Annotated in this window: 57 protein-coding genes (2 of these 57 only partly in view); 36 read left to right on the forward strand and 21 right to left on the reverse strand. The window is 52.9% G+C overall.

The window, feature by feature from the left end; all coding sequences use genetic code 11:
* Together hutH and DPEP_RS07850 are read right to left on the reverse strand one after the other, a co-directional pair.
* Positions 1 to 1,275 carry the 5' portion of a histidine ammonia-lyase gene (gene hutH, locus DPEP_RS07845; RefSeq protein WP_005661068.1) on the reverse strand. It extends 258 nt beyond the left edge of the window, so 1,275 of the gene's 1,533 nt are visible here — the first part of the coding sequence; its start codon is at positions 1,273 to 1,275; the stop codon falls past the left edge of the window.
* 276 nt (positions 1,276 to 1,551) lie between these two features.
* Positions 1,552 to 3,276 carry a DEAD/DEAH box helicase gene (locus DPEP_RS07850; protein WP_005661070.1) on the reverse strand — a complete coding sequence of 575 codons (1,725 nt, stop codon included), beginning with the start codon at positions 3,274 to 3,276 and terminating at the stop codon, positions 1,552 to 1,554.
* Between the two features lie 211 nt (positions 3,277 to 3,487).
* Between DPEP_RS07850 and DPEP_RS07855 the strand changes: the two genes are divergently transcribed.
* The 7 genes from DPEP_RS07855 (at position 3,488) to DPEP_RS07885 (ending at position 10,339) form a co-directional block, all read left to right on the forward strand.
* Positions 3,488 to 4,105: a metallophosphoesterase gene (locus DPEP_RS07855; protein ID WP_005661071.1), complete on the forward strand. Its 618-nt coding sequence runs from the start codon at positions 3,488 to 3,490 to the stop codon at positions 4,103 to 4,105.
* Between the two features lie 34 nt (positions 4,106 to 4,139).
* Entirely contained in the window at positions 4,140 to 5,144 is a 1,005-nt protein-coding gene (locus DPEP_RS07860; RefSeq protein WP_005661073.1) for a hypothetical protein, read from the forward strand.
* Between the two features lie 75 nt (positions 5,145 to 5,219).
* The gene (buk, locus tag DPEP_RS07865) at positions 5,220 to 6,308 is read left to right on the forward strand and encodes a butyrate kinase (protein WP_005661075.1); all 1,089 of its coding nucleotides are present in this window, start codon (positions 5,220 to 5,222) and stop codon (positions 6,306 to 6,308) included.
* Between the two features lie 6 nt (positions 6,309 to 6,314).
* Positions 6,315 to 7,208: a bifunctional enoyl-CoA hydratase/phosphate acetyltransferase gene (locus DPEP_RS07870; RefSeq protein WP_005661076.1), complete on the forward strand. Its 894-nt coding sequence runs from the start codon at positions 6,315 to 6,317 to the stop codon at positions 7,206 to 7,208.
* Positions 7,209 to 7,318: 110 nt separating this feature from the next.
* Positions 7,319 to 8,248, forward strand: a complete 930-nt coding sequence (locus tag DPEP_RS07875) for a bifunctional enoyl-CoA hydratase/phosphate acetyltransferase (protein ID WP_005661078.1) — start codon at positions 7,319 to 7,321, stop codon at positions 8,246 to 8,248.
* Between the two features lie 70 nt (positions 8,249 to 8,318).
* A complete protein-coding gene (gene buk / locus DPEP_RS07880) occupies positions 8,319 to 9,392 on the forward strand; it encodes a butyrate kinase (protein WP_005661081.1) in 1,074 nt (357 codons plus the stop codon).
* Positions 9,389 to 10,339 (forward strand): 2-hydroxyacid dehydrogenase, encoded by a 951-nt coding sequence (locus DPEP_RS07885; RefSeq protein WP_005661082.1) that lies wholly within the window; start codon positions 9,389 to 9,391, stop codon positions 10,337 to 10,339. Before buk (DPEP_RS07880) ends, DPEP_RS07885 begins: the two co-directional genes overlap by 4 nt.
* Positions 10,340 to 10,380: 41 nt before the next feature.
* Here the strand turns inward: DPEP_RS07885 and DPEP_RS07890 are convergent, their stop codons facing one another.
* The 3 genes from DPEP_RS07890 to DPEP_RS07900 form a co-directional block, all read right to left on the reverse strand.
* Positions 10,381 to 10,833, reverse strand: coding sequence for an Hsp20 family protein (locus DPEP_RS07890; protein ID WP_005661085.1), 453 nt, complete (start codon positions 10,831 to 10,833; stop codon positions 10,381 to 10,383).
* A 210-nt stretch (positions 10,834 to 11,043) separates the two neighbouring features.
* The gene (locus tag DPEP_RS07895; protein ID WP_005661086.1) at positions 11,044 to 12,912 is read right to left on the reverse strand and encodes a TRAP transporter permease; all 1,869 of its coding nucleotides are present in this window, start codon (positions 12,910 to 12,912) and stop codon (positions 11,044 to 11,046) included.
* 96 nt (positions 12,913 to 13,008) lie between these two features.
* Positions 13,009 to 13,986: a TAXI family TRAP transporter solute-binding subunit gene (locus DPEP_RS07900; protein WP_005661090.1), complete on the reverse strand. Its 978-nt coding sequence runs from the start codon at positions 13,984 to 13,986 to the stop codon at positions 13,009 to 13,011.
* A gap of 192 nt (positions 13,987 to 14,178) precedes the next feature.
* On the opposite strand from DPEP_RS07900, the gene DPEP_RS07905 reads away from it, so the two are divergent.
* The gene (locus DPEP_RS07905) at positions 14,179 to 15,576 is read left to right on the forward strand and encodes a PQQ-binding-like beta-propeller repeat protein (protein ID WP_005661092.1); all 1,398 of its coding nucleotides are present in this window, start codon (positions 14,179 to 14,181) and stop codon (positions 15,574 to 15,576) included.
* A gap of 28 nt (positions 15,577 to 15,604) precedes the next feature.
* Entirely contained in the window at positions 15,605 to 17,407 is a 1,803-nt protein-coding gene (gene pepF / locus DPEP_RS07910) for an oligoendopeptidase F (RefSeq protein WP_005661094.1), read from the forward strand.
* A 39-nt stretch (positions 17,408 to 17,446) separates the two neighbouring features.
* On the opposite strand, the gene DPEP_RS07915 is transcribed toward pepF, so the two are convergent.
* From DPEP_RS07915 to DPEP_RS07925, 3 genes are read right to left on the reverse strand one after another with little or no spacing between them, the layout of a single operon-like run.
* Complete coding sequence (locus DPEP_RS07915) at positions 17,447 to 17,893, reverse strand: hypothetical protein (RefSeq protein WP_005661096.1); 447 nt, start codon at positions 17,891 to 17,893, stop codon at positions 17,447 to 17,449.
* Between the two features lies 1 nt (position 17,894).
* On the reverse strand, positions 17,895 to 18,713 hold the full coding sequence (locus DPEP_RS07920) for a DUF3100 domain-containing protein (RefSeq protein ID WP_005661098.1): 819 nt from the start codon (positions 18,711 to 18,713) through the stop codon (positions 17,895 to 17,897).
* 40 nt (positions 18,714 to 18,753) lie between these two features.
* Positions 18,754 to 20,061: a M20/M25/M40 family metallo-hydrolase gene (locus tag DPEP_RS07925; protein ID WP_005661099.1), complete on the reverse strand. Its 1,308-nt coding sequence runs from the start codon at positions 20,059 to 20,061 to the stop codon at positions 18,754 to 18,756.
* 274 nt (positions 20,062 to 20,335) lie between these two features.
* Between DPEP_RS07925 and DPEP_RS07930 the strand changes: the two genes are divergently transcribed.
* The 5 genes from DPEP_RS07930 to DPEP_RS07950 all read left to right on the forward strand — a co-directional run bounded on the left by DPEP_RS07930 (position 20,336) and on the right by DPEP_RS07950 (position 24,992).
* Positions 20,336 to 21,598 (forward strand): serine hydroxymethyltransferase, encoded by a 1,263-nt coding sequence (locus tag DPEP_RS07930; protein ID WP_005661101.1) that lies wholly within the window; start codon positions 20,336 to 20,338, stop codon positions 21,596 to 21,598.
* 122 nt (positions 21,599 to 21,720) lie between these two features.
* Positions 21,721 to 22,095: a fluoride efflux transporter FluC gene (locus DPEP_RS07935; RefSeq protein WP_005661104.1), complete on the forward strand. Its 375-nt coding sequence runs from the start codon at positions 21,721 to 21,723 to the stop codon at positions 22,093 to 22,095.
* Between the two features lie 14 nt (positions 22,096 to 22,109).
* Positions 22,110 to 22,451 (forward strand): DUF190 domain-containing protein, encoded by a 342-nt coding sequence (locus DPEP_RS07940; RefSeq protein ID WP_005661105.1) that lies wholly within the window; start codon positions 22,110 to 22,112, stop codon positions 22,449 to 22,451.
* A 148-nt stretch (positions 22,452 to 22,599) separates the two neighbouring features.
* Positions 22,600 to 23,274 (forward strand): HAD family hydrolase, encoded by a 675-nt coding sequence (locus tag DPEP_RS07945; RefSeq protein ID WP_274531992.1) that lies wholly within the window; start codon positions 22,600 to 22,602, stop codon positions 23,272 to 23,274.
* A complete protein-coding gene (locus DPEP_RS07950) occupies positions 23,247 to 24,992 on the forward strand; it encodes a thioredoxin domain-containing protein (RefSeq protein ID WP_005661108.1) in 1,746 nt (581 codons plus the stop codon). The genes DPEP_RS07945 and DPEP_RS07950 overlap by 28 nt, the downstream gene beginning before the upstream one ends.
* Here DPEP_RS07950 and DPEP_RS07955 read toward each other — a convergent pair.
* Together DPEP_RS07955 and sfsA are read right to left on the reverse strand one after the other, a co-directional pair.
* Positions 24,989 to 25,606 (reverse strand): DedA family protein, encoded by a 618-nt coding sequence (locus tag DPEP_RS07955; protein ID WP_005661111.1) that lies wholly within the window; start codon positions 25,604 to 25,606, stop codon positions 24,989 to 24,991. The genes DPEP_RS07950 and DPEP_RS07955 overlap by 4 nt on opposite strands.
* Before the next feature lie 19 nt (positions 25,607 to 25,625).
* Entirely contained in the window at positions 25,626 to 26,726 is a 1,101-nt protein-coding gene (gene sfsA / locus DPEP_RS07960; RefSeq protein ID WP_005661112.1) for a DNA/RNA nuclease SfsA, read from the reverse strand.
* A gap of 111 nt (positions 26,727 to 26,837) precedes the next feature.
* Here sfsA and DPEP_RS07965 point away from each other — a divergent pair, with 111 nt between their 5' ends.
* The 3 genes from DPEP_RS07965 (at position 26,838) to rpoD (ending at position 29,894) form a co-directional block, all read left to right on the forward strand.
* A complete protein-coding gene (locus DPEP_RS07965; RefSeq protein WP_005661115.1) occupies positions 26,838 to 27,767 on the forward strand; it encodes a chemotaxis protein CheV in 930 nt (309 codons plus the stop codon).
* An 80-nt stretch (positions 27,768 to 27,847) separates the two neighbouring features.
* Entirely contained in the window at positions 27,848 to 28,528 is a 681-nt protein-coding gene (locus DPEP_RS07970) for a hypothetical protein (protein ID WP_005661116.1), read from the forward strand.
* Positions 28,529 to 28,781: 253 nt separating this feature from the next.
* A complete protein-coding gene (rpoD, locus tag DPEP_RS07975; RefSeq protein ID WP_241760469.1) occupies positions 28,782 to 29,894 on the forward strand; it encodes an RNA polymerase sigma factor RpoD in 1,113 nt (370 codons plus the stop codon).
* A gap of 68 nt (positions 29,895 to 29,962) precedes the next feature.
* Here the strand turns inward: rpoD and DPEP_RS07980 are convergent, their stop codons facing one another.
* The 3 genes from DPEP_RS07980 to DPEP_RS07990 form a co-directional block, all read right to left on the reverse strand.
* Complete coding sequence (locus DPEP_RS07980) at positions 29,963 to 30,247, reverse strand: hypothetical protein (RefSeq protein WP_005661120.1); 285 nt, start codon at positions 30,245 to 30,247, stop codon at positions 29,963 to 29,965.
* 82 nt (positions 30,248 to 30,329) lie between these two features.
* Positions 30,330 to 30,500 (reverse strand): 4Fe-4S binding protein, encoded by a 171-nt coding sequence (locus DPEP_RS07985; protein WP_040383277.1) that lies wholly within the window; start codon positions 30,498 to 30,500, stop codon positions 30,330 to 30,332.
* Between the two features lie 97 nt (positions 30,501 to 30,597).
* Entirely contained in the window at positions 30,598 to 31,644 is a 1,047-nt protein-coding gene (locus DPEP_RS07990; protein ID WP_005661124.1) for an NAD(P)H-dependent glycerol-3-phosphate dehydrogenase, read from the reverse strand.
* Between the two features lie 106 nt (positions 31,645 to 31,750).
* Here DPEP_RS07990 and DPEP_RS07995 point away from each other — a divergent pair, with 106 nt between their 5' ends.
* Together DPEP_RS07995 and DPEP_RS08000 are read left to right on the forward strand one after the other, a co-directional pair.
* Complete coding sequence (locus DPEP_RS07995) at positions 31,751 to 32,881, forward strand: sensor histidine kinase (protein WP_005661125.1); 1,131 nt, start codon at positions 31,751 to 31,753, stop codon at positions 32,879 to 32,881.
* Positions 32,878 to 33,135 carry a hypothetical protein gene (locus DPEP_RS08000; RefSeq protein WP_005661126.1) on the forward strand — a complete coding sequence of 86 codons (258 nt, stop codon included), beginning with the start codon at positions 32,878 to 32,880 and terminating at the stop codon, positions 33,133 to 33,135. Before DPEP_RS07995 ends, DPEP_RS08000 begins: the two co-directional genes overlap by 4 nt.
* 32 nt (positions 33,136 to 33,167) lie before the next feature.
* Here DPEP_RS08000 and typA read toward each other — a convergent pair whose 3' ends face one another.
* On the reverse strand, positions 33,168 to 35,033 hold the full coding sequence (typA, locus tag DPEP_RS08005; RefSeq protein WP_005661127.1) for a translational GTPase TypA: 1,866 nt from the start codon (positions 35,031 to 35,033) through the stop codon (positions 33,168 to 33,170).
* Positions 35,034 to 35,180: 147 nt separating this feature from the next.
* Here typA and DPEP_RS08010 point away from each other — a divergent pair, with 147 nt between their 5' ends.
* The 3 genes from DPEP_RS08010 (at position 35,181) to DPEP_RS08020 (ending at position 38,006) form a co-directional block, all read left to right on the forward strand.
* Positions 35,181 to 35,618, forward strand: a complete 438-nt coding sequence (locus DPEP_RS08010; RefSeq protein WP_005661128.1) for a 2-thiouracil desulfurase family protein — start codon at positions 35,181 to 35,183, stop codon at positions 35,616 to 35,618.
* Between the two features lie 335 nt (positions 35,619 to 35,953).
* Positions 35,954 to 37,075, forward strand: coding sequence for a hypothetical protein (locus DPEP_RS08015; RefSeq protein WP_198003060.1), 1,122 nt, complete (start codon positions 35,954 to 35,956; stop codon positions 37,073 to 37,075).
* A 10-nt stretch (positions 37,076 to 37,085) separates the two neighbouring features.
* On the forward strand, positions 37,086 to 38,006 hold the full coding sequence (locus DPEP_RS08020) for a DUF72 domain-containing protein (RefSeq protein ID WP_005661130.1): 921 nt from the start codon (positions 37,086 to 37,088) through the stop codon (positions 38,004 to 38,006).
* Here DPEP_RS08020 and DPEP_RS08025 read toward each other — a convergent pair.
* From DPEP_RS08025 to DPEP_RS08045, 6 genes are all read right to left on the reverse strand, one after another.
* Complete coding sequence (locus DPEP_RS08025) at positions 38,001 to 39,239, reverse strand: glycosyltransferase family 4 protein (protein WP_005661131.1); 1,239 nt, start codon at positions 39,237 to 39,239, stop codon at positions 38,001 to 38,003. The genes DPEP_RS08020 and DPEP_RS08025 overlap by 6 nt on opposite strands.
* Before the next feature lie 82 nt (positions 39,240 to 39,321).
* Positions 39,322 to 39,474 (reverse strand): anaerobic ribonucleoside-triphosphate reductase, encoded by a 153-nt coding sequence (nrdD, locus tag DPEP_RS13295; RefSeq protein WP_005661132.1) that lies wholly within the window; start codon positions 39,472 to 39,474, stop codon positions 39,322 to 39,324.
* A gap of 28 nt (positions 39,475 to 39,502) precedes the next feature.
* Complete coding sequence (locus tag DPEP_RS08035; RefSeq protein WP_005661133.1) at positions 39,503 to 40,189, reverse strand: anaerobic ribonucleoside-triphosphate reductase activating protein; 687 nt, start codon at positions 40,187 to 40,189, stop codon at positions 39,503 to 39,505.
* Positions 40,186 to 42,225 carry a ribonucleoside triphosphate reductase gene (locus DPEP_RS08040; protein ID WP_005661134.1) on the reverse strand — a complete coding sequence of 680 codons (2,040 nt, stop codon included), beginning with the start codon at positions 42,223 to 42,225 and terminating at the stop codon, positions 40,186 to 40,188. The genes DPEP_RS08035 and DPEP_RS08040 overlap by 4 nt, the downstream gene beginning before the upstream one ends.
* 187 nt (positions 42,226 to 42,412) lie before the next feature.
* Positions 42,413 to 42,583 carry a hypothetical protein gene (locus DPEP_RS13300; protein ID WP_005661135.1) on the reverse strand — a complete coding sequence of 57 codons (171 nt, stop codon included), beginning with the start codon at positions 42,581 to 42,583 and terminating at the stop codon, positions 42,413 to 42,415.
* Positions 42,584 to 42,599: 16 nt separating this feature from the next.
* Positions 42,600 to 43,157: a hypothetical protein gene (locus DPEP_RS08045; RefSeq protein ID WP_040382513.1), complete on the reverse strand. Its 558-nt coding sequence runs from the start codon at positions 43,155 to 43,157 to the stop codon at positions 42,600 to 42,602.
* Positions 43,158 to 43,243: 86 nt separating this feature from the next.
* Here DPEP_RS08045 and DPEP_RS08050 point away from each other — a divergent pair, with 86 nt between their 5' ends.
* From DPEP_RS08050 to DPEP_RS08070, 6 genes are all read left to right on the forward strand, one after another.
* Positions 43,244 to 44,356 (forward strand): alanine racemase, encoded by a 1,113-nt coding sequence (locus DPEP_RS08050; protein WP_005661138.1) that lies wholly within the window; start codon positions 43,244 to 43,246, stop codon positions 44,354 to 44,356.
* Positions 44,353 to 44,520, forward strand: coding sequence for a ubiquitin family protein (locus DPEP_RS13305; RefSeq protein ID WP_156775099.1), 168 nt, complete (start codon positions 44,353 to 44,355; stop codon positions 44,518 to 44,520). The genes DPEP_RS08050 and DPEP_RS13305 overlap by 4 nt, the downstream gene beginning before the upstream one ends.
* Before the next feature lie 215 nt (positions 44,521 to 44,735).
* A complete protein-coding gene (locus DPEP_RS08055) occupies positions 44,736 to 45,068 on the forward strand; it encodes an STAS domain-containing protein (RefSeq protein WP_005661144.1) in 333 nt (110 codons plus the stop codon).
* Entirely contained in the window at positions 45,068 to 45,472 is a 405-nt protein-coding gene (locus tag DPEP_RS08060) for an ATP-binding protein (protein ID WP_005661145.1), read from the forward strand. The genes DPEP_RS08055 and DPEP_RS08060 overlap by 1 nt, the downstream gene beginning before the upstream one ends.
* On the forward strand, positions 45,469 to 46,455 hold the full coding sequence (locus tag DPEP_RS08065) for an ABC transporter substrate-binding protein (protein ID WP_005661147.1): 987 nt from the start codon (positions 45,469 to 45,471) through the stop codon (positions 46,453 to 46,455). Before DPEP_RS08060 ends, DPEP_RS08065 begins: the two co-directional genes overlap by 4 nt.
* A complete protein-coding gene (locus DPEP_RS08070; protein WP_005661149.1) occupies positions 46,445 to 48,376 on the forward strand; it encodes a SpoIIE family protein phosphatase in 1,932 nt (643 codons plus the stop codon). Before DPEP_RS08065 ends, DPEP_RS08070 begins: the two co-directional genes overlap by 11 nt.
* On the opposite strand, the gene DPEP_RS08075 is transcribed toward DPEP_RS08070, so the two are convergent.
* Positions 48,348 to 49,202, reverse strand: coding sequence for an endonuclease/exonuclease/phosphatase family protein (locus DPEP_RS08075; RefSeq protein WP_005661151.1), 855 nt, complete (start codon positions 49,200 to 49,202; stop codon positions 48,348 to 48,350). The two genes, DPEP_RS08070 and DPEP_RS08075, sit on opposite strands and share 29 nt — an antisense overlap.
* 188 nt (positions 49,203 to 49,390) lie before the next feature.
* Between DPEP_RS08075 and DPEP_RS08080 the strand changes: the two genes are divergently transcribed.
* From DPEP_RS08080 to DPEP_RS08115, 8 genes are all read left to right on the forward strand, one after another.
* Positions 49,391 to 50,680: an ArsB/NhaD family transporter gene (locus tag DPEP_RS08080; RefSeq protein ID WP_005661153.1), complete on the forward strand. Its 1,290-nt coding sequence runs from the start codon at positions 49,391 to 49,393 to the stop codon at positions 50,678 to 50,680.
* A gap of 63 nt (positions 50,681 to 50,743) precedes the next feature.
* The gene (locus DPEP_RS08085) at positions 50,744 to 51,223 is read left to right on the forward strand and encodes a CBS domain-containing protein (RefSeq protein WP_005661155.1); all 480 of its coding nucleotides are present in this window, start codon (positions 50,744 to 50,746) and stop codon (positions 51,221 to 51,223) included.
* A 156-nt stretch (positions 51,224 to 51,379) separates the two neighbouring features.
* A complete protein-coding gene (locus DPEP_RS08090; RefSeq protein ID WP_005661159.1) occupies positions 51,380 to 52,063 on the forward strand; it encodes a GntR family transcriptional regulator in 684 nt (227 codons plus the stop codon).
* 66 nt (positions 52,064 to 52,129) lie between these two features.
* Positions 52,130 to 53,122 (forward strand): DctP family TRAP transporter solute-binding subunit, encoded by a 993-nt coding sequence (locus tag DPEP_RS08095; protein WP_005661160.1) that lies wholly within the window; start codon positions 52,130 to 52,132, stop codon positions 53,120 to 53,122.
* A 72-nt stretch (positions 53,123 to 53,194) separates the two neighbouring features.
* On the forward strand, positions 53,195 to 53,719 hold the full coding sequence (locus tag DPEP_RS08100; protein ID WP_156775183.1) for a TRAP transporter small permease subunit: 525 nt from the start codon (positions 53,195 to 53,197) through the stop codon (positions 53,717 to 53,719).
* Positions 53,719 to 54,999, forward strand: a complete 1,281-nt coding sequence (locus tag DPEP_RS08105; protein ID WP_005661164.1) for a TRAP transporter large permease — start codon at positions 53,719 to 53,721, stop codon at positions 54,997 to 54,999. Before DPEP_RS08100 ends, DPEP_RS08105 begins: the two co-directional genes overlap by 1 nt.
* Before the next feature lie 63 nt (positions 55,000 to 55,062).
* Positions 55,063 to 56,265 (forward strand): CaiB/BaiF CoA transferase family protein, encoded by a 1,203-nt coding sequence (locus tag DPEP_RS08110; protein WP_040382515.1) that lies wholly within the window; start codon positions 55,063 to 55,065, stop codon positions 56,263 to 56,265.
* Positions 56,265 to 56,519, forward strand: the 5' portion of a protein-coding gene (locus tag DPEP_RS08115; RefSeq protein ID WP_005661166.1) for a hydroxymethylglutaryl-CoA lyase. 672 nt of this gene lie beyond the right edge of the window; only the first 255 of its 927 coding nucleotides appear in the window; it begins with the start codon at positions 56,265 to 56,267; the stop codon falls past the right edge of the window. Before DPEP_RS08110 ends, DPEP_RS08115 begins: the two co-directional genes overlap by 1 nt.

The raw sequence follows: 56,519 nt of genomic DNA on the forward strand, positions 1-56,519 counted from the left end.
GGAGGCCCAGTATCCCATTGATACGTGGTCTTCCTGGTTGGCCGAGGTGGGAATGGAGTCTACCGAAGCGGGATGGGCCAGTGTCTTGTTTTCCGACACCACCGCCGCCGCTGTGTACTGACTGATCATGAAGCCGCTGTTCACACCGCTGTCGGCGATTATAAAGGGAGGCAATCCGTTGGAGAGGCTCTTGTCCACCATCCTGGAGACCCTGCGCTCGGAGATGCTTCCGAGCTCGGCCACCGCTATGCCGAAGAAGTCCATCGGAAGGGCTATAGGTTGACCGTGGAAGTTGCCTCCGCTGATGACGTCCTCCGAATCGGGGAATATCAACGGGTTGTCCGTGACGGAGTTCATCTCCAGCTCGATGGTCTCCTTTATGAAGCGAAGGGCGTTTCTGCTGGCACCATGCACTATTGGGATACAGCGAAGCGAGTAGGCGTCCTGTACTCTCTCGTGTTTGAATTTCTCAATTATCTGGCTGTCCTGGATGAGTTTTCTGATGTTGGAGGCAACGTCGATCTGTCCCTGATGGGGTCGGATTGCGTGGGTTCTCTCGTCGAAAGCGTAGGGTACGCCGTGGAGGGCCTCCACCGAGAGGGCTCCTGCTATGTCGGCGGTCTTCGCTACTGTAAGGGCGTCCCAGAGGGCCAATGCTCCTAGACCGGTCAGGGCGGCGGTTCCGTTGTTGAGGGCCAGTCCCTCTTTAGGATGGAGGTGTATAGGCTTGAGTCCGGCCTTGCTCATAGCCTCCAGAGCGGACATGCGAACGCCTTTGTAGAAAACGTCTCCCTCTCCGAGCATCGAGACCGCTATGTGCGAGAGGGGGCAAAGGTCTCCACTGGCACCCACCGATCCCTGAGATGGAACGTGGGGGATGATGTCCAAGTTGAGGAAATTGACCATCTGGGTGAGAGTCTCCAAGGTGATGCCCGAATGTCCGGCGGTCAGTCCGTTGAGCCTGAGAAGCATGATGGCTCTGACGGTTTCAACTGGAAGAGGATCCCCTACTCCTACCGCATGGCTTCTCAGAAGGTTCTCCTGAAGAAGGGTGCATTTTTCTCTGTCGACGTTTACCGTAGCCAGATCTCCGAATCCGGTGGTGACACCGTATATTATCCTGTTGTCCTCCACCCATTTTTGGATCAGAGACGAGGCGTAGTTGACCTTTTTGATGGCCTCTTCCTCGATTTCTACGGCGTAACCGTTTCTTGCTACGTTGACAAGGTCCCTTAGGGTCAGGGAGTGACCGTTGATTTTAACGATATTGTTCATTTTGCTCATTGCCTCCCCCAAGTATTTGGTATAGTGGCCATTTTACAAAAAACAACACAACGAAGTGATCCACTTGAACCATTCTAGCATCTGTTTTTTCAAACTGTCAAACAAAACCTGAATTTACCCTACAATTTCATTGCATCGGTAGGTAGCTATCTAGATGTTGGGGTATCTCTCTACTGCGAGAGACGAATAGAGGGGCCGTTCTCCGTAGAGATATAAAGAGAGGGGCGATCGCAAATGCGATCGCCCCTCTCTTTATATCTCTATTAGCTATCTTTCCCAACGTCTCCGGCCTTGCGAAGGTTTGGTATTTCTTTCCTGATTTTGCGAAGATCCGTCCATGAGGCCCCATTTGGAGAGTTTGTTGGCTCCGTTGCCGTTCATTCTGTCTGCGGCGAGAGGTCCTAGCTCTACCTCCGTATGGTTGTCTCTCATGCGGATGTTACCGACCTCGTTTCTGTCCACGTCTAGGGCCTGACAAACGGTCGCGAGGATTCTTCCTACGGACCAATCCTGATCGATTCGTCCCTTCGACAGTTTTATGGATTGGGCTCTCCCACGGAAAGAGCTTCTATTGCCTCTGTTTTCGTTCCGTCTCGGGGATCTATTTCGGTCCCTCCCGGAGAAGCGGTCCCCTCTGTCCCTGCCAGAGCGGCGGTTTTCGAGCTCGTTTTGAAGGGATTTTCTGAGGTCGTAGCCGTTAGGTAACCCGTTGACGTAACTTTCCAGCAATCTGGCTACTAGGTCTCTCGGGGCCATCATGTCCAGAAGCTCATCCGCCCAGGCCTGGATCTCCTGATCCGGCTCGTCTCCGCCCAGAAGTGCGCTTTCCCTGAGTCCTCTCTGCGCTTTGGCTATTTCGGCCACATCGGGTACGTTGGCCCATTTAAGATCCATCGACGAAGCCCGGAGCATAGCCTTGAAACGGCCTTTCTCCCTGGGGGTCAGCACGAGGATGTTTCTGCCTTCCTGACCGGCTCTTCCGGTTCGACCGCTTCTGTGGACGAAGGTCTCCAGGTTGTCCGGCAGACCTATCTGTATGACGTGAGATACTCCCTGTACGTCAAGTCCTCTGGCTGCGACGTTGGTGGCCACCAGGTAGGGGATTCTTCCCTGCCGAAAGGCGTTCATGACGCTGTTTCTCTCCAGCTGACTCATGTCTCCGTGAAGGGCCGAGGCGGCGAACCCCTCTTCCTGAAGCCGCTCCATTGTCTCAACCGTTCCAGCCTTGGTGTGGCAGAAGATCAAGCCCATCTCGGGGTTTTCCCAAAGGAGTACGTTCACGAGTCCCTCCAGTCTTTTTCCGGAAGGGACAAGGTAGGCTCTGTGGGTTATATCCTCATGCTGGTCCTCGTCGTGGCATAGGGTTATCCAGCTGGGTGAGTCCAGGTATCTTTTTGTAAGGGAGGCAACTTCGTCCGGCATAGTAGCGGAAAAAAGCCATGTCCTGTGGGGATCGGGCAGGGTGTTGAGGATAGCCTCTATGTCGTCCCTAAAGCCCATATCCAACATGGTATCTCCTTCGTCTAGGACGATGGTCTGGATTGTGTCGGTCTTGAGGGTCCTTCTCCGTATGTGGTCCATCGTTCTGCCCGGAGTTCCGACTACGAGGGCCGAGCCTCTGCGGAGATCTTTTATCTGGCGCTCCATGTCCATGCCCCCGACCAGAGAGGCGGTGGTTATTCCCATGTATTTGCCTATCCATTCGGCTTCTCCGGCTATTTGCTGGGCCAACTCCCTGGTAGGTGACAGAACCAGTATCCTAGGGGTAGCTGTCTCTCGGGGCAGTTCGTTCAGAAGGGGAAGTAGGAAACCGAGGGTTTTCCCGCTTCCCGTACGGGCCTGTACGACCAGGTCTCCGTCTCTGTTTTCCGATTCCAGGACTTTTTCCTGTACCGGCATGGGCGAATCGAATCCCTTTGCGGCCAGTGCGTTCAGCAGTTCTTCTCTAAGTTCGTAGCGATCAAAAGCGGTTGCGGTTAAAGTGTTACCCATATCGTTCCTCCTCAGTGGGTCGATACGAAACGTCTTCGTCTTCACCACCGATGACAACAACGTTTCGCTTCCTCTCGACACATAAGGAAGCATTATCCTAGTGTGTCCTCCGATTGTCAAGGCGATTTGTAGCGATAGGACGTGTCTTTTTGCATCTTTCATATTAAAATGAACGAGTATGCCTAGGTTTAGGTTCGAAAGAGGTGATTTCATGAAGCGTTGGCTTGCAGGTGCCTGCAGGCTCCTGGGGACGGTTTACGTTCCGGAGGAGGTTATGGATCGTCCAGGGGAGTTTTTGTTGCATATATCCGACACCCCCTCCTCCCTTTTCTCCGATCTCAGGAGGATCATATCCAAGATCAGGCCGGCCTGGGTGGTCCATACAGGAGACCTGGTGGACCAGATAAAACTGGAGGTCTATCCCGCCCGTATCGAATGCTATAGAAATAAGCTCAGGATTCTGTCTAAAATTTTAGATGGAGCTGTGGCCAGAGGTGATTTTCAGGCCATGATATGTATGGGGAATCACGACGATCTTTATTCGGTTAAGGAGATGTTCCCTCATTGCCATATAGCGGAAGGTACCGGTTTTTTCTCCGCTTCCGGATGGAATTTCGTCGTTAGCCACTATTCCTGGAGGATTCCCGATCTTCCCGATATGGTCGGGCTATGCGGACACGATCTGTCCTATCCTTCCGGGGAGATTCGCTGTTTCAACGGCATAGAGGATATACATTTGTTTTCGTTGAAGACCGGAGGTGTTTACAGGATCCCCTATCCTGGATACATAGACGATCAGAGGCAACTTAAAAGAAGGATAGGTCTTTAGTCTGTTTTTCTTGTCGATCGAAGGAGGTATAGCGATGCTTTCCATAGTTAGAAGCGGTCCCAGGGTCGTGAGAATGGAGGGAAATGTCTCCGAGATACTTTGTTGGCTGGAAGGAGGGTTTTCCTTTTCGGAATCTCCCAAGGAGAGGGTGTTCGACGGTATCGGGGAGGACAGCACGGTCTTGGTCCTGGGAGAGAGAGGCTGCGAAAGGTATGTCGCGGTGGACAGCTTCCCCGACGTGATTTTGGCGGCCATGTTGACCGAAGGGGCCTGTTCGATGATCAAGTCGGTAAGACGGCTCCCTCGGTCGATCCTTTTCAGGGTTCACGGGGACTATCGACCGGTTATGGAGGAAATCGCCGAGGATTTCGGCGGACGGATATCGTCGTTGGAGTCGATATGGGATTGGGATTCCGACAGTGGGGTCATAATATCCTTTACGCCCAAGTCGCTTGCCAGACCCTTGACCATGGGCGACATGGAGAAGGACGTCGTCTTGGTCTCCATGCCTCACGAGACCCTTAGGACCAGGCTTCGTCGCAGGGCCATGTATCTTTTCAACAGGAGCATGGAAAAGGCCGAATGGAGACAGCTGGAGATAAGGATATACGACGCTTTCGGCAGGTACGGATTGCACGTGGAGCGTCTTACCAAAGCCTTGGACGATCTGGAGTTGGGGTTGCTTGTAGGCGAGGGATGGGGTAAGGATTACGCTCATATCCTTATGCCGGTGTCGGTCTATTGCATCAGACTTTTCTCCTTTTTCGACGCCAAGGTCGTGAAGAAGGCTCTGGTTGGTTTGGAATACGTCGAGGGAACCGATCGCTTCGCCGATTTCGATCTTTACGAGACGAAGAGAAAGATCAGCTGGACCGACGTGGTCGCCGGAGCCTACCCCGATAGAAATTCCATGGGAGCCGCCATGAGAGAGGAAGTAAGGGCGATGCTGGAGCCGGATCAGATAGAGGAGCTGGATCGCCTGGAAGCGAAGATACTGGCTTGCGCTGAACCGTCCAGGGGAGAGAAACGCTGGCATTGACTTTTGTGGTAAAGTTTACGTGAGGGATTTTTTGTTTTTATCGTTCAAATTGAGACAGAGAAGAGAGGTGTTTTTATGTCCTACGAGGTTTTAGCTATAAACCCCGGTTCTACCAGCACCAAGATAGCCTGGTTTGACGATGGTTCACAGAGGTGGTCCGAGACCGTTCGTCACGATGCGGATAGAATAGCCTCTTTCTCGAAGACCGCCGATCAATATCTTTTCCGTATGGAGACGATAGAAAAAGCGGTGAAGGCCAAGGGCAGTTCGCTGGACGACCTCAGTTGCGTGGTAGGCCGAGGAGGGATAATAGACCCCATTCCCGGTGGAACCTACGAGGTGGACCAGGCGCTTTTGGCGAGGTTGAGGAGCGGCAAGCCCTGGGACCATGCTTCGAACCTGGGAGGGATATTGGCCGATGCCATAGCTTCTTCTAGAGGTATTCCAGCTTTCATAGTGGACCCGGTCTCGGTGGACGAACTGGACGATCTGGCTCGTCTGAGTGGCTTGCCCGAGCTGCCGAGGGTTCCATTGAACCACGCGCTGAACGTCAAAGCCACGGTCCGAAGGGCAGCTAAGGACCTCGGCCTCGACTGGCAAAGCAGTAAGTACGTCGTGGTCCATATGGGAGGCGGAATGACGATCTGTGCCCATAGCGACGGCAAGTTGATCGACTTCAACAGCGGGAACGATTTCGGTCCTTTCTCTCCTGAAAGGGCCGGCGGCATGCCGGCGGGAGACCTGGTAGGACTCTGTTTCGGAGGAAAGATCCCTATGCCCGATCTCAAAAATCGGTTGGCTGGCAAGGGGGGGGTATTTGCCTATCTCGGCACCAGCGATATGAGGGAAGTCTCCGAGAGAGCGAGCTCCGGAGACGAGAAGGCGGAGCTCGTTCGAAATGCCATGTCGTTTCAGATGGCCGGAGCTATCGGCTCCATGGCGGCCGCTCTTTCGGGAGACGTGACGGCGATTCTCTTTACTGGTGGTATAGCTTATGATAGCGAGTTCGTCGCCTCCGTTCAAAGAAGGGTTCAATGGATAGCTCCCTGTCTCGTCTATCCCGGAGAGGGAGAGATGGAGGCCCTTGTGGAGGGGGCCTTGAGGGTGTTGAAGGGCGAGGAGAAAGCTAGGTCCTATGCAGATACGGTGAAAGGAGTTCTGTGATCTATCGTGAAAAATCTGGATTTTTTATTCGACGCTTGTACCGATTCGGGAGTGAAGAAGATCGCCGTGGCCTGTCCTTATGGAGAGGACACTTTGGAGGCCGTCTGTGAGGCCCAAAAGAGAGGTTTGGTCCAGGCGATCCTCGTGGGCGATTCCGATAGGATAAGGGCCAAGGCTTCCGAGCTTGGGCTTTCTCTGGACGGTTTCGAGATCGTGGAGGAATGTGACGATTATTCTGCCACGGAGAGGACGGTTAAGCTGGTCTCTTCCGGGAAGGCCGATCTCCTCATGAAGGGACTGGTCAAGACCGCCACTTTGCTTAAGGCGGTATTGAACAAGGAATGGGGACTTCGGTCCGGAGCTCTGTTGTCCCACCTGGTATTCGTAGAGGTTCCACCGTTGGGCAGGGTTTTAGGTATAACCGACGGCGGGATGAACATGTACCCGAATCTCAGCGCTAAGGCGGAAATCATAAAGAACGCCGTAGGATGCTATCATTCTCTCGGGGTCGAGTGCCCGAAGGTGGCGGTGCTTGCCGCTGTCGAGTCGGTTAATCCGGATATGACGGCCACCATAGACGCTGCCTCCCTTACAATGATGGCCGCCAGAGGACAGATCGAGGGATGTCTCGTCGACGGGCCTCTGGCTCTGGATAACGCGGTGAGCCCCGAGGCTGCCGCGATAAAGAAGATCGATTCTCCCGTGGCTGGAAAGGCCGATCTGCTGGTCGTACCCGACATAGAGGCGGGGAATCTGGTTGGAAAGACCGCCATGTTTCTGGCCGGTTGCAGGACGGCAGGGGTCATACTGGGAGCCAGGCGTCCTATCGTTATGACCAGCCGTTTCGACTCCATGGATACCAAGCTTCTTTCCATCGCTTTAGGAGCCGCGATTTCCTGAAGAATCTCTCGATACGGTGTATAATGTATGGAGGTTTAGTCTCTCGTTAGGTCCTGAATGTGGGGCAGAGAGACGTCATATCAAATATTTCAGAGGGGGCTTTTTTTCTCATGGAACAGCTTCGTTCGTTGAGTGCCTTGTTGGAGTACGCCAAGAAAATCGGTGCGGAGAAGGGCAAGAAAAAGATCAGCGTGGCCAAGGCCGACGATACCGGTCTTCTGACCGCGCTGGAAGAAGCCAGGGTTTCCGGCATAGCCGATTTCTATCTGGTGGGAGACGAGAAAGCTATAAAGGCGGCGGCCGAAAAGGTCGGAGTCGACGTGGCAAACTATGAGATCGTCGATGCCTGTAGCGAACCGGAGATAGCCCTCGAGGCGGTAAAGCTCGTTTCCTCCGGCAAGGCCGATGTCTACATGAAGGGACAGATCCACACGAACCATTTCCTTCGCGGTATGCTCAATAAAGAGGTCGGGCTGCGCAGAGGAAAGAACACCATCTCACACTGTTACTTCCATCAGGTAAAGGGATTCGACCGCATATTCTTCATCACCGACGCGGCCTTCAATATGTATCCCGACCTCTCCCAGAAAGCTCAGATCGTTCAGAACACGGTCAACCTCGCCAGGGCCTTCGGAGTGGAGTGCCCCAAGGTTGCGGTTCTCGCCGCGGTAGAGGTGGTAAATCCCGATATGCCAGCCACCCTGGACGCCTCCGCTTTGGCTCAGATGAACGCCAGAGGTCAGATCAAGAACTGCATCGTCGACGGTCCTTTTGCCCTGGACAACGCTGTGAGCGAGGAGTCGGCCAAGACGAAGGGCATCTCCTCTCCTGTGGCCGGCAAGGCCGATGTGTTCCTGGTTCCCAACATAGATGCGGGCAACATGCTGGCCAAGGCGATCGTCTACTTCTCGGAGAACGAAACCGCCGGAATGATCCTGGGAGCTGCCGCTCCCATCATCCTCACCAGCAGGGCCGACTCGCCCAGAGCCAAGCTGATGTCCATCGCCGCCGCCGTGGTTCATGCGGATTTCGGCAAGTAGTCGATCGTAATAACTATCGTTGAGGGGCCGCCAGTCGGCCCCTTTTCTCGATGTAGGGAGGTATTATCTGATGCTACTGTTGGCTATCAATCCCGGTTCTACCAGCACCAAGATAGCTCTGTTCGAGGACGGAACCCAGCTTTGGGACGACACCCAGAGATACGACTCCGACGTCATAGGTCGGTTCCCGTCGGTCGAAGCTCAGGAGAATTTTCGTCTTGAAGAGATCAAGAAGGCTTTGAAGGGGAGAGGCGCAGAAATCGCCGACCTGGATGGTGTGGTCGGAAGGGGAGGACTTCTTCGACCCATCCCCGGTGGTACATACAGGGTTAATGAGGCCATGATGGAGGACATGAAAGAGGCCAGATACGGTTCTCACGCAAGCAATCTCGGGGCGGCCCTCGCCAGGCGTCTAGCCGATGAGGCAGGTTGCCCCGATAACTCCTTCATCGTGGACCCTGTCGTGGTCGATGAATTGGTCGACGAGGCCAGACTGTCCGGTCTGCCCGAGATAGAGCGTCGTTCCATCTTTCACGCCCTCAACCAGAAGGCCATTGCCAGAACCGCCGCGGACGAGATGGGAAAAGCCTACGAGGACAGTTCCTTCGTGGTCGCCCATATGGGTGGAGGCATATCCGTCGGAGCCCACAGAGGAGGTCGGGTCATAGACGTCAATAACGCCCTGGACGGAGATGGCCCCTTCTCCCCGGAGAGGGCGGGAACTCTTCCCACCGGAGGGCTCGTAAAGCTCTGTTTCGGAGGAACCATGACGGAGAAGGATCTTCGCAAGAAACTGAGCGGAAAGGGCGGTCTAGTGGCTCATCTGGGTACCAACGATCTTCGGGAAGTCCAGAGGAGGATGGAGGATGGAGACGAGAAGGCCGGTCTCGTCTTCAGGACCATGGCCTATCAGGTGGCCAAGGAAATAGGTTCCAGAGCCGCTTCCCTGGAGGGAGATGTGGATGCCATATTGCTCACTGGAGGTCTGGCCTACTCGGATGTATTCGTAGATGAGATTCGACGCAGGGTCGCCTTCATAGCTCCGGTAAAGGTATATCCCGGTGAGGACGAGCTGAAGGCTTTGGCCGACGGTGCCTACAGGGTTATGTCCGGTAAGGAATCTCCCAAGGTTTACGAGAGATGAAAATAGCTCTTCTCGAGTCTCTGGGGATATCGGAAGAGTCTCTGGAAAGGCTGGCAGCCTCGCTTAAGAAGGATGGACACGATTTTTCGTCTTTCCCGAGGTCTGACGATCGAGACGAAAATATATCCAGGCTTTCCGGCGTGGATGTGGCTATGATAGCCAACATGCCCCTTCCCGGCGAGGTCATAGCCGGTGCCGATTCATTGAAGATGATCTCCGTAGCCTTCACCGGGTACGATCACGTCGATATGAAGGTCTGCACGGAAAGAGGCGTAGCTGTGTCCAACTGCGCCGGATATTCCACCGATTCCGTTGCGGAGTTGGCCTTGGGGCTGTCCGTAGCGGTATGTAGAAACATCCTACCCTGCGATCGCGCAGTCCGTGACGGTTCAACTAAAGCGGGGCTTCTGGGCAACGAGATAGCCGGCAAGACTGTGGGGATCGTCGGTACCGGGGCTATCGGCTGCAAAGTAGCGAAGATCTTCCGCGTTTTGGGGTGCTCGGTCCTGGCTTATAGTCGAACCGAGAGGGACGAACTCAAAGAGTTGGGAGTGAGCTACGTTACCCTGGAAGAACTTATGGTCTCCAGCGATATCGTGTCGATTCACGTTCCATGCAACGACGAGACCGTCGGTTTGATCGGAGAGGAAAAATTGGCTATGATGAAGCCCTCGGCAATACTGATCAATACCGCCAGAGGTCCTATAGTCGATAACGACCGATTGGCCGAGGCCCTAACCTCGGGGAGGCTCTCCGGAGCCGGAATAGACGTGTTCGACATGGAGCCACCTATCCCTAAGGATTATCCCCTGCTGAAAGCTCCCAACTGCGTTCTTACTCCTCACGTGGCCTTTGCCACTCCTGAGGCGTTGGAGAAGAGGGCTATTATGGCGTTCGATAATGTCTTCGCCTGGATCTCTGGTAGCCCTAGAAATCTGGTTTACTGAAAAAGCCGAGCCGGGAGCAGATGCTCCCGGCTCTATATTTCCTATCCCTCTATCGCTATTGTCTTTCCCTCTCCGCCAGTCTTAAGCTCGTCGACCTCTATTTTGAGAACTCCGTCGGTGTAGCTTGCCTGCACGGAATCGCAGTCTATCTCGGTCGGAAGAGTTATCATTCTGGCAAGGGATCCGTAGAACCTCTCGCTGTGAAGACAGTCCTCTTCGTCGTTGCAGCATTCCTTTCTCTGTGCCCTGACCTCGATTCTGTCCTTATAGACCTTGAGGTCGATGTCCTCTTTTGAGATTCCCGGAAGGTCCATCACCAACGTGATCTTTCCTTCCTTTCTATAAAGGTCCATGTTAGGGGCCAGTGATCTGTTCTCCTCTCCCCTGAATGTCTCGCCGAAATCCCTGAACATCGTCCTCATCGCATTGTCCATGAAGGAAAAGGGATCCATGACAGAACTTCCCGTGTTACGAGGAACCAAATACCGTCTCATATGATCCACCTCCATAAAATTATTTGACCTTAGTTGATCTTGATCTGTGCTTCTATTATATACGTCAGCATTAGTCAGGCAAGACCGATCTGGGCTTTATATTTAGGTTTAGGGAGAGACAGGATGTCTTATTTTTTGTTTTGAGCTTTTTTCGCAAAAAAACAGGAGGAACCACCTGGTTCCTCCTGTTTTTACGATTTTGTGGTTAGCTCAGTTAATAATTTTTGCTCTCCATAGCCATCCGAATACGATGGTAGCGATAACCCCGGCAATTTTCACTGTAAACATAGGCCATAAACAGGCAACTCCCACAACGAGGAATACCGCTCTCTGCCACTGGTGGATCCTGTGGTTGGTGTAGGCCAACATTGAGTACCCCATGGAGAACAGAGCTCCTATCCCTCCCAGGACGGAGATCACGTTGTTAGTCAATCCTGCGGAGAGCAGCAACCCCTGGTCGTAGCAGAATGCGAAGGGGATGATGAAGGCCAATATCCCCAGTTTCATAGCCTGGAAGCCCGTTTTGTTGGGGCTTGCGTCAGCTATGGAGCTCGCAGCATAGGCGGCCAGAGCTACCGGAGGGGTTATGTTCGATACTATGGCGAAATAGAACACGAACATATGGGCTGCCAGAGGGTCGAATCCCAGCTTAGCCAGGGCCGGAACCCCCAGGGCCGCGCCGAGTATATAGGCGCTGGTGGTGGGAAGTCCCATGCCGAGAACCAACGATACCAGTGCTATAAGGATGAGGGCTATGAAGGGTGCTCCGTTGGCGAGGGAGAATACCAGCCCTACGAACTTGAATCCTATCCCGGTCAGCGATACCGATCCGACCACCAGTCCGGCGGCGGCGCAGGCGATGCAGACCACCGGTATGTTCTTGGCTCCGGTGTAGACAGCGTCCAGGATCGCCTTGGGTCCCATCCGGGTCTCTTTGTTGGGCATCGAGACGAGCCAGGCCGCTCCTATGCCTATCACCGCGGCCAGCATGGGAGTGTAGCCAGTTAATAGCAGGTAGATTAACACGGCTATAGGAGACATCATGTACAGCTTCTTGATGACGACTTTTTTGTCCGGAAGATCCTCGGGAGAAAGCCCCTTCAAGTTGTTTTTAAGGGCTCCCAGATGGACCATAAGCAGAACCGCAGAGTAGTAGAGCAGGGCCGGAAGGACCGCCGCTATCATTATCGTGCGGAACTGTTCCCCAAGGAAGGAGGCCATTATGAAGGCTCCGGCCCCCATGATGGGAGGCATTATCTGTCCTCCGGTGCTGGCTACCGCCTCTACCGCTCCTGCGAAAAACGGCGGATAGCCGATTCTCTTCATGAGGGGGATCGTGAAGGTCCCCGTGCCGTAGACGTTAGCTACGGCAGCTCCGGAAATGGACCCGAAGAGAGCCGAGCTTACTACCGCTATCTTGGCCGGTCCTCCCGGGGAGGTTCCGGTAAATGCCTGAGCGAACTCCATGAAATAGGCTCCGACGCCGCTTTTTTCCAGGAATCCTCCGAAGATGAGGAATATCATGACGAAAGTGGCGGAGACGCCCAGGGGTATCGAGAATATTCCCTCGTCGATGAGATAAATCTGCTCTATGACCTCGTGGAAAGAGAAAGAAAGTCCCTTCATTATGCCCGGCATGTAATTCCCGTAGTACATATAGGCGGTGAAGAAGGCGGCGATGAGCGCCAGTGGCAGTCCGACCACCCTCCTGGTGGCCTCCAGCAACAGCACCGTCAACAGGGACCCCAATATAAGCTGTGCCGTGGTGACTGGGTCGACCTGTGCCATTCTGTAGGTTATGTCGGTGTAGTTTGCCATGATGTAGATTCCCGGTGCCAGGGAAGCTGCGGCAAGGATCCAGTCGTACCATGGTATGGAGTTATCGGTCAATTCCTGGCCCTCTTTTTTGCCTCCTATAGGATAGAGGATGAACGCCATAGGCAGGACCCAGGTCAGATGTATGGCTCGCTGAAGATAGGCTTCGTAGGTTCCGAAGAGAGCGGTGTAGAGGTGGAAAAAACCCATGGCCAAGACGTAAAGGTAGAACAGCTTGGCCGTGGTCCCTTGCAGTTTTCTCATATTGAAATCAACTCTCCTTAAGGGGATGTGTCTCTGTCAAACAAAAAGGCGGGCGACTGTTGTCACCCGCGATCTCGTATCGGTTTGTATCTCTCTTTACTGGACGCTTTTCCAGAACTTAGCGGCGCCAGGGTGAGCGGGAACTGCTGCTGGAACCGCCGATTCGGGGCTGAGCTCCTGCATATCCTTGACACTCTTTGCGAGAGTTTCCTTGTTCTGCCATATCAGTTCGGCGAGCTTGTAGGTCAGATCGTCGGATAGGTCGTTTCTAACGACGACACAGGTGTAGTCTCCAATGGTCTCCACCGGTTCGGTTACGGACTTGTATATGCCGGGCTCGATGGTGAAGGATACCGTCCCGAAGGCTTCTGTCATGGCCTGACGGGCTTTTTCGTCGACCGGAAGAATGACTATGTCGGTCTGGCTCTCTATCTGCATGACCACCGAGGCGACTCTGCCTACGGAGAAGGCGAAGCAGTCGATATGATTGTCCGCCAAAAGGTTGGAGCCGTCGGAATAGGAGGAGAATTCTACCTTTCCTCCCCAGTCGTTTATGGCTTTACGGTAGTTGATGCCGTATCCCTTGCTGAAGACGTTGCGAATGACGAATTCTGAAGACGTTCCAGGCTTCAAGGTAGCGAAACGGACTGGCAGCTTCTTCGCGACGATATCTCCCACCGTCTTTATTCCGTTTTCCTCTGCGAAGTCCTTCCGGACGATGAAGTAGGTATACTGGGTGTAAAGGTTGGCCAATACGGACACGTTGCTGAGAGGATCATTGAAGGGAGGTTCTCCGCCCTTGGTGGCTGCTCCCACCATCGAGGTGACCGAAAAGCCCATGTCGCCCTTCCCCCTGTCGGCGTTGACTATGTTGGAGACCCCGCCACCGGTTCCGCTGGTGGTTGGCAGTCCGTTCTTGCTCCACATATCGGAAAGAGATCCACCTAGGGCAAACCAGTTTCCCCCGGGAGGTCCTGCCATGAACCTGAGCTGTGCTGGATCCTCCGCCATGGCTGTTCCTACCGTGCCCACCATCAGTGCGAGAGCCATCAACGCTAAAAGAACTTTTTTCATCTTATCCCCTCCTTAGAATGTTTCGTTCCAATCCTTCCCCTGAGGGACGCTATATATGTACACTAGTTTACTATACTCTAAGCCTTGTCTCCCTGTCAATTCCAAGGGGTGAAGTTTGTTTTTTGTATTTGGTATACTAATCGAGGTGTGCTTGATTAGGTTGTATAATCCCGGGAGTACAGGAGGTGCCATATGGTCACGATCTACGGAGGAGCCGTCCCGGCTCCGGATTTACCCGATAGGCTAGTCGATGGAACCTCGATCAGGTTGCCCGGCGTCGGAAGAGTCACGGTATTGGTTTTTTTTAATGCCATGAGCGATGACGATCTCTCCGTCGTGGACGGACTGATGAGGCTCAGAGAGGAGGACAGGGATGCCATTGATCTGATAGGGATCCATTGTCCCCGTTTTCCTGCCGAAAAGGAGTCTCGTCGAATTCTGTCCATCCTCGATTGCGCAGGCATAGATTTTCCGGTTTACGACGATTCCAGGAAGACCATAAGGAAGGCCTACCTCATTAATAGGTGGCCCTCAACTGTGGTGGTGGATCCCACCGGTGCTTTGACCTGGGCCAGGGAGGGGATATTGCCTCCCGAGTTGGTCCGTCCCGTTTTAAAATCCATGGGGAGAACAGCTAGGGCAACAGGCGATCTTCGTCCCGGGGCACAGCAGAGGTTTGTCTGGAGCGGGCGGAGTTTTTTGCCCTTACGTCTGGCCGTAGAGGGAGATACCTTGGCCGTGTTGGACGGCAGGGAGAAAAGGCTTCTTTTAGCTCAGCTGGATTTCGATGGAAGATCGGCGGTGCTCAAAAGGTCTATTCCTATGGACCGTCCCGGATTTAGATCCTGTCCGACTGGGTTTTCGCTTGATTCTGAAAAAATTTACGTCGCCGACAGAGGGTCCGAGTCCGTTAGGATTTTCGATCGAAACGGAAGGGAGGTTGCCTCATATTCGGGGAAGTCTTCAAAGACCAATCTGGTAGGCCCCAGATCTTTCGGAGCGGTCAGAGACGTGGTTTGCCGTGACGATATGTTATATCTGGCATCCCCCGGCACGAGGCAGATCTGGGTTCAGTCCATGTCAGGAGGAGGGGCGAGACCCTTCGCGGGAAACGGAGGAGGAGGGATGGACGACGGTCCTCCTCTCACGGCGACGATGGGACAACCGGAGGTATTGCTGTCCTACGGTAATTTGCTTTTCTTCAGCGATAGCGGATCTTCCTCTATAAGGTGTATCGATCCCTCTACGGGAAAAGTTACGACCTTGATAGGGGAGGGACCCTCTCTTTACGGATGTAGGGACGGAATCGCCTCGAAAGCCTTACTACAGAGGCCGTTGGGGATGTGTCTATCCGGAGGCTCCCTTTATATAGCCGATAGCTACAACGACAGGATTAGGGCCCTGGACGTAAGATCTATGGAGGTCTCGACCGTATACGGTGACAGAAGATGGCAGAGGCTTTTCTCTCCGTCGGACGTGGCGATCAGAGACGGTACTGTGTATGTGGCCGATCTCGGCAACGGCCGGGTGGTTGCTTTCGACGAACGTAGAGGAGAACCGGAGGTCCTTAGGATATCCGGTCTATCCTGATGGCGGATTTTTTTAAGGAGTTGATCGAATGGCATCCGATAGCAGGTCTATCCCGGTCAGGTCGGAGATAGACGAAAGTTATAAGTGGGATTTGAGCTCTATATACGGTGGAATCGAGGAGTGGGAAAACGCTTGGCGAGAGGTCTTTGAGTCTGTAGATACTCTGGAATCGTTCTCAGGGAAGTTGGGAGACGGGGCGTCCTGTCTTTTGGGGTGTCTTAAGGAGATAGATAGAGTTAGCCTGGAGCTGGGAAGGGTTTTCGTCTATGCCACGATGAAAAGCCACGAGGATGCATCCGATGGAGAGGCGAAAGCCATGGCCGATAGGGCTATGGCACTCAACGTCAGGGTCTCTACCGCGTTGGCTTACGTGCTTCCCGAGATCCTCGGGATCGAGGAGTCGAGACTTGCCTCGTTTTTCGACGACTTGCCCGAGTTGGAGATGTACAGATACCATATAGAACAGATAATCCGTAAGAAGGCTCACGTGTTGAGCGCCAGGGAGGAGGAACTCCTCTCGGGAATGGGCGAGATAGCCAATGCTCCGGAGCTTATCTTCTCGATGCTCACCAACGGAGATATGAAATTTCCCTCGATCCGGGACGAGAGGGGGGAGGCCGTCGAGCTTTCGGAGGAGCGCTATTATCGTCTTATAAGGTCCAAGGACCGTCCCGTCAGGGAGAGGGCCTTTAAGGGGATCCACGATACCTACGAGAGCTTTCGAAATACCTTGGCTGCCTCGTTCGGATCTGCCGTCAAGGAGAGCGTCTTCGATGCCAGGGTGCACCGGTACGGATCGAGTCGGGAGGCCGCGTTGGACGGGGGCGATATTCCCCTGTCGGTTTACGATAATCTCATAAAGGCCGTCAGAGAGGGGCTGCCTCTGTTGCACGACTATGTATCGCTGCGAAAGAGCTCTCTAGGGTTGGACGAGCTTCATATGTACGACCTTTACGTTCCCATAGTGGAGGAACCGGAGGAGGATATATCCTGGGAAGACGCCAAGAAGACGGTGCTGGCCGGGCTGTCTCCTTTGGGGGATGGCTATCTGGACGTTTTGAAAGAGGGGTTCGATGGACGATGGGTAGATGTCTACGAGAGCCAGGGGAAGAGAAAGGGAGCTTATTCCTGGGGTAGTTACGGGACCAACCCCTTCGTGTTGCTCAACTACAACGGCACCCTAAGGGACGTGTTCACCCTTGCTCACGAGATGGGGCATGCCCTGCATTCCTGGCACTCCCATAAGTTCCAGCCCCCTGTTTACGGCGATTACACCATATTCGTCGCCGAGGTAGCCTCCACCACCAACGAGGTGTTGCTTATGGAGCATATGTTGGAGAACAGGCCTAAGGATAGGCCTTTCCTCTTGAACTATTACCTGGAACAGGTTCGCACGACGGTGTTCAGGCAGACTATGTTCGCCGAGTTCGAGCTGAAGGTACACGGCATGGCGGAGGAAGGGACCCCCTTGACGCCGGAGATTTTGTCTTCCATCTGGGGGGATCTAAACAGGGATTATTACGGCCCCGATATAGTGGTGGACAAGGGGATAGAGGTCGAGTGGGCCAGAATCCCTCACTTTTACTCTCCCTTCTACGTATATCAGTACGCTACTGGCTATTCGGCGGCCACCGCCTTGGCCGAGGGGATCCTTACCGGAGGAGAATCGGCGCGAGATAGATACATAGATTTTTTGAAGGGCGGAAGCTCCAAGAGTTCCATAGATCTGCTAAGAGGGGCCGGAGTTGATATGACCAGCCCCGATCCTGTCCGTTCGGCCTTGAGGCTTTTTGGAGAGAAAATAGAGGAATTAAGGGAGATTACGGGATAAGATAGGCCCGTTCGAGTTTTCCTCGAACGGGCCTATTCTTTAAAGTTGTCCGGTGGCGGAGAGAACTCCCTGGGCTATGAGAGCCGATCCGATATATGTTCCCACGAAGACGAATATGGCGACAACTACGATCCGCCAGCCGGTTTTCTTCAGCATGTCCAGGTCCTTGCCGATGGATAGTCCGGCATAGGCCAGAATGGGGGTCGTCAGGGACAGAAAACTGACCTTGCCTACCCAGGCGCTGAGCTGGGCCGAACCAGGGAATCCGGGGTATGTCACGATGCAGCCTATCAGGACGATCCAGGCCACGTTGGGTATATTTCCCGGGACGACGTTTCTCATTATCACTCCCGCTACGCAAAGGGCTAAAAGAAATATCATTCCCGGGAGGGATTCGATTATGCCGTTGTGGAAGCCTACCAGGTTGCCGACGAGGCTCATTACGGCAACTATTAGCAATACAGCTATGGTTTCGGAGATCTTCATCCTATTCGTCCCCCTTCCTGACGAATCGTTCCGGAGCAGTTCCGTATTTGACTTTATAGGTTGCCCTGTACAGCCATTCCGACATGGGGAGTGCCATCCAGAGGGACATATAGAGTCCGTCCAGTCCGGAGAGCATGTTGCTTGCCGCTCCTAATGCCTGTAGTTCTCCGGCTATGTCGGGGAACATGGCCGACAGAGATCCTACAGACGCGGTCATCATGCTGGCGCTTCCAACGCCTGACGCCATCGCCAGTGCCTTGGGGCTGATGGGCAGATAGGCGGCGGCTGTGGTGGCCATCAAACCGTAGAAGATGGTTCCGAAAACGGTGCCGCATATATATACTCCCATGACTCCCTGTCCCTCCGGACCGTCCAGGCCGTAGATATCCCCTATAAGGGCTACGTTAGGCTCTCTGGCCACGGAGTGGGCCGCTCCGATGGCCTCTCTTTTGAGCCCGAGGAACACGGCCAGGGGAATCCCCAGCATCAAGGTCGCCAGGTTGCCGAACTCCTGAAGAATAAGGGCTGGACCGGACTTGATTATGGCAGGAAGGTTCGGACCTACCAAGGTGCCGTATCTCGCCATCAGGAGCATCAAGGTTACTCCGACTAGGCTTCCAGCGTCGACCATGTCCTTTTGCTTGACCGCCTTCAGAAACTTGGGGCCCATGAGAGAGCCTATGATAAGAGCGTAGAGCATCGGCAGCAGTACCAGTGTTCCTGGGCCTATCTTAAAAGAGTGAATACCTATAAATTCGCTTACCACGACCAATATCAGCACGATGACGTGGATTTTGACGTTCTTTATGCCGTCCTTCAACTTTGTCCCTCCTCGATCGATTCCACTCAGGGATCCTTCGTCAGGAGAAGTATCCCTGCAACGTTTCCAGATATTCCTGCTTGGTCATCAAAGGTCTATATCCGTCCAGTAGATCCCTCCCTTTCGTAGCTCCGTTTGCCAGTAAATCGACTATGGTCATGGCCATTATCTTGGCTGGCAGTATCACCGCCGCCTGATAGTCGTGAACGGTAAAGTCCTTGGAGTGAAGAGCTCCGGACACTCCGCCTGTGTAGGGGTGTATGGCCGGCATTATGTGGCATATGTCTCCCATGTCGGTGGAAGCGTTGAAGTGACCTACCCTCAGGATTTTCGAATCGGGCAAGACGGATCCGGCGTTTCGAGCGAATATGTCGTTAAGTCTGTGGTCGCAGGCCAGGGGTAGGTATCCCGGTATTGTGTTTATCTCGGTCTGGGCTCCTACAGCGTCGCCTCCGGCCCTCAGGGCTCTGTCGAACTTTCCGTGAGTGTCGTCTATGCTCTTCAACGTCTTGCCTCTTACGTAGGCTTCCATGCGAACGTCCGCCGGGACGCTGTTGACGGTGTCTCCTCCCTTGGTGATAATGAAATGGAGCCTGACGTGGTCGTCGTCTCTGAAGGTCTCTCTCATGGCGTGAGCTCCGTTTATTCCCAGCACCGCGGCGTTGAGGGCGTTTATGCCCTCGTCGGGAGCGGCGGCGGCGTGGGTGGCCTTTCCCAGGTATCTTATCGTCTTGGCCACGAAGCCGTTTCCGGTCTCTCCTATTCCGACGGAGGGCTCGGGCATATCCGTTCCGGCATGGACCATCATGGCCATGTCTATATCGTCGAATGCTCCTATCCTGATAAGTTCCTGCTTGCCTCCTAGAAAGCCTATTTCCCCTCTGGCTCTCATGTCGCTTCTTTCGCCTATCTCGATGAACTCTTCGGCGGGGACTGCGAAGAAGGTGACGTTACCACCTAGATGTCGGGGCACGTCGGATCCGGCGAAACCGGAGGCTATGGCCATAAGGGTACCTATCTGAAGATGATGCCCGCAGGTGTGGCTGGCGCCGGTCTCCCGGTTCGCCTTAGGGCTGTCGGAACAGATTATTCCGTCCAATTCCCCTAAAACGGCTACGTTGGGTCCTGAGGAGTCTTTCTTGAGTTTGGCTTTTACCCCGGTTCCGGCCAGCCTTTCCATCGGGTTTAGGTTCAGCCCTCTCATGAAATCGGTCACCTTGACGGAGGTCTTGTATTCTTTGAATCCCAGCTCCGGTTCCATCTCTATGTCCCTTGCCAGGGATATGACTTTCTCTGCACCACTGTCTATAGCTTCGCATATCGATCTTTTTATGGATTTCAGTTCCAAGAGAGATCCCTCCTTTTTTCTCGCAGGCTCTGGCTTTTCTGCGTCGACGTGCAATACTATAGCACACTGAAGCGAAGGTGTATCCATAAAAGGCTGAAAAACTAGTCGATTTTGTCGCTAATGTAAAGGGAGATTTTGTTTTTTTATAGTAGACCTCAAGAACTTCAATAATCGATCTCTTCTTGTCCTATAGGCTTTTTGTTATAATAGACGAAAGTCTGTCGAGGAGTTTGTTCAGAATAGCTTTGCCTTGACGGTGAAAGGTGGGTTTTTAATGACTATCGATGGAGCAGAGGTTATACGTCAGGTGGATCCGGAGATATCCGAGATTATCTGTGAGGAAGCTCGTCGTCAGGAAAGACAGATAGAGCTTATCGCCTCGGAGAATTTCGTCTCCCCTGCGGTACTGGCCGCCATGGGGTCGGTTCTTACGAACAAGTACGCAGAGGGATACCCCGATAAGAGGTACTACGGAGGTTGCGAGGTCGTCGATAAGGCGGAAAAGCTGGCCATAGAGAGGGCCAAGGAGCTTTTCGGTTGCGATCACGTGAACGTTCAGCCCCATTCGGGGAGCCAGGCCAACATGGGCGTCTATTTCTCCGTGCTGGAGCCGGGGGATACGATTCTCGCCATGAACCTGTCCCACGGCGGTCACCTCACTCATGGTTCACCGGTGAACTTCTCCGGCAAGCTTTACAACGTGATACCCTACGGAGTCGACAAGGAAACCGAGACCATCGATTTCGACGAGGTCCGCCGTCTGGCCAAAGAACACAACCCGAAGATGATCGTCTGCGGTGCCAGTGCCTATCCCAGGGAGATCGACGCGGAGAAGTTTCGTGAGATTGCCGACGAGGTAGGAGCCTATCTCATGTTCGATATCGCCCATATAGCCGGGTTGATAGCTGCGGGATACCACAAGGATCCGGTTCCCTTCTGTGATTTCGTGACCACCACGACCCATAAGACCCTCAGGGGGCCCAGGGGCGGTATGATAATGTGTAAGGCCGAACACGCCAAGAAGATCGATTCGGCGATCTTCCCGGGGATGCAGGGTGGTCCTCTGATGCACGTGATAGCTTCCAAGGCGGTGTCTTTCGCCGAGGCTTTGAAGCCGGATTTCAAGGATTATCAGAGGCGAGTTGTCGAGAACGCCTCAATTCTCGCGAAGGAATTGAAAAAACGTGATTTTCATCTCGTCTCCGGCGGAACCGACAACCATCTCCTGCTTTTGAACCTCACCAGTAAGGGAGTAACGGGAAAAGCCGCCCAGTTGGCACTTGACGAGGCGGGGATAACGGTGAACAAGAACACGGTTCCTTTCGAGACTCTCAGTCCCTTCGTTACCAGCGGAGTAAGGGTGGGGACTCCGGCGGTTACCACCAGGGGGTTCGGCCCGGACGAGATGGTAAAGATCGCCGATTGGATAGATAGGGTGATCTCCGATGTCGAAAACCCCTCCAATCTGGAGGCGGTAAGAGCTGAGGTTCTAGATCTCTGCGGATCTAAGCCCCTCTATCCGGGGCTCTGTAAATAGGATATAGGTCAGGTTAAAAGGGGGGAGCCGGAGCGAGTTTTCCGGTTCCCCCTTGGCTATGGTACACTATGGCCCGGTGTTAAGAGGCCCCTTTCGGGCATGCTGAAAAGGTGGTTATGACGATGTCGAAAATAGCCTGTATGATGGGAGCAGGCGCTTTGGGAGCTCTCTGCCGGTATGGTCTGGGAGGGTGGGTTCAGGAACGTTTCGGAGGAACCTTTCCTCTGGGGACAATGGCTGTTAACGTTATAGGGTGTCTGATCTTCGGGTTTCTGTGGACCTTGGCCAACGAACGTTATCTTCTGTCCGGACCTCTAGCCTTTATGGTCTTGACCGGTTTCGTTGGATCCTTCACGACCTTTTCAACCATGACTTTCGAGGGGTTCCGGTTGTTATCTTCCTCCGCCGTCGGTGTGGCCCTTTTCTATCTTTTTGGAAGTCAGCTCCTGGGCATCGGTGCCGCTTGGGGCGGCGTAGTCCTGGCTAGGTTGCTCTGAGGAGGTTTGGAGATATGGTTGTTCGACACGAAGAATGGGAGCGTTTTAGAATCTATATCGGCGAGAGCGATTGTCGAAACGGTCGCCCTCTGTATAAGTATCTTCTCGAGGAAGCTAGGCGAAGAGGTCTGGCAGGGGCCACCGTCTTCAAGGGACTCGCCGGTTTCGGAGCTGGATCCAAAATTCACTTTGCCGAGGTCCTCCGTATTTCCGAAGACCTTCCCATAATAATAGATATAGTCGACACCCCGGAAAAACTGGATGATTTCGCGTCCTTTTTGGACGAGGCTATGGATGGAGGAATGGTGTTACGGGAGTCGGTTCACGTGGATTTTTACCGTCCCTCTAATGTTTGATGAAAAATCATGGAGGCCTGAGGTCTGTTAATTAATAAGCGTTCCTTTCTGTATCTCTCCATTGATGGATAGAAGGGGTTTTCGGGGGGAACCGGGATGAGTTTTCCGGTTCCCCCTTGAGTTATATAAAATTCAAATTGAGAGATAGGTGATTTTTTTGATCGAGGTCGTCCTTTTTGACTTTGACATGACCCTGGTCGACAGCAGTCAGGGTATAACCGACTGTATGAACGCCGTGGCCGAAAATATGGGGCTCCCCAAGGTTACGAGGGAGCAGGTTCTGGGGATAATCGGCATCCCTCTGGCGAAGGGACTTCACTCCCTATGGGGGGAGTACGACGAAAATTGTCTCTCCGAATATCGTCGCATTTTCAGCGAGACGGAGTATGCGGGAATAGTGCCGTTTCCGGAAACGATTCCCGCCATCGAAAAACTCAGGGCTATGAACCTTAGGGTTGGGGTAGCCACCAACAGGCATGTCGCAGAGCCGGTGGTCAAGGCAGTGGGGCTCTTCGACCGTTTTGATCTCGTAATGGGGCTGGGCGATCTCTACCGTCCCAAACCGGAGCCCGACATGATCCTTGCGGCCATGAAAGAATTGGGAGGAAGCCCTGATGGGACCCTTTACGTCGGGGATACCGACATAGACATGAGAACCACAGTGGCCGCCGGTATGAAAGGAGTCGGCCTGGCCTCCGGGACTTTCTCCAGGGAAGATCTGGAGGTCGCCGGAGCATGGAGGACTTTGGACGGGATAGGCGATTTGCCTGAGCTATTAGAGGAGGAGGGACTGATATGTTTGGGTCGGGACACGACGATCTGATCCGGTGGTCTTCCTGGGGAGAAAAGGCCGTCCGTCGATCTAAGGAAGAGCATAAGCCGCTTTTTCTGTACATCGGATCCCCCACCTGTCGTCTCTGTAATATCGAATACAGGGAGAGCTTCGCTAACGACGAGGTGGCTAAGTTGCTCAACGAGGATTTCGTCCCGGTCAGAATGGATCGGGAGAGTTTTCCGATCCTGAGCGACTGCGCTATGTCGGTTAATCGAATAATGAACGGATCCGGAGGATGGCCTTTGAATCTATTTTTGACCCCCGATCTGAAGCCGTTTTTCGTGTCTTCCTATATGCCTCTGAGAGGGACTCCGGATCGTCCCGGTTTTTTGGACTGTCTGCCCAGGATAAAGTGGCTTTGGCTAACCGAAAACGAAGCTCTGGTTCGGGCGTCGGAGGAGGTCTTGGAGTCTTTAAAAAAATCGACGGTAACCGGGACATCCGACATACCCGAGTCGACCTTGAAGGCCGCATCCGAGGAGTTGTTGAACGATCTGGACGAGCTTTGGGGCGGTTTCGGTCAAGGGGGCAAGTTTACGTCCGTCCAGGAGCTACTGTTCTTGTCCGAATACGACCGTCGAACAGGATGTAAAAGATGCGACGAGGCCCTTCGCCTGTCCTTGGACGGTATGTCTATGGGAGCTATCAGAGATCATCTCGGAGGAGGTTTCCACAGTTGTAGTCTCGACAGAGAGTGGCGACGGCCCCGTTTTGAAAAGCTGCTGGTGGATCAGGCCATGGCCGCCATGGCCTTCGCCGAGGGGTTCGACAGGTATGGAAAGGTGTTTCACTGGAGGGTAGCCGACGAGACTTTGGCTTACGCTCTTTTGAACCTTTATTCTCCAGGCAAGGGATTTTTGGCATCTCAAAGCTACGAGACGGAAGACGGCGATATGGACTATTATCTCTGGACGTCCGATGAGATAGACTCCGCTCTGGGAGAAGACGCCGGGCTTTTCAAGAGGGCTTACGGCATAACGGACGAAGGGAACTACATCGAAGAGACCACCGGTAGCCCCTCCGGCAAGAACGTCCTTTTTTTGACCGCACCTCTGGATCGACTGGCCGAGGATGAGGGGATGGAGGACGAACAGGACCTTGAGGACCTGTTGGCCAAGGGGAGGCAGGTCCTCTCGTCTCTCAGGCGGGAACGGCAGGAGCCCGAAAAGAACGGACGGATACTGTCGGACTGGAACGGCTTTTTTATCGCCGCTCTGGCTCGTTGCGGAAGGGTCATGGAGCGAAGAAATTACGTGGCCCTCGCGGAGAGAGAGTGTTCCAGGATATGGAGCGAGGGAGAACTGTTTCATACAGGAGACATTCCTGCCACTCTGGACGACTATGCCGCGGTAATATGGGCTTTTCTGGAGACCTATAGGTCGACGGACAATATGGTCTGGAAGGAGAGGGCGAAAAAATTCTTGGCACGATGCGAGGAACTTTTCGGCCTTGAGGGAAGGGGATATCGCCTCTCAGAAAATGTCGGAGAGGGGATCCTATTCTCCCGGTCTCACGGACGGGACGGCCTGTATCCCTCCGGCAACGCCGTTATGGCGAACAATCTGGTCACATTGTGGGAGTGTACCGAGGAAAAGAGCTATAGAGACAGAGCCGTCGAGGTGATATCTTCCTTCGGAGACGGGGTGAAACGGGTTCCCGGAGGTTATTCTCACCTTCTGACGGCACTGTCGAGGGTCCTGCCTTAGGATCGATTTTTATCGGAGTTTCTGCGTCTTACTGCGATTACGTATATTATCACCGTTACTGAACAGATCGATATCAATGCCAGGGAGATCTTATGCACATATTTGACCACCAGGTCTCCCTGGCTGCCCAGCCAGTAGCCGACCAGGGCCAGTATGACGACCCATATGCCGGCCCCTATGGCGGTGAACACGCAAAAGGGCAGAAGAGGCATCTTGGCCACCCCGGCAGGTAGGGATATGTATTGTCTGACTCCCGGGATCAGCCTGCCTATGAAGGTGCTTATGTGTCCGTGCCGATCGAAGAACTCTTCCGCTTTGTCCAGGCTCGATCGGGAGACGAGAAAGTAACGACCGTATCTCTCGAAGAACGACCGCCCGATCGTTATGGACAGCCAGTAGTTGAATAGGGCTCCCAGCAGGCTTCCTGCTATTCCTGCGAGTATCACCAGCGATAGATGCATCTCACCCTGATGGGCCAGGTATCCCGCCGGAGGTATGATTACCTCGCTGGGAAACGGAAAGAACGAGGATTCCAGAAACATCAGAAAAATTATTCCGGGGTATCCCATGGATCCCACCGTCGAGACCAACCAAGTTACCATCTCGTGTAACATATCCACTCTCTCCTCTTAATTAGGATAGTCTATCGATCCTGTTTGCCACGACGACGTCCACAAAGTCTTTCAACAAAAAGGGCGACTCCTCGAATCTCAACAGCCACCGTCCGTCGTACGATAGTTTTGCTACTCCTTCATCCATCGAGGACAGTGGGTAGAGCCGTTCGTAGATCCGTCTTCCCAGTTTTTTCGAGGACCTTATCGGTATGGTCTTGACCGATCGCCTCTGGCTGTTCAGACGGTCCTCCAAATCCACGATCCTCCGCCTTTTCCTGACGGCCTTTGTCGTGGCTGACGACAGATTCTCGTCGGTCTCGATCACGAGCACGTAATGTCCTGGAGGCAGTTCGTCCGCTTCGGTCAGGTCGTATACGATTAAGGATGTCCCTCTGTCCTTGTTTTCATCTCTCATTTTATCCCAGGGTATCGGAAGTTCCACCGGGCTTTCCGATAGGATCAGGTCGGACCTCCAGGGTATGGAGAGGGCTACCACTTCGAGGGTATTCCTGGCGCGGTATATGGTGTCGGCGAATTTTGGGTCGGTGTGGAAATCGGGGAGAAACCATTCTGGCTTCCTCGACTGGACGACGAAGATCACCGCGGTGTCGTAGCCCTCGGAAGAGAGATGTTCCAGTTCCTCCACGTGTCTGACCGCCCTCTCCGACGGGGCGTCGGGAAACATGGAGCCTTGCTTGCCGAAAAGAGTGCATGATTTTACCTCTAGAAGGGTTGGTCTTGATTTTCCCTCGAGCAGGAAGTCGAATCTGCTTTTACCTACGGAAATCTCCCTCTTGAGCGGCTTTTTCCCTCTAAAAGACGGGATCTTCTCGTTCTCCAACAGCTCCTCCACCAGGTCGTTGGCCTTATGGGTGTGAAGCAATACAGGACCGTCGGGGGTATCCAGCGCTATTACCGTGTATGCGGTCTTTCCGCCGCTATTCTCGACGAGTAAAAGAGTTACACCCGGAAAGAGAAGCTCCCACAGGCGTCCGGGATTAGGCAGGTGGCAATCGAAGATTTTGCCCTCGACGTCGCATTTAACTACGAAGCGGTTGGATCGGGCTATGAATGTCCCTTTGGTCTTGACTTCGTTTTGAAAGGGGTCGTATAAAATCATGGCGAGACTATAACACGCCGTCTTCCTTTTGTCTCGTGGCGTTCGGTTCTATAGGTTTTATGGTAAACTGTAGAAGATGTGATACGACCTGTGTGAATGGGGGTAGTGACTATGCGGGTTAACGAAAAGATCCTCACCGAGGTCGGAACCAACGAATGGCAGGTCGTTGTCTTTTACCTCGGCCAACAGGCTTTTGCCATTAACGTCGACAAGACTCGGGAAATTCTCAGGTGGACCGGCTGTCGTCCTGTTCCGGACGCCAATCCAGCTATGATAGGGATCACCACTGTCAGAGGAGAGGTCCTCCCCTTGGTGGATCTGGGCAGATATCTTAAGATCGATACGGACGTAGAGCTGGAAAACAGCAAGATCATAATAGCCGAATTCAACGAGATAAAACTCGGTTTCGTCGTTGAAGGCGTCGAACGGATATATCGGATCAATTCCGACGAGCTGGACGCTTCCCTTACCGGGACGTTTCTGGGAGAGAACTCCCTCTACGTCATAAAAAGGGACGATCGAAACATAATACTTCTCGATTACGAGAGGATAGTCCAGGCGGTGAATCCCTCCTTGATGTCTCAATATCGTCTCGACGAGGTCAAGGCGGCCAAATTGACACTTGGGCTGGGGGATCTGGACCGTTACCGTATACTTGTAGCGGAGGATTCTCCCCTTATTCGTAGACAGGTCATAGACGTTTTGGCCGACGGTGGATTTCACAACGTGGAGAGCGTCGGACACGGAAAGGCAGCTTGGGATCGGATCAGTGAGGAGGATCCAGGTCACTTCGATCTGTTGATATCCGACATCGAGATGCCCAAGATGGACGGTTTCGCCCTTACTCGACTGGTAAAGCAGGACGAGGAGCGGAGGGATTTGCCTGTCGTGATATTCTCGTCCATAATGGCGGACGACATAAGACGAAAGGCCGCCAGCATAGGAGCGGAGGCTCAGATAACCAAGCCGGAGATCGGCGGCCTGGTGGAAAAGGTCTGCGAACTTCTCCTGGAACGAAGTTCCGGGAAGTCTTCAGGCTGATATCGGTCGATTTCCGTGGCGGTCACGTCGGTGGCCGCCATTTTTGAATAAGATGAACTCAGAGAGGGGAGGGGACTAGGATGAATCGCCTACCTTATTGGGAAAACGACCTTGATTTCGAGGTGTCAGACCTGTTCCCCTACGATATGGACTGGCGTCCTGTCTCGGTCAACAGTTTCTACGGAGATAAAATGGTGGGGTTAGCTCAGGGGGCTCTAGCCTTGGGAAGCGAGTTCATCTACGTAAGTGGTCTGGGGTCCGGGATAGCCGGGACCATGACGTGGGACGGGGATCCTGAGGGGATGGCCGGATTTTCCCTGGGCTTTACCCTGATGTTTGGATATTCTCCGGCGATGGAGGAGGTCGTTTCCGACGTGCTGGAGGAAGGAGAGGAAAGTGGCGACAGTGCCCTTATAGCCGGTGTGACCGAGTGCATTTTCAGGAGTTCCTCCGTGCCTAGAGGGGCCAGAAAGATAATAATGATGGCCACTCCTTTACCCCTGAAGGATGAAGACGGTTTTATCGATGATCTCTTGTCCGCTATGGGACGTCATTGTTCCGTAGATAATCTAATTCCCTACTATGCGGAGAAATTCGGATTCAGACGCTCCTCCGTGCCCTACGAGACCGACGATGTGATGGACCTTCGAATTGCGACGGTACTTCATTCTTTCGAGATGAACGAGACGAGACATGTCGTAGGTCCACCTCCGGATGTGTCCATGCCTCCGATATTCGATTTTCGTCTATCTTTGGGATGATCTCTTTGGATAATTTACTTAGTCGTGTTACAATGTGAGTTCCTGTAGGTATTAGGTATCGGAGAGAGGGGATGTCATACGTCCCCTCTCTCTTGTCGTGGATCCTTTCGTTTTGTCTCAAAAAGTCTGTGAGCCATTGAGATCGGACTTTTTTGATGTAAGATGATACTAGACGTCAGGCTCTCGAGGTTTGATAAAAAGCAGGGGGAGTAGTGGATATATGGCTGGGTCAAAGAGTAAATCGCCTAAAAAGATGAAAATTTCCCGTGACGACCTTAAGATGTATATGGAGCGTATCCGACAGCTCATAATGCAGGGTCGTAAGAACGGTTATGTCACTCAGAAGGATATCGAGAAGTTCATACCGATAGAGTTCTGGAGCACGGATGTGTTGGAGAACGTTTTCGATAACCTCATGGAGTTAGGGATAGAGGTCATAGAGGACGGAGATCCTAGGCTGAAGTCCGATAAATCGGAGGCTTCTTCCTCCGATGAGGAGCATGTCTATGTCGACGAACTGGGCAAGCTTGACGATATCCCTCTGACCGATCCAGTGAGGATGTATCTCCGGGAGATCGGTAAGGTAGACCTTCTGGATGCCTCCGAAGAGGTGGAGCTAGCCAAGAGGGTGGAGGACGGAGATCAGGTAGCCAAACAAAAGATAATAGACGCCAACCTACGTCTGGTGGTCAGCATAGCTAAAAAGTATATAGGCCGAGGTATGTTGTTTTTGGATTTGATCCAGGAGGGAAACCTTGGGCTTATAAGGGCGGTGGAGAAGTTCGACTACCGGAAGGGCTTCAAGTTCAGTACATACGCTACATGGTGGATACGTCAGGCAATCACCAGGGCCATCGCGGACCAGGCTAGGACTATCAGAATACCGGTCCACATGGTTGAGACGATAAACAAGATGGTCAGGGTCTCCAGGCAGTTAGTCCAGAGGATGGGGAGAGAGCCTACCGACGAGGAGATATCCGAGGCGATGGAGATAGAGTCCACCAAGGTCGAGGAGATCCGTAGAATAGCCCAGTTGCCGGTCTCTTTGGAGACACCTATCGGTGAGGAGGAAGACAGCCAGTTAGGTGATTTCATAGAGGATCGAGATATGCCGAGCCCGGAAGATGCCGCATCCTGCAATCTTCTCCACGAGCAGATCGAGGATATGCTGGATGCCCTCTCCGACAGGGAGAGGGAGGTTCTGCGATATCGTTTCGGCCTGGAGGACGGCAGATCCTACACCTTGGAAGAGGTCGGGCGTCGTTTCGGCGTCACTCGAGAGCGTATTCGTCAGATAGAGGCCAAGGCACTGAGAAAGCTCCGTCATCCCAGCAGGAGCAAGAAGCTCAGAGATTTTCTCGAATGATAAAAAGGTCGGTGACTCGTCTGTTTAGACGGCTCTCCGACCTTTTTTATCTATAGCGATATTCCGGTCTATACAGTTGAAGTTCCTTCCTCGAGCCTTTTGTTTCTGAAGTACAGTGCGGTGTCGGCCGTTACCATGGCAGTGTTGAGCAAATAGAGAGACAGTACCGGCCAGGATATCTCCGGCTCTATGAGGCTTTTTACTATCCCTGCGACATAGCCGACCAATATTATTAGCATGAAGAACAGGCTTTTTCCCTTGGTACTTTTGGACGTCGCGCTTTTCCATATAGAAGCGGGCCAGGCCATGCCGAAACATATCAACATAATTCCCTCGCATATCTTTATCCACATAAACGGCGTCCTCCTCCTGGGCATATACACAGAGGGAGGCCACCTCTTTAAAAGGTGGCCTCCCGTAAAAGTACTTTCTGTTTTAGAGGCTGATTGCTTCCACCGGGCAGGCGGACACGCAAGCTCCGCACTCGACGCACTTGCCCTCGTCGACTACGGCCTTGCCGTCGTTCATCTCGATAGCCTCTACGGGGCAGGTGCCCACACAGCTTTCGCAACCTACGCAGGTCTCTTTATCTACTTTCGCTGCCATGAAAATTCCCTCCTCCATGTTTATTGAACTCCCACCAGACTATACAATACATGGAGGGGTTATAGCAACCCCCCCCTTTTGATATTCTCTTTCAATACTATTCTTGAAATATATGTGGGGGGTATTCTGGCTTGGGGTCTCGGGACATCAACTCTCTAATGGCTTCTTTCGGAGAGAGCCCATCGTAGAGAACTTGATATACAGATCGAGATATCGGTAGCTCCACATTCAGTTTTTTTCCAAGCTCTACCGCAGCTTTAACCGTGTATGCTCCCTCTGCCACCTGCCCTAGAGATTCGATGGCCTCTTCCAGGGATAGCCCTTCTCCCAAGGCCATGCCGAGACGGAAGTTTCTCGAATGTCGACTGTATGCCGTAACCATGAGGTCTCCTATTCCAGCCAGACCAGCCAGGGTTATCGGGTGAGCTCCCATGGCAACGGCCAATCTCATTATCTCGGCTAGACCCCTACTTACCAGGGCCGCTGTGGCGTTGTCTCCCATCTCCATTCTGTGGGCCAATCCGGAGGCTATGGCTATGACGTTTTTCAGGGCTCCTCCTGTCTCGACGCCGCATACATCCTCGCTGGAGTATATCCGGAAAGTTTCTCCGGTCAGGATGTCCTGCCATAAAGAGGTCTCCTCCTGATGGTTGGAGGCGACGACGACGGCGGTAGGAAGCCCTTTTACCACCTCTTCCGCGTGGCTAGGACCGGATAATACGGTGTATTTGTATTTAGGCGTCAATTCCTGGGCGATCTGGCTGACCCTTTTAAGGGTATCTATCTCTATTCCCTTGGCCACGTTGCAGATGGATACCCCGTCCATATCGGTCTCAAGAGATCTTAGTTTCGAGAGCAACGATCTGGCTGCCTGGGTCGGAACCGCCATTATCCACATGTTGGAGTGTTTCATTGCCGACACGAGATCGCTTGTAGGTGTTATATTTGATGGTAGATCTACATCGGGAAGATACCGGTCGTTTCTGCCGGATTCCGATATAAGTTCGGCCTGTTTTTCGTCTCTACACCATAGAACGACCGAATGTCCTTTGTTTGCAGCCACCTTTGCTAGAGCGGTTCCCCAGCTTCCGGATCCCATGACGGTTATATCCACTGGTTTCAGGCGTCGTTTTTCATCTTTCATAAGTCGCCCTCCTTTCGTCGAACGTCCTCGTGGTACTTGACTGAATGCGACTCGATACTAATATACTACAAGGAAGTGGATTGCACATTTTTGGAGGCTAGAGAACATGGACGAGAACTCGAACAATCGAATCGACCGTATCTTTACCGACGTGACCGGTATTCTCTCGGAAGGTATGGACGAGTTGACCCAGATTCGAATGGAGGAGTACGAGGCTTATCTGGCCTTCCGTAAGGAATTCGGATCGGTTCAAAGACAGGTGGAGGAAGTGGTCGATGCCTGTGAGAACTGTGGCCGAGAGTGCAGAAAAGCTCGAAAAGAGCTTGTGGTAGCTGCTAAGGGAAACCTGGAGAAAGACGAGAAAGAGGTCTATTTTCGGGTTGAGCACTTGATGAAGCTTCACGGTAGTCTGGAGGAGAGGGAGAGAAGCCTCCGTGCCATGAGAGACCATCTGGCCAGGGAGATACGACACAAGGAAGTCATGTTGAAGAGGACCGAGGATCTGGGGTCTCGTTTCCGAATGGCAATGGAGATTATAGATAGCGGTAAGAAGGTCGAGACCCCGGAACAGCACGGAGTCCTGGCTGCGGCTATCGCCATGGCGGAGAGGGAAAGCGCCCATATGGCCAGGGACCTCCACGACGGGCCAGCTCAAAAGTTTGCCGATGCTGTAATGACCAGCGAGCTGGTGGAACGTTATATATCCGAGGGAGCCTACGAAGATGCTATTAAGGAAATCTCCAGCCTAAAGGACGCCATCTTCGAGTCGGATAGAGACGTTAGGGCCGTTTTGCATCAGCTGACCCCTCCTGGACTCGATCAGGGCTTGGATGTGGCCATAGGAAGATTGACCGAGAGGCTTTCGGATAGGCACGGAGTCGAGATAGATGTCTCGGTGGAGGGTATGGGGTGGAAGATTCCCCTTTACATGAGGGCCAACATATTCAAGATACTCTACCAGGGGATGATAAACGCCATCAGAAACGGCAAGGCGTCTAATATATCACTTCGAATTTCGGTGGGAGAAGAGTATTTAAGGGCGCAGCTTTCCGACGATGGGATAGGGTTCGACGTTGAAGCTGCCAGACTGGAGGCGGACAGGAGGGGGTCCTACGGTTTGAGGAGCATGAACGAAAGGGCGGAGCTCGCTGGAGGATCTTTGTCTATAGAAAGTACCCCCGGACGGGGAACGGTCGTAAGGTTGACGATTCCTCTTAAAGGAGGTGAAGACCTGTGACGTCTATGACTCATAAGGCGTCGGCCTTGGATTTCTTGGCCCGTTCCACCGTCAACGTGGATGACGAAGCCTGTCATCCCGTTGCCCCCGACGCGTCTTTTACCGTGGACGTAAGGCATCAGGAGGATGGAACCAGGCAAATTGTGTTGTTCGTGTTGGACGATCTGGGAAGGATGCAGCATAGATTAAGGTTAAACGAGGGGTCCGTGAGGGAGCTTGTAAAGTTGCTTGATGAGGTATTGAGGGATAAATGAAGAGAGGGAGGGCTGTTGCCCTCCCTCTCGGTTTAAGCCGTTTTCTTGGATGCCTTTTTCCTCTCGTTCATGTCGAGGATGGCCTTTCTGATTCGGATTTCCTTCGGAGTAGCCTCCACCAGCTCGTCGTCCCCGATCCATTCGAGGGCCTTGTCCAACGTGACCGATCTGGGCACGTCGAGTTTGATGCCCATGTCCTTGGTGGCCGAACGGTGGTTGGAGGTCTGTTTTTTCTTGGTCGGGTTGCACGGTATGTCACCCGGTCTGGAGTTTTCCCCTACGACCTGTCCGTTGTAAACTTCCGTTCCTGGTGCGATGAAGAGAGTTCCTCTTTCCTGGAGGTTCTCCAACTGGTATCCCGTCGCTGAGCCGGTGTCCATACTGACCATGGATCCTCTGTTCCTGGAGGTTATGTCCCCCTTCCAGTGACCGTATCCCACGAACCTGGAAGCCATTATCCCAAGGCCTCTTGTGTCGGTGAGAAACTCGCCTCTGTAGCCGATCAGACCCCTGGTGGGGATGTCGAAGGTCATCTTTACGACTCCCGTGTCCAGAACGGCCATGTCGGTCAGGTCCGCCTTTCTCTGGGCCAGCTTTTCTATGACGACTCCCTGATAGGATTCTGGAACCTCTATTACCAACTGTTCCAGCGGTTCCAGTCTGTGCCCCAGGTCGTCCTTTTTGGTTATAACCTCCGGTTTGGATACGCAGAGCTCCGATCCTTCCCGGATCATCTCCTCTATCAGTATGGCCAGTTGCAACTCGCCCCTTCCGGAAACCTTGAGTCCGTCCGGTCTTCCCAGGTCCTCGACCCTGAGGGCCACGTTGCTATGGGTCTCCCTTTCAAGTCTCGCCTTGAGCTGTCTCAAGGTCAGAGGTGATCCATCCCTTCCGGCAAAGGGGCCGTTGTTGACCAGGAAGAACATGGATACGGTGGGTTCCTCTATCATCAAAGGAGGAAAGGGAGGTTGCTCAGAGGCAGGAGAAGCGAAGGTGTCTCCTATGTCGATGCCCTTGGGCCCCGTTATCCATACGATATCTCCCGCACAGGCCTGTTCGACCTCGACCCTGTCGAGTCCTCTCGTCACCCATATATGGGATGCCTTTTCCTGGGAGGATCCCAACACGTCCCAACCCTCGGAGGTATTGGACGGATGTCTCCACTTTGTCTTGGTCTGTAGGAAAGGCTCGCCCTGTTTTATGACTCCCGAGGTTATCTTTCCGCAACCTATCTGGCCTACGTAGTCGTTCCAGCCCAGGGTGCTTATCTGCATACGGAAGGGCTCGTCAAGCTTGGCCTCCGGGGCCTTGACGCTTTCCACTATGGTCTCGAAGAGAGGGTTCATCTCGTCCCTCTCGTCATCCAGGTCCTTCACTAACCAACCGTCCAGCCCAGATCCGTATAGTACGGGGAACTCTAGCTGATGCTCGTTCGCACCCAGCTCGATGAACAGGTCGATGGTTTTATCGAGGGCCTGGTCGGGGACAGCTCTGGGGCGATCGACTTTGTTGATGACCACTATCGGATTCAATCCCAGGCTTAGAGCCCTGGAGAGGACGTAACGGGTTTGTGGCATGGGGCCCTCGTTGGCGTCCACCAATAGAAGGACCGAGTCGACCATGGAAAGGACCCTCTCTACCTCGCCGGAGAAATCGGCGTGTCCCGGGGTGTCCACTATGTTGATAAGATAGTCGCCCCATTCGACGGTACAGTGTTTCGAGGTTATGGTTATGCCTCTTTCCCTCTCAAGCTCTCCGCTGTCCATAACCCTTTCCTCGATTCTGGCGTTTTCACGGAAGACTCTGGTGGCTCGGAATATAGAATCGATCAACGTGGTCTTCCCATGATCGATATGGGCTATTATCGCTACGTTACGTATTTTTTCTACCGCATGCACTTATACCACTCCTATGTAGGATCTTAGTTTTCTTGAGATCCCAAAAAAGTGATGATACACCCAACTTCCCCGTTTCACAAGTGTCGTGGAAGCTATCGGTCGTACAATGTATAATATGGCCGATAATCAAATTGGAGGTTCAGCCTTATGATAGTCGTCAGTTCCTGTCTCTTGGGTATGCCCTGTAGATACGACGGATCCGGGTTTCGTCGTCCCGACATAATAGAAATTCTGGAGGGACGAGATGTTCTGCCTCTCTGTCCCGAGCAGCTCGGCGGGCTTCCTACTCCCAGAACTCCCTGCGAGATAGTAAACGGTGTGGTGATGGGTAAGGATGGTATCGAGCGTACCGGATATTTCCGTAGGGGAGCAGTACTGGCACTCGAGGCGATTTCGAAATTCGACGTTACAGTGGCCTTGCTCAAGGAGAAGAGCCCTTCCTGCGGGTCCTCTCTGATCTATGACGGGTCTTTTTCCGGCAGGGTTACAAAGGGACGAGGGATCTTCGCTTCCGCCCTTGTGGATATGGGGGTGACGGTCTTTTCCGAGGAGAGCCTGAAGGGGCTTATCTCATTTTTGATCTAGAGGGCATCTCTAGAAAGGCCAGTCCTCATAGAGGCCATTTCGTTGAAACCCGTTCGAGCCCGTATTTCCGATCTGCCGTCGTCTAGTACGCTTGGGACGACAGGACGTCGTCCCAAGCCGAGGGGGCACAGGACGTGCCCTCCGAGGCGATCCGTACGAAACAGGCAGGTCGAAAAGACGCTCGGGCGAGACAGGGCGCAGGCGGGACGACCTCTACGAGGAGACTCATACATAAGTTTTTAGAGGTCTTATAGAGGCAAATATTTTAGATGGTGGAGAAAGGTGATGTGTTTATGGGAAATCAAGGCAGCGGGGATATTCTTTGCTCCCAGGATTTGGATGACAAAGTCTCTCTTCAGATTTGGAGAGGCAAGGGAGCTCCCCGTCTTGGAATATACAACAAGACGAAAGAGAGGATGAAGCCAGTTCGTTTTTCATGGTTGGAGGATCCATCTAGAGTTTTGAAGATGCAGCATGGTCGTGGGCAATCCACGGAGTACGATATGGATGCCATCTGTAAGGCCGTCAGGGGGCTTCTGGAGTCCATGTCGAGGGATCTGACATTTCGATCCATGTGTTTGAGAACAGCCGTTCTGCTTCAGGATATGGCCATAGTCCCGAAAGTCGTAATGGATAAGAAGGATTTTGCCCTGTTACCCGAGACAAAGAGACGGTCTCTTTGGCTGACCGATCTGTCCAATGGGAAGGAGAGCGGAGCTTTTCTTCCCTGTTTCGACGTGACCGACGAGGAGTCCGAGCTGTTTCTCAAAAACGGAGATGAGCTCTATCTGGATCTGCCTAAGGGAGCGGACATAAGAGATATAAGATCCACGGCCATAGTCTCGAAACTCACGGCGGTGGACCCGGTCCGTTGGTATATGCCTTTTCAGATAGGGGCGATGGGAGTTCTGATGGGATTTTCCGCTGTCGGCGGGGAAAGCATAGATTTTGCCGACTCTCTATGGAGGGGATACGACAAGAAATCCTTTTTGCGAAAGGCCGACGATCTGGAGGGACAGGCCAAGGTACAGGCCTCCAGGATGGCCATGGCCCTGGTGTCCTTGGTTCGTCACTGGCCCTATCTTCAAGCCTTGGAATACAGGGAACATTACGATTCCGAGGGAGATCTTAAGGAATGCGGCTATTCCAGAAAGAGACGATTCGATATACCTCAGGGGCAGTTAGGGGATATCTCCTACGTCGTGACGGTCTACGATAACGGAGAGGGCCATATAGCTATCGGTTGTAAAGGCAACGGCAGGACCTCCCTTCACGATGGGGATATGATATTCGATATGCCCGACCACGTATACGGCAGGAGCATGGCCTCCGATGCCTGTGGCAGTTCCCCCGATGAGACCTATTCCATAGTCAATCTGATAAGGGCCTGGCGGACCTACGTTTGGTGTCGAAGGGTGAAGGCGCTTTCTGAACCGGCTTTGATGGGATATCGTTAGGAGGTTGCAGATGAGGGAGGTCAGAATTGGTACCTGTTCATGGGCGGACAGACAACTTCTATCCAGCGGTTGGTATCCCTCGGAGGCCAAAGACGGCGAGAGACGGTTGGGTTTTTACTCGTCTCGCTTCAACACCGTAGAGGTAGACAGCACCTTTTACGCTATACCGGATATAACCGACGTGTATCGATGGGCGTCCTGGACTCCTCCTGACTTCCTGTTCGGCATAAAGGCCTACGGGCTTTTCACCTTTCATTCGGTCCAATGGAGTGCCCTGCCCAGATGGGTGAGGGACGAGGTCGGAGACAGAGACAGTCGGGTGGATTTCAAGAGGGTTCCTAGAGCGATACGTCTTGAGCTGTGGCGTCAGTTCTCCGATTCCATAATGCCTCTTCATAAAATAGGCAAGTTGGGGTACGTTTTATTTCAGATTCCACCTTGGGCGGTCTTTTCGGAAAGAATGATACGTTATCTGGATCGGGTCGTGGAGGAGGCCCATCCCTTCCGGGTAGCCTTCGAGGTGCGAAACGGGAGCTGGCTTTCCGGCGACAATAAGGCGGTCTTTCTCGATCGTCTCAGGGCCCATGACGTGGCCTACGTAGTGGTGGACGAGCCTCAGCTTTTCTGGACAGTGCCTCCGGAGGTTAACGTAACGGCTTCCTGGGGATCTGTAGTGAGATTCCACGGCAGAAACGAGGCCGCATGGGAGCGGAGGGGGTCCTCGGTGGGAGAGAGGTTTCGATATCTCTACTCTCAAAAAGAGCTCAAACCGTGGCGCCAGAGAATAGGCGAGATCTCCTCCAATGTGGACAGGACCTTCGTGATGTTCAACAACTGCTGGTCCGATTATTCCGTTCGCAGCGCCGCCTCCATGCAGGCGGTCATGGGGCTGTCTCATCCCGTCGGGTTACAGGCTGAGCTGGACCTATAGCGGGGAAGTTTCCTCCAGGGCCGTAAAATAAGCTTTTTCTGTTTTTTCGAAGACCGATTCCCATGTGTAGTTTTTCAGTTTTTCCAAGGGTACGGGCGGAGATTCTCCGCTCAGGGTTCTCCCAATCTGTCTCTCCAGAGCTAAAGCCATGTTAGATAGCGATTCCTGCCCGGGGGCCCATACCGTGTCGGGCGATACGTTCATAGGCACGGTCTCCAGGATAGAGGAGGTGATCCCCTTCGCTATTTCCAGAACTCCCGGCAGGGCTGTGGCGACGACGCTACATCCGCAGGCCAGGGCCTCCAGCAGCACCAGAGGCAGTCCCTCATGAAGGGATGGCAGGATGAATACGTGAGATTTTCCCATCAGGGCAGCCATCTTCGACGGGGGAACCTGCCCCACCATTTGGACCTTGGATCCCAGGGCCTCGAGCATATCGACGCATCTTTTGCCGTCCTGCCCCGTCCCCCTTCCCGCAACGATCAATCTCCAGGGGAGATGAACTTTTCCGAGAGAGCCAGCCAGCCAGGGTATTCCCTTTTCCGACGAGATTTTTCCGCCATATAGAAGGGTGACAGGAGGAACTTCTGGCTTTTCTTTCGGAGTGAAGAGGTCGGAGCGGTATCCTCCTCCGACGATCGATATTCTATCGGAGGAGATGCCGTATATCTGACGTATTTCCTCCTTTTGGGGTGCGCTCAACGCCAGAACCCTGTTCAATTTGGCGCACCCTTCTAGGACCTTCCCTCTGAAACGCGGGAGATTTCTCATCTGTCTCAGATCGCTTCCGTGACTGGTTGCGACTACCGGTATTTCCGGAAAAAGAAGTCTCGTTATGGATGTCAACAACCATAGATGGTGGCAGTGTATAAGGTCCGGAGCGAAGGTTTTTACGCTATGGATGAGAGCTTCGCAGAACATCTCTTTGTAAAGCTCCATCTGTTTGTCCGTAAGGTCTCCGAATCTACTGTGTTTGTAGGGCATTACATCGCTCATGCCGGGAATCGGAAACGGAAGTCGTCTCGATTCGAAAGGGACGATGATTTGATTTTTCTCCTCGATGTAGGGAAGGTCCTTTCCTTCCATATCCCATCGGTCGATTCCCGCCGACAGGAGAAAGCACCGGTGCCCTTTTTTTGCGCTTTCGGCTAGAAGAGCCTGAACGTAATGTCCGCTTCCGGTGTATTCTGGTAGCTGCGATAATACGTGAAGAATTCTGAGATTTTTTCTCATAGAACCTCCTATCAGCCGGGCCCCCCGTAAAGACGGGCGGCCCGGCTTGCTTCTCGAGGATTAAACTTTTTGGAGATGCCCTCTAGTTGTTTTTCGATAGGCCGTTGCCGGTCGATTCGTCAAAGGTGACCCTGTCCTTGAACTCCTCTTTTTTACCTTTGTTCCATTGGGATACCGGGGAGAGAAAACCCACGACCCTCGAATAGACCTCGCATCTTGTCTTGCCTTTTTCCATTTGTTTAACATCCTTTCCTGTGCCTTTTTCAGATTCTGCATACCGCTTTCTCCACATATCGTCCGATTATGTCGGCGTATCTGTCGAGTTCTTCCTCGGTGCACCTTCTTTTGTCCCTGTATTCGGGGTCGAGGATCGTTCCTACGGGCCTGAAATACTGTAGGTAGTGAACTTTTGCCCCCTTCACCAGTCGGCCGATTCCTTCCGCCGATCTCTCGTCGTGCAACCCCGGCACGAAGGTCGTTCTGAACTCGTAATCCCGGGCTTTTTTCATAATCATCTCTATGCTGCGGACTATCGCATCCTCGAACCCTCCGACTCCTGCAACAGCGGAGTAGTCTTCCAGAGGAGCCTTTACGTCCATAGCGACGTAGTCGACCAGTTTTTCATCCAAAAGGGGCTCCAGGCGATCTGGCAGGCTGCCGTTAGTGTCCAATTTTATCAGGAGCCCCATCTTTCTGACCTCCGATATGAAGCGGGGTAGATCCTCGTGGACGGTCGGTTCTCCGCCGGAGATCACCAGGCCGTCTATGATTTTTATTCTGCGCCTCAGGAAGTCGAGTATATCTTCTTCGTCCAGTCCCTCCCCCTGATCGAGAAGACCTCCGTTATGACACCACGGGCAGGCAAAGGTACAGCCTCTGGTGAATATCATGGAGGCTATCCGTTCGGGATAGTCTATCAGAGTGGTCTTCCTTATACCTCCGATGATCAAGACGAAATCACTTCTTCTCTCTCTCTTTCCGCCTCGGCTTCAGCTGCACAGAGGGGACAAAATTCGTGTTCTCCCGCGATATAGCCGTGTATCGGGCAGACGCTGAAGGTCGGCGTGACGGTGAAATAGGGTAGTCTATAGTTCTCGGCGATCCTACGAACGAGCCTCTTAGCTCCATTTCCGTTCGGAAGCCTCTCTCCCAAGAATCCGTGGAATACGGTTCCCCCGGTGTAGACGGTCTGGAGTTCGTCCTGGAGGTCCAGGGCGTCGAATATATCGTCCGTGGCGTTTACCGGCAGCTGGGACGAGTTCGTGTAGTAGGGGTCGGCTCCCGTCAGGGTCGCTTCGTGATTGGCGCACTTTATCCTGTCTCCGAACAGGTCTCTGTCCGCCTTGGCAAATCGATAGGTCACCCCTTCTGCGGGGGTCGCCTCCAGGTTGTACAGAGATTCTTTGTCCGCCTGATAATCGGCCATTCTCTCCTTCATAGCGTTCATTATTCTCCTTGAACATTCGATCGCTTCTCTGTCGGTGAGGTCCTTTCCAATGAAGTTCAGCATGGCCTCGTTCATTCCGTTGAGCCCTATGGTGTTGAAGTGGTTGTTCCAGTATTTTCCCGAGTCCTCCTTCACCGTTCTGAGGTAGAACTTGGAGTAAGGGTACAGATTGGACTCGGTAAGGCTTTCCAATACCTTCCTCTTTATCTCGAGACTTTCCCTGGCCGAGTCCATCAGGTCGTATACCCGCTTCGTGAAGTCATCTTCGTCCTTTGCCAGGTAGCCTATTCTGGCCATGTTCAAAGTGACTACTCCTATGGATCCCGTCATGGGGTTGGAGCCGAAGAGACCGCCTCCTCTTTTTCGAAGCTCCCTGTTGTCCAGTCTGAGCCTGCAACACATCGACCTGGCGTCGTCAGGACTCATATCCGAGTTTATGAAGTTGGAGAAGTAGGGGATGCCGTACTTGGCGGTCATCTCCCATATCGGTTCCAGCGTTTCGTTGTCCCAGTCGAACTCGTTGGTTACGTTGTAAGTAGGTATGGGAAAGGTGAATACCTTACCCCTGGCGTCGCCGTCCAGCATCACATCGGCGAAGGCCCGGTTTATCATGTCCATCTCCCTCTGGAAATCCCCCAGTTTGCTGTCGCAGAGGCACCCTCCTATTATGGCGGGAAGGTCCCTAAGGGATTTTGGAGGCGTGAGGCCCATGGTTATGTTGGTAAAAGGCGTCTGGAATCCTACCCTGGTGGGAACGTTGAGGTTGAAGACGAATTCCTGCAACGCTTGCCTCACGTCCTTATAGGACAGTCCGTCGGCTTGTACGAACGGAGCCAGATAGGTGTCGAAGTTGGAGAAGGCCTGAGCTCCCGCGGCCTCGCCCTGTAAGGTATAGAAGAAGTTGACTATCTGTCCTAGAGCGCTCCTGAAGTGTTTGGGAGGGCGGCTCCCTATTTTGGTGCTTACCCCGGTGAACCCATTCATCAGGAGGTCCTGTAGATCCCATCCACAACAGTATACCGATAGGTTGCTCAGGTCGTGAATGTGGAAATCTCCCGACACATGATGTTCCCTTATGGAGGGCGGATAGATCTCGTTGAGCCAGTACTGGGCGGTGATCTCCGAAGCTATATAGTTGTTGAGTCCCTGGAGAGAGTAGCTCATGTTGCTGTTTTCGTTCACCTTCCAGTCCAGTTTATGCAGGTACTGGCCGACCATCTCGACGGCTCCCCCCAGGAGCTGTCTTGTATCTCTCAATCTGGAATGCTGCTGTCTGTAGAGAATGTAGGCCTTGGCTATGTCGGCGTGTCCCTTCTCTATTAGGATCTTCTCTACCAGGTCCTGAACCTGTTCGACCGAGGGGGATCCCTCGTGGTTGAAGAATATGTCCAGGTACGACTCGGCCTGTCGAGTCACCGCCTCTCCTATTTTCTGGTCATGTATGTCGACGGCTGCGGCGGCCTTCATGACGGCTTTGCGTATCCGATCTTTCTCGAAGGGAACTTCCCTGCCGTCTCTTTTGCGAATGTACCCGACCATTTACTCACGTCCTTTTCTTCTTTTATCTAGTCCTCGCCGATTCGAGCGGAGACAGGGAACCATTATATCAGAGGCCTCTTTCACTATAAAGCCGGAGACTCACTATATAAGCGGTCTCCGGCTTTAGGGTACTCTATATGAGGGGCTTGTTCCATAGGTCTTTAAGCTCATTATGATTTTGGGACTTTTATCCCATGGTAGGCAGCATGGCCGCGGTTATGAGAAAAGCGATACCTACCAGCAGGTCCAGGACTCCTTTCAGAGGACGTCCGGAACGGTACCATCTGGATCCCATCCTTATCATGAAAGCACCACATAGCATCAATATGATCGGCGCCACCCAGTGGGCGAAAAACATAGCGTCACCTCCCTTTTCAGGCGGCTAAGGAGAGGATCTCTCCTCTGTAGATAGACAGCAACGGGTTGGTATAGGTATAGGCCTTAAGCGCGTCTCTCTTGGCCATCTCCCTCTCCACTTTCATGCTTTTGGAGTAAGCTTCTCCGTGGGGATTATCCGTCTCATCTTCTTTTTCTACGGGGTGGAGTTCGGATGGTTCGAGTTTGCCATTGGTTGCCTCGTCGTTTATATCCGTAGACGGAGATCCCTCCGAGGTCATATTGAGAGCTTGCATGAGGTGTTTGGGTGGATCCAGCGAGATTTTCGCTCCCACTACGTATCTGTTGCCCTCGGAATCGGCCATATACCGCCGGGATACGGATGACACATATCCGTTCCCCTGGATTCTCAGAGAGCTCTCCATGGAACTTATCTTGTCCTCTATCTGGCGGAGTATCTCTTTTCTCTCCTGCCTGTCGTAGGCTTTGGCGGATTTGCCGTCTCTGTCTTTGCGATCTAATCTTCTCGCTTTTCCGACGTCGTTTAACGGATATAAGGATGGAATGGTCGGATTCAAAACTTGATCCAGGGTCACGATCATCACCTCCGATATGGTATAAAACAATTGTAGGCTTTATCCTAGGTCATGTACAGTTTTGTATTCGAAAGGCGGTGAGCGATATGAGAATTTTTTCTATGGCCGATACGCCGTCCCTGATGGTTGATATCGAGGTCATGGAGAGTAATCTAGAGGATATGCAGAGGAAGGCCGATTCCTTCGGTGTCAAATTGAGACCTCACGTCAAGACTCATAGATCTGTAGACCTGGCAAAGAAGCAGATCGAAAGAGGAGCTTCGGGGATAACTGTGGCGAAGCTGACTGAGGCAGAGGTAATGGCAGAAGAGGGGGTCGACGATATCTTCGTGGCCAACGAAATAGTGGGGGATATCAAGCTGGAGCGACTCGCCGAAATTCGGAGAAAGGTCCGTAGAATAGCCGTGGCAGTGGATCACAGGGATCATATATCGATCCTGAACGGCAGGTTCAAAGACTCCGACCGTCCATTGGAGGTCCTGCTGGACGTAAATACGGGTGACCCCAGAACAGGAGTGGCTCCTGGTCCTGAGGCCTTGGAGTTGGCGAGATCCGTGTGGAATAGCCCAGGCCTTTCTCTCAGGGGCATATATACCCACGACGGGCAGAGCTACGATGTGGAAGGGTGGGAAGGGGTAATAGAGGTCAACCGGAACAGCCAGCAGGCCGTGATCGATCTGGCCAAGACCATCAGGGATAATGGGATCTTCTGCGAGGAGGTCAGCGTAGGATCCACTCCCTCTTTGCTGTTGGGGGAGATACTGCCCGGGGTGACGGAGATAAGGCCTGGAACCTATATATTTATGGACGCCGATCAGGCCAACGTGTTGGGATCCTACGATCGTTGCGCTCTCTCGGTCTTCGCCACTGTGATAAGTCGTCCAACCAGCTATAGGGTGGTCCTGGACGCGGGTACGAAGGCCCTGACCTATTATGTCCAAGATAAGGGGATATGCAGAACCCCGGGGCATGGAGTGTTGAAGAGGTATCCCTTGATCCACCTGAACAGGAAGTCGGACGAACACAGCTCATTCGATATACCCTCCGATATGGACGTCGATTTCAAGATAGGGGAGAGGTTGGAGATAATACCTAATCACGCCTGTCCCACGGTTAATCTCTACGATTTCATCTACGGTGTCAAGGGTGGCGAGGTCGCCGCCCTATGGCCGGTTTCATGCAGGGGGTGTTCCAGATGAAGGCGATGAAAATTTCTTTGATGGCGGTCTTTTTTGTGGCAGTTCTCTTTATGTCCTCGTCGGCGGAGGCTCTGTCCTTCAGCATGTCTACGAAGGTAAGGGATTTCCTCTCCGACATGGATGGCGATCTTTATCTTCGATGGGGGACATACAGAGGTTTCTGATGCGAGGTTCCATCCGTCCTGGTTCAGGACGAAGAGCCTCTCTATAATCGGGATCGTTACGAGCCGATCGAGGATATGGGCGTGACCCTGTGGATCGATCGAGAGATGAAATTCCAAGACGACGTGGTCGTATTGGAAATGCAGGAATACAAGGGCGTCGTCGTGGTGTCGTGTACCTCGGTCTCGGACCAGTGAATTGAAGGAGGATCTTATCTATGGAAGTTAATTGCGTTGAGGTCCCGAAGGGAAAGGTGGTAGAGGTGTCTGGAAGATTAGATACCCTTACCGCATCAGGTTTCGAGAGTTCCGCCTTGGCTCTGTTGGGCGAGGGCGTCGGGGCCATGGTCATAGATCTGTCGGAATTGGAGTATATCAGCAGTGCCGGACTCCGTAGCATCCTTGCTGTAGCTAAAAAAGCCTCGACGGATGGGACCACCGTGTCCCTCTGTGCTATGAAGGGAGTGGTCGAGGAGGTCTTCTCTATATCCGGTTTCGACAGTTTTCTGCCGGTATATTCCACCAGAGACGAAGCTTTAGAGGCCATGTAATGGGAAGTCAGGAGCGTCGCTTTGCAGCCGATATGGGCAGTTTGGAGGATATAAGAAAGTTCGTCTTTTCCTGCCTTGCCGATATGTCGACGAAACGGAAAATGCATGTAGAGCTGGCGCTGGAGGAAACGGTCGTCAACATCTGTTCCTATGCTTACGAAGTCCCGCCGGGGGAGCTTCTTGTAAGGATATCGGACGACGGAGACCGTTATTTTCTGGAGTTCGAGGATCGAGGGGTTCCCTTCGATCCTCTCTCTTCCGACGAACCAGACGTAAGAGCCCCTATGGAGGAAAGAGGACAGGGAGGGCTTGGCATACTGTTGATTCGCAGGGTGATGGACGAGGCCCACTACAGCCGGGAAAAAGGTGTCAACCGCCTTAGATTGGTAGTGAAAAAAACATGAGACTCCGTGTTTTCTCGGAGTTTCTCTGTCTGATCCTTCTACCCTCGCTATGTTGGGGTAGCGAATTCTTCATGACCGGGGTAAGGCTCGATCTTCAATGGTACCCTCAGTCCCAGTTTGCAGGGTACTACGTGGCCTACGAGAAGGGGATGTACCTCCGAAGAGGGCTGAACGTCTTCGTCTACAGAGGAGGTCCGGACAGAGATCCCATGGAGGCATTGAGGCGCAGGGAGGCCGATTTCGTGACAGCCTTTCTCACCGGTGCCATGGTCTATCGGGAAAGAGGGCTCCCTCTCGTCAATTTGGCACAGGTGGTCAACGAAGGCAATTTACTGCTCGTGGCACAAAAGAAAGACGGTATATCTGAGATCTTTGACCTGGATGAAAAGAGGATAAGCATGTGGGGAGACCACTTTTCCGGAGCCTACAGGGGGTTTTTTGCCGCTCACGGTATCTCTCCCGAGATAGTTCCCCAGTTCTATTCGATAGACCTGTTCCTCCGGGGAGGGGTCGTCGCCTGTTCCGCCATGAGCTACAACGAATACGGCAGGATCCTTCAGGCCGGATATCGCCAGGAGGATCTGACGGTCATATCCTTAAAAGACGAGGGATTCGGATTCCCCGAGGACGGCATATACTGTCTCGAGTCCACTTTGAAAGACCATCCGACTGTCTGCCGTGATTTCGTAAAAGCCTCTTTGGAAGGGTGGAAATACGCCGCGGAACATCCGGAGGAAGCTGTGGATATAATGATGAAATATGCTAAAAGAGCCAAGGTGCCGGCCAACAGGGTTCATATGAAGCGGATGCTGGAGACGATCCTGCCGTCTATAGTTCCTGATTCGTCCGACCTTTGGTCCTTCGGTCGACTGTCCATGTCCGATTACCTCGACACCGCCTTCATGATGGAGGAGAGAGCCCTTATCAGAGAGGTGGTCTCTTTCGACGATTTCGTGAAGACGGTGTTCGAAGATGAAGATTAGGGGAAGTATCGCCTCTAGGCTGATCTTTTCGACCCTTATAGGGGCGGGATGCGTTCTGTTGGTGATAGTAGGTTATGGTTTCGTCCATGCCAGGTCCACGTTGAAACAGGAGATGATCTCCAGGGTAGTGGGACTTTCTGTGGAAACTTCATTCAAGGTGGGACGGATTCCCTTGGTTGTTGAAACGGTGGGGCGGGATTTGGCCGTCGGTCTTTCTCTGTCCGACCTGTCAGAAGACGACGTATACTCGATATTGGAGGGGACCTTGAAGGTACACCCCGAGGTATCAGGAGTATGTCTTGCATTTTCCTCTAAGCTGGAGGACGGTCGTTTGAGGCGTTGGGCCCCATTCGCCTACAGGGACGACGGGGGGATCCACAGGAAAAACCTGGGAGGGGACGGTTACGACAGAGAGATCTGGGATTGGTATCAACTGCCTAAAGAACTGGGGCGTCCGGTATGGACCGAGCCCTATTTCGGTGCCGGTGGCAGCGAGAGATTGCTGATATCCTACTGTATTCCCCTCTACGATCCCGACGGTTCCTTTATGGCCTCTCTGGCCTGCGATGTTTCACTGGATTGGCTCACGGATACGATGACCGGGCTTAGGTCCTTCGACGACGGACACGCTTTTCTGATTACTTCCGCGGGGACGGTGGTCTCCCATCCCGACAGGGATCTCATCATGAACGAGACCATCTTCAGCATTGCCGATGCCGAAGGTGATGATCGACTGTGGGATATCGGGGATAGCATGAGAAAGGGCGAGGATGGGCTTGCCGAAATGGTGGACTTTACCACAGGAGAGCCGAGCTGGATTGCCTATCGTCCAGTCGGCGATATGGGGTGGTCCATCGGGATCATCTTTCCCCGTAGGGCCCTCGTCGAACCTCTTCACGACCTAAGTAAGTCGCAGCTTCTGCTGGGGCTGGTCGGTTTAGCGTTGTTGTTCATGGTATCCTCCGTTATCGCGAGGTCGATAACCGGTCCTATAAAGAGCCTGAGTGCCGCCACGAAGCTTACTGCGTCGGGCGATCTCGAGTCGTCGCTGCCCTCTGTCCCCGGCGATGACGAGGTGGCTCAGCTGGCTCGAGCCTTCGCCTCCATGAGAGAGGATCTTCTTGCCTATGTGGAGGAGCTTCAGGAGACCACCGCCGCCAGGGAAAAGATGGAGAGCGAGCTGAACATCGCCCATTCGATCCAGTTGAGCCTCGTTCCCAGGACCTTCCCTCCCTTTCCCGATATGGAGGAGTTCGATCTTTATGCCCTTTTGGATCCCGCCAAGGAGGTGGGAGGGGATTTCTACGATTTCTTCATGGTCGATCCCGGGCACATATTGATAACGGTAGGGGACGTTTCCGGCAAAGGCGTTCCGGCCGCTCTATTCATGGCGGTGACGAGAACTTTCATAAGGGCCTTCGCCAAGGAGGGGTTGGGGCCCGGAGCCATTTTATCGAGGCTGAACGACGAGATATCGGTGGACAACGAGTCCTGTATGTTCGTCACGGTCTTCTGTGCGGTTATAGATCTGGAAAGCGGGAACTTTCTATATGCCTCCGGCGGCCATAATCCTCCATTTCTTATGGGTGACGGAACCGTGGGCTTCCTGCCGAAGGTCAAAGGGCCTTTGGTGGGACCGATGGCTGGAATGGCCTTCCAGGAAGGTAAGGCCAAGATCAAGGCTGGAGAGACGCTTTTTCTGTACACAGACGGTCTTACCGAGGCTATGGACGGATACGGTAGGCTTCTGGGGGAGGAGAAGTCGATCCTATGGTTGGAGGAGATGGACGGCAAGTCCAGCAAGGAAATGGTACTGGCCGTGAGGGACAGAATAGGGTCGTTCGTCGGTGGAGCGGAGCAGTCGGACGACATAACCTTGCTGGCCTTCCGTTTCAGAGGTCTGATCGATCGGGAAAACTAGGCATGGACAGGATCACCATGTCGTGGTCCGGGTGTTGACGTCCCGCTCTCGATCTTTCGGGGATAGAGGTCTCCAGCTCTCTTAGTCCCCAGTTTGATTCCGGTGAAATATTTACGTAGCCTATGTGGTCTATGGTGCATTTCAGGTCGTCGTAGCTATAGCCTTCTTCGAGTTTTAACGTGGGAAACGGCGCCAGGGTCGGTTCGGTCGTGTTGAAATCTCCCAATATGAAGAGGGGGTCGTCGTGTTTTTCCGATAGTACCCCCAGACTGAGTATCTGAGCCTGGCGTATGCCGTTGTTCGCCGCTACCGCGTCGAGTCTGTTTCCGTTTCCCCTGGTGCTGAGGCCCCGGAGGTGGACGTTTATGGCGGAGAAGGTCGTTTCGGTGGATATCTCCTCGAAGGTCCCCTCAAGAGGAGGTCTTTGGAATAGTTTATGGATGCTCCCCTTCCAGTTTATCCTCTCTTCGACCATGCGTGGTCGAAGAGGTTTTATCGATCTTATTTTGTCCGATTTCCATATAAAATACAGATCCTGTTTGCCCTGCGTATCGTTTCCTCCGTAGCTCCATCCCGGTAGATCCTCGGAGACGAAGGTCCTCATCGTCTCGTCTCCCTCTATCTCCTGGAGCGCCACGATCTCCGCTCCAGATGCCTCTATTTTTTGGGCCAACAGGGATCGTTCCGATCGGGAATAACCCCTGGGGCCGGAGATTGAAAAGTATTCCATGTTGAATGTCGCTATCGTAAGGCTCCAAGATGGCTCGGCTAGGATAAGAAGAACCATAATCCCGATCGTTACCGCAATTGTTCCGTGTCTTTTCAAACCGTCTGTCACTCCTTGTGCTGAAGTTTGGTCTTCATGTTACCATCTTTAGGCTTTATCTCCATGATTTTCGAGGTTTTTGCCCTTTAAAACTCCCGTCGTTCGTGTTTCTTGCTTTTCCTTGAAGGTTTTTCATTTGGGGCGTATACTTTCAAATCGTTCCTATCGTGAAAAAGGGGGAGTTGTCTATGGAGTTAAAGGCTTGGATAGCGGTGGCTCTGTTCGCCGTTACGATCCTGTCGATAGCTCGAGGATGGATGAAAGCCAGCACAGCCACTCTTCTCGGAGCCTCGGCCATGATGTTGTTCCGTCTGGTCCCCGGTTCTGCTGCCAGTCAGTATATAGATTCCAACACGGTGGGCCTTTTGGTCGGTATGATGATAGTGGTCGGTATACTATCCAAGACCGGGCTCTTTCAGTATATCGCCGTCAAGGCCATCAAGGTCACCAAGGGAAACGGAATCTTGATATTGCTGTCCATCTCCCTCATAACGGCGGTCCTGTCCGCCTTTCTCGACAACGTCACGACGGTCCTTCTGGTCAGCCCCGTGGTGGTTTCCTTGGCGGATCTGATAAAGATGAACCCTCTGCCTCTTTTGATGAGCGAGGTCATAGCGTCCAACATAGGAGGCACTGCTACCCTGATAGGTGACCCTCCGAACATGATAGTAGGATCATATGCAGGGTTTTCCTTCAACGATTTTCTGCTCCATCTGAGCCCGGTGGTCACCGTCGTGTGGGTGATCTCGATGGTTTTTCTCTGTCTGCACTACAGAAAAGATCTGAACCCCGATCCCGCCGCTACGAACCGGCTTAAGGAGGTCGATGAGTCCAAGCTCATAAAGGATAAGAAACTGATGGTCCGGGCTGGCTTCGTAATGTTCATGGTCCTTTTGGGCTTTCTGTTCCATCACCATCTGGGACTCAACGCCTCGGTCGTGGCTCTGTTCGCAGCAGGGGTTCTCTTGGCTACGTCTCATCTGGACGATGGAGAGATAGTTCATCAAGAGGTGGAATGGCCCACCATAGTTTACTTCGTGTCTCTTTTCATACTCGTCGGAGGACTTCAGGAAAACGGGGTTATCCTGTCCTTGGCGGAGATATTGACCGATCTTTTGAGCTACAGCCCTATGGCTATGATACTGGGTATACTCTGGATTTCAGGACTATCCTGTGTTTTTATAAACAACGTAGCCTTTTCCGCCATGTTCGTACACGTAGTGAGCGAGATGGCCAAGAGTGCCGGAATGCCTCCGGATCCTCTCTTTTGGTCCTTAGCGCTGGGTTCTTGTCTGGGAGGCAACGGCAGCTATCTAGGTGCCGCGGCAAATGCGGTCATGGCAGATTTTGCTGGCAGAAGCGGATTTCGCATTTCCTTCGGTTCTTTCTTTGTGGTTGGGATAAAGACGGTCCTCATATCTCTCGCAGTGGCCAGCGTGTTTCTGTTCGTCACGTACAGAAACGTGGCCACTTATTGAGAAAAAACCTGAGGGAGAGTATATTTACAAAAGGGGCTTTCGCTCCTAGTAGGAGGGGGTACCATGAAGGTAGGAGAGCTGGTGGACAGGGATCTGACCGCCCTGTCGGGGGACTGTCCCGTTTCGGAGGCCATAGAGATCCTCTATCATCACAATGCCTCGGGGCTTCCCGTTTTGGATGAGGACAACAGGGTGATAGGCTTCATAAGCGAAAAAGACATAATAAAGGCCGCCCTCCCGGGCTATGCCCATATGCTTCACGATTCTTCCTTTCTTCCCGATTACGGCCAGTTCAGCTCCCGCCTGAGGGATATAGCCGACGATCCGGTGAGTAAGTACATGAAGGAGAACGTGATAACCTTCAACGAAGACGACAGCGATTTTTATGTGGCAAATAGAGTCATAAAGGAAAACATAAAAATAGCTCCGGTTTTGCGAGACGGCCAGCTTGTAGGCATAGTGAGCAGGTCTCATCTGGTGAGGCATCTCCTGCTTCATCCGGAGGAGATCGAGGATGCCTTGGAGGACGATCCACGGAAATGACGGTGTTTAAGGGGATGAAAGAGGACGAGTCCGATCGGACTCGTCCTCTTTTTTGGAAATTTATGGATGTCGGATTTTTGGGGCTTGACAGATAGATAGATGTGAATATACTTTAATCATCTGGTCGACAGGATACGGGATACTGGGAGGCTCGATATGGTAGCGGAATCTTTGAAATACGTGACTTTGAGCAGTCAGATGTTTGATTATCTCAGGAGAGAGGTCGTCGTCTCAGACGAATTTAAAGACGAGGTCTTTATAAGAGAGGCGGAGATAGCCGAACGTTTAGGGGTGAGCAGGGCTCCGGTCAGAGAGGCCTTGAAACAGATGGAGATGATGGGATTGGTTGTCTCCATGCCTAGAAAGGGCGTCAAGGTGAGGCTTTTCTCAAAGGAAGAGCTGGACGAACTCTACGAGATGAGGGTGGTCCTGGAGGAGCTAGTCTTCAGGGATATAATCGATAAAGGTCTTTTCACTCCGGAGGTGCGAGAGTCCTTCCAGGAAAAACTGGAAAATTTGCTAGAGATATGCGAGGGAGATGGAAGTCGAGAGGAGAAGATAAAGGCCTTCTGCGATAAGGACCTCGATTTCCACAGGTCTTTGGCCGAGCTTTCCGGAAGGGTATGGACCGCGAAGGTTCTCGAGACCCTTTACTGTCAACTTCATCTTGCCCTTCTCAGAGAATTGGAGGAAGCGGAGACTTTAGCGGATCTGGTTAGACTACATTATTCCATAGTAGAAAACCTCGCAGCTGGAGATCTGGAAAAACTGACCGTCGACCGCAGGTACAGTTATTTCGCCCGTAGAAATACGGTTCTTAACAGGAAAAAAGGGAGGTGAGAGGATAGAACAAACGGTGCTCTAGGTCTTAGGTTTTGTGGACGTTAATTCGACGGAGGTAATACTATGAATGCACGGATACGTACGACCCTGTGTCTCGCAGTTACCGCGGTTATTCTAGCTATGCCCGTATCGTCCGCGGTTGCGGACGACATCAAACTGTCCAACCAGCTACCGCCTTCACATCATATATCAAAGGCATTGGATTTCTTTGCCGATAAGGTAAAGGAATATTCCGGAGGCAAGACAACCGTGAAGGTTTTCCATTCGGCCCAGCTCTTCAAGGATACCGAGGTTGTCGAAGCCCTTCAGGAGAATCTGGTACCTATAGCCCTAGTTCCGGTAAATAAGTGGTCCGGTATGATCCCCGCCACCGACGTTTTCGAGATGCCCTTCGTATTCAAGGAGCTCGACTCTATAAAAAAATTCATAGAAGCAGGAGCAGGAGAGCTGCTGAACGAAGAGTTTAAGAAAAAGGGCGTTGCCGATCTATTTTGGGCCGATTATGGTTTCGTGCAGTTTTTCAACAGCAAGCGGCCCCTTGTGACTCCCACCGATTTTGAGGGGCTCAAGATAAGGACCTTCAGTAACGGAACGGCCGAGACAGTCTCCGCCCTCGGTGGAACTCCGGTTGTTATGAGCTCTTCCGAGATGTACATGGCTCTTCAGCGTAAGACGGTGGACGGAGCTACTACCGGTATGCCTGCGGCGGTTTCCAGAAAGATCTTCGAGGTCCAGAGCTATCTAACAGTGTGTAACTATACGACGGCTCAGTTTGTAGTCCAGTGTAACCTGGAATGGTGGGACGAGCTCGGCGACGAGGAAAAGGAGATGCTAAAGAAGGCTGGTGCCGAAGCAGAAGAGTGGCTTCGCGGACAGATAGCCCAATCGGAGAAGGACGCTCAGAAGGTCATAGCCGATGCGGGGCTGGAGATCACCGTGTTAAACGCTGATCAGAGAGAGGCCTTTATAGAGGCTACCGAGCCGGTAAGATCCGGATTCATGGAAAAGACCCCTCTTTGTAAAAAGCTCGTCGAGATCGCCTTGGGATCGAATTAGGTGGTCGTTTGGAGGTAAGGCGGGAAGTTCGCTTCCCGCCTTATTTCGAAATATCCTTTGGAGGGATTTATGATGATCACATTATATAAAAAGACGATCAACGGTCTCAGCGCCGCGATGGGGTGGCTTTGCGGAATAGGGACGCTGGTGATGGGATTGATCCTCTTCTACGAGGTCGTGCGGAGATATTTCTTCAACTCTCCGACCATATGGACACAGGAGGTCTCGGTCTATATCTTCATGTGGTGTATGTTCGGCGGAGCTTCCTACGCGCTTCAGAAGGGCAAGCACGTCAACATCGATCTTCTTACCGTCAAGCTTTCTCCCAAAGCTCAGAGCAAGCTTAAAGTCCTCACGAGCTTTTTCGGAGCCCTGTTTTGTTCGGAGATAGCCGTCCAGGGATGGGACATGATAGAGAGTGCGGTCAAGTACCAGAAACATTCTCCTACGCCTCTGCACGTGCCCCTCTGGATTCCTCAATCCGCGCTGTTCCTCGGATTCACCTTGCTCGCTCTTCAGTTCGTCGTCCTGATCATAGAGGAGATCGCTTTCATCAGGACCGGCGAGAGAGATTCGGTTCAGGAGGTAAATCACTGATGGGCTCCTTCATGTTCGTGATCCTGCTTTTATTGGTGGTTCTTTTCATGGGGATGCCGGTCGCCTTTTCCCTGGGAGCTACATCGGTATTGTTGACTCTGCTATACGATCTTCCCATGAAGATCCTGTCTCAGTCGATATTCACCTCGCTGGAAGGGTTCGTCCTTCTGTCGATCCCTCTCTTCGTGCTTATGAGTCAGGTCCTTTTGGACGGGCGGATAGGGGACGATCTCTTTGAGGTTATGAACGCCTGGGTTAGACATCTTCCTGGAGGATTGGCCATAGCGACCATACTCGCCTGTGCCTTCTTCGCCGCAATAACCGGATCCAGCGCCGCCACAGCGGCGACCATAGGGATGGTTGCCTATCCGGCCATGCTGGACAGGGGCTACGATAAAAAGTTTACCCTCGGTTTGTTGGCGGCTGGTGGAACCCTTGGTATTCTCATTCCTCCCAGCATACCTCTCATCCTCTATGGAGCCATCACAGAGGAGTCGGTAGGCAAATTGTTCATCGCCGGAATAATCCCGGGGTTGATACTGACGGCCATTTTCGTGGTCTATTCGGTCATAAAAAGCAAAAACGGCGGTTTCACCCCTATGCCTAAGGCTTCCTGGAAAGAACGTCTTTCCATAACGGCCAGAAATATATGGGGCATCATACTTCCTATTTTGGTGGTAGGTGGAATCTATTCCGGAGCTTTTACACCGACCGAGGCCGCTGCGGTAGGTCTGGTCTACAGTCTCTTTATTACGCTGGTTATATACAGGACCATCAAGTTCAAGGATATTCCCTCCATCTGCATGAAGGCCCTTGGAACTTCCTGCATGATAGCCATGGTTATAGCCGGAGCCATATTGTTCGGCAGGGTCATGACCTTGCTTATGATTCCCCAAAAGCTTACTGAGCTGATTATAGAGAACAACCTCTCTCCGATGATGTTCATCATCGCAATGAACTTCCTGATGATAATCCTCGGTATGGTGCTGGAGACGGTGTCCATCGTCCTGTTGACTATGCCTCTGGTCACCCCTATTCTGATGGCCCTTCATATAGATCCCATATGGTATGCCATTATATTGACGGTTAACATGACCATGGCACTGATAACCCCGCCGGTAGGGATGAACCTCTACGTAATAAACGGGTTGAGAAAGGATATAACGATGGGAGAGATCATCTCCGGCGTGCTGCCCTTCATGCTGCTTCTGGCCTTTATGCTCGTCGTCGTAATGGCTTTCCCGTCTTTAAGCATCTGGTTACCTTCCGTGATGCACTGATCCCCCTTAGCGAGTGGGGAGAAAGTCCGTTGCCGGTATAAAGTTTTTTGCTGAAAAGGAGATGTGACGGTTTTGAATAAAGGTGCCTTGTCCAATTTGGTGGTCCTCGATCTTACCAGGGTCTTGGCTGGCCCTTTCTGTACCATGTTGCTGGCCGATATGGGGGCCGACGTCGTCAAGATAGAGCGTCCCGATACGGGGGACGATACCAGACAGATGGGGCCGTTCGTAAACGGCGAAAGCGCCTACTACATGAACCTGAATCGCAACAAGCGAGGTGTCACCCTAAATCTCAAGTCCGAGAAAGGCAAGAAAATATTCCTAAATATGGTGAAGAAAGCCGATCTAGTGGTCGAAAATTATCGTCCTGGAACCATGGAGAAGCTGGGACTTGGATACGAAGAGCTGAGAAAGGTCAACGACAGGATAATATACGCGGCGGTCTCCGGGTTCGGCCACACCGGTCCCTATAAGATGAAACCGGGCTACGACATAATAGCCCAGGCCATGAGCGGCCTGATGAGCACTACCGGATGGCCCGGAGGGGAGCCCACTAGAACCGGAACCGCCATGGGAGACGTGCTGGCCGGGCTTTCCTGCGCCATAGGTATATTGGCGGCGGTAAACTCCAGGGAATTGACCGGCGTGGGGCAGAAGGTGGACGTCGCCCTGGTAGACTCGGCAGTTGCCAGCCTGGAGATAATAAACATGATCTATCTCGTGGAGGGAAGGGTTCCTCAGAGGATCGGAAACCGCTACGAATCGACCTATCCCTACGATTCCTTCAAGGCTATGGACGGAGGTTTGGTGATAGGAGCCGCTAACGACAAGCTGTGGCAGAGTCTGTGCGAGGTTATGGAGCGTCCCGATCTGGCGGAGGATCCCAGATATCTGAGGGTTCGGGACAGGGTGGCGCATCATGAGGAGATAAAACCAATAGTCGAAGAGTGGACCGAAAAGCACACGGTGGAGGACGCCTGTCGACTGATCGATCAGGCGGGGATACCCTGTGCTCCGATAATGTCCATCGACCAGGTGACCAGCGATCCGCACATAGCGGGAGATAGGGAGATGTTCGTGCCTGTGGAGCATCCGGTGGCTGGAAAGACTACTCTTACCGGCAACCACATAAAGCTTTCCGGGACGCCCGCCGGTATAAGGACTGCATCCCCGATCCTCGGAGAGCACAACCGGGAGGTATTCGGCGAGATGCTTGGAATAGGCGATACGGATCTTCAGCTGCTTCGTTCCGAGGGGGTTTTGTGATGATCAGAGGGAGTTTACCGTCCAGGGTGGAGATAAGAGAGGTCTGTCCGAGAGACGGTTTCCAGAGCGTAAAGGAAAAGATCTCCACGAAGGACAAGATCGCCCTGATCGACGCTATGGCCGAGACCGGCGTATCCGTTATGGAGGTGACTTCCTTCGTAAGTCCCAAGGCCATTCCTCAGATGTCCGATGCCTCGGAGGTCATGACCCATTTCAACGAGAGATGGAGTGGGAAGGTAAAGTCCGTCGTCTTG

Origin of the sequence: Dethiosulfovibrio peptidovorans DSM 11002, from assembly GCF_000172975.1 — a bacterium.
Lineage (GTDB): Bacteria > Synergistota > Synergistia > Synergistales > Dethiosulfovibrionaceae > Dethiosulfovibrio > Dethiosulfovibrio peptidovorans.

Bases quoted from the DNA above. Each gene is read 5' to 3' on its own strand.
- DPEP_RS07855 (WP_005661071.1), top strand. From the start codon at position 3,488: ATGAAGCGTTGGCTTGCAGGTGCCTGCAGGCTCCTGGGGACGGTTTAC.
- DPEP_RS07990 (WP_005661124.1), bottom strand. From the start codon at position 31,644: ATGAAAGATGAAAAACGACGCCTGAAACCAGTGGATATAACCGTCATG.
- DPEP_RS07940 (WP_005661105.1), top strand. From the start codon at position 22,110: ATGGTTGTTCGACACGAAGAATGGGAGCGTTTTAGAATCTATATCGGC.
- DPEP_RS07970 (WP_005661116.1), top strand. From the start codon at position 27,848: ATGAATCGCCTACCTTATTGGGAAAACGACCTTGATTTCGAGGTGTCA.
- DPEP_RS07995 (WP_005661125.1), top strand. From the start codon at position 31,751: ATGGACGAGAACTCGAACAATCGAATCGACCGTATCTTTACCGACGTG.
- buk (WP_005661075.1), top strand. From the start codon at position 5,220: ATGTCCTACGAGGTTTTAGCTATAAACCCCGGTTCTACCAGCACCAAG.
- DPEP_RS07915 (WP_005661096.1), bottom strand. From the start codon at position 17,893: ATGAAGATCTCCGAAACCATAGCTGTATTGCTAATAGTTGCCGTAATG.
- sfsA (WP_005661112.1), bottom strand. From the start codon at position 26,726: ATGATTTTATACGACCCCTTTCAAAACGAAGTCAAGACCAAAGGGACA.
- DPEP_RS07985 (WP_040383277.1), bottom strand. From the start codon at position 30,500: ATGGCAGCGAAAGTAGATAAAGAGACCTGCGTAGGTTGCGAAAGCTGT.
- DPEP_RS08055 (WP_005661144.1), top strand. From the start codon at position 44,736: ATGGAAGTTAATTGCGTTGAGGTCCCGAAGGGAAAGGTGGTAGAGGTG.
- DPEP_RS07895 (WP_005661086.1), bottom strand. From the start codon at position 12,912: ATGAGAAAACTGCAAGGGACCACGGCCAAGCTGTTCTACCTTTACGTC.
- DPEP_RS13300 (WP_005661135.1), bottom strand. From the start codon at position 42,583: ATGTTTTTCGCCCACTGGGTGGCGCCGATCATATTGATGCTATGTGGT.
- DPEP_RS08085 (WP_005661155.1), top strand. From the start codon at position 50,744: ATGAAGGTAGGAGAGCTGGTGGACAGGGATCTGACCGCCCTGTCGGGG.
- DPEP_RS07950 (WP_005661108.1), top strand. From the start codon at position 23,247: ATGTTTGGGTCGGGACACGACGATCTGATCCGGTGGTCTTCCTGGGGA.
- DPEP_RS08040 (WP_005661134.1), bottom strand. From the start codon at position 42,225: ATGGTCGGGTACATTCGCAAAAGAGACGGCAGGGAAGTTCCCTTCGAG.
- buk (WP_005661081.1), top strand. From the start codon at position 8,319: ATGCTACTGTTGGCTATCAATCCCGGTTCTACCAGCACCAAGATAGCT.
- DPEP_RS08070 (WP_005661149.1), top strand. From the start codon at position 46,445: ATGAAGATTAGGGGAAGTATCGCCTCTAGGCTGATCTTTTCGACCCTT.
- DPEP_RS08095 (WP_005661160.1), top strand. From the start codon at position 52,130: ATGAATGCACGGATACGTACGACCCTGTGTCTCGCAGTTACCGCGGTT.
- DPEP_RS07860 (WP_005661073.1), top strand. From the start codon at position 4,140: ATGCTTTCCATAGTTAGAAGCGGTCCCAGGGTCGTGAGAATGGAGGGA.
- DPEP_RS08090 (WP_005661159.1), top strand. From the start codon at position 51,380: ATGGTAGCGGAATCTTTGAAATACGTGACTTTGAGCAGTCAGATGTTT.
- DPEP_RS08065 (WP_005661147.1), top strand. From the start codon at position 45,469: ATGAGACTCCGTGTTTTCTCGGAGTTTCTCTGTCTGATCCTTCTACCC.
- DPEP_RS07885 (WP_005661082.1), top strand. From the start codon at position 9,389: ATGAAAATAGCTCTTCTCGAGTCTCTGGGGATATCGGAAGAGTCTCTG.
- pepF (WP_005661094.1), top strand. From the start codon at position 15,605: ATGGCATCCGATAGCAGGTCTATCCCGGTCAGGTCGGAGATAGACGAA.
- DPEP_RS08060 (WP_005661145.1), top strand. From the start codon at position 45,068: ATGGGAAGTCAGGAGCGTCGCTTTGCAGCCGATATGGGCAGTTTGGAG.
- DPEP_RS08080 (WP_005661153.1), top strand. From the start codon at position 49,391: ATGGAGTTAAAGGCTTGGATAGCGGTGGCTCTGTTCGCCGTTACGATC.
- nrdD (WP_005661132.1), bottom strand. From the start codon at position 39,474: ATGGAAAAAGGCAAGACAAGATGCGAGGTCTATTCGAGGGTCGTGGGT.
- DPEP_RS08025 (WP_005661131.1), bottom strand. From the start codon at position 39,239: ATGAGAAAAAATCTCAGAATTCTTCACGTATTATCGCAGCTACCAGAA.
- DPEP_RS07890 (WP_005661085.1), bottom strand. From the start codon at position 10,833: ATGAGACGGTATTTGGTTCCTCGTAACACGGGAAGTTCTGTCATGGAT.
- DPEP_RS08100 (WP_156775183.1), top strand. From the start codon at position 53,195: ATGATCACATTATATAAAAAGACGATCAACGGTCTCAGCGCCGCGATG.
- DPEP_RS08050 (WP_005661138.1), top strand. From the start codon at position 43,244: ATGAGAATTTTTTCTATGGCCGATACGCCGTCCCTGATGGTTGATATC.
- DPEP_RS07955 (WP_005661111.1), bottom strand. From the start codon at position 25,606: ATGTTACACGAGATGGTAACTTGGTTGGTCTCGACGGTGGGATCCATG.
- DPEP_RS08105 (WP_005661164.1), top strand. From the start codon at position 53,719: ATGGGCTCCTTCATGTTCGTGATCCTGCTTTTATTGGTGGTTCTTTTC.
- DPEP_RS07930 (WP_005661101.1), top strand. From the start codon at position 20,336: ATGACTATCGATGGAGCAGAGGTTATACGTCAGGTGGATCCGGAGATA.
- DPEP_RS08010 (WP_005661128.1), top strand. From the start codon at position 35,181: ATGATAGTCGTCAGTTCCTGTCTCTTGGGTATGCCCTGTAGATACGAC.
- DPEP_RS07875 (WP_005661078.1), top strand. From the start codon at position 7,319: ATGGAACAGCTTCGTTCGTTGAGTGCCTTGTTGGAGTACGCCAAGAAA.
- DPEP_RS07935 (WP_005661104.1), top strand. From the start codon at position 21,721: ATGTCGAAAATAGCCTGTATGATGGGAGCAGGCGCTTTGGGAGCTCTC.
- DPEP_RS13305 (WP_156775099.1), top strand. From the start codon at position 44,353: ATGAAGGCGATGAAAATTTCTTTGATGGCGGTCTTTTTTGTGGCAGTT.
- DPEP_RS07850 (WP_005661070.1), bottom strand. From the start codon at position 3,276: ATGGGTAACACTTTAACCGCAACCGCTTTTGATCGCTACGAACTTAGA.
- DPEP_RS07905 (WP_005661092.1), top strand. From the start codon at position 14,179: ATGGTCACGATCTACGGAGGAGCCGTCCCGGCTCCGGATTTACCCGAT.
- rpoD (WP_241760469.1), top strand. From the start codon at position 28,782: ATGAAAATTTCCCGTGACGACCTTAAGATGTATATGGAGCGTATCCGA.
- DPEP_RS08020 (WP_005661130.1), top strand. From the start codon at position 37,086: ATGAGGGAGGTCAGAATTGGTACCTGTTCATGGGCGGACAGACAACTT.
- DPEP_RS07900 (WP_005661090.1), bottom strand. From the start codon at position 13,986: ATGAAAAAAGTTCTTTTAGCGTTGATGGCTCTCGCACTGATGGTGGGC.
- DPEP_RS07980 (WP_005661120.1), bottom strand. From the start codon at position 30,247: ATGTGGATAAAGATATGCGAGGGAATTATGTTGATATGTTTCGGCATG.
- DPEP_RS07965 (WP_005661115.1), top strand. From the start codon at position 26,838: ATGCGGGTTAACGAAAAGATCCTCACCGAGGTCGGAACCAACGAATGG.